Origin of the sequence: Mesorhizobium sp. WSM3864 (genome assembly GCF_002294955.1) — a bacterium.
Lineage (GTDB): Bacteria > Pseudomonadota > Alphaproteobacteria > Rhizobiales > Rhizobiaceae > Mesorhizobium.
The window spans coordinates 111,221-165,436 of sequence record NZ_NSGD01000010.1 but is presented as its reverse complement, the minus strand read 5'-3'; the positions used below and the strand labels follow the sequence as shown (position 1 = coordinate 165,436).

The window sequence follows — 54,216 nt, the reverse complement described above, 5'->3', positions numbered from 1 at the left end:
ACAGTTGCGCTCTACGGCGCCCCCCTCTGTCCTGCCGGACATCTCCCCCACGAGGGGGGAGATTGGCAGTTCCGCTGACGGCTTTCCCTTTGCACCGTCGATGATTGGCGAAAGCCGGCGCCACATCTGATCTCCCCCCAAGTGGGGAAGATGTCCGGCAGGACAGAGGGGGGCGCGAAGGAACGCAAGCTTTCGTGTCCAGAGCACAGCCATGATGTCGGGGGACGGCCGGACCTTCTAAGGCGGGCGCAGGCCCAGAGGTGAGGGACGCACCCGGCGCGGCACCAGTCGATTGGGAGGATGATCAGGGCCGCGCAAGACTTGGCCAAGCCGGTGCCTGCCTGTACAATCTTAGGGTGAATGCAGGGGAAGGGAGCGCGCGATGCGGCTTGGTCGGGATCTCTGTCTGACGGTTTTGGCCTTCATCGCCGGACTGGCGCTTTGGCCTCACGCGGCATCGGCCGATCCCGTCACGCCCGCGCGCATCGCCGCCGCCTTGCCGAAGCTCGAAGCGCTGGCGCAAGCCGCCGTTGCCGATGGTGCCGTCCCCGGGCTCGCCATCGGCGTCGTGCATGACGACAAGGTGATATTCCTCAGGGGTTTCGGGCACCGCGAAGCCGGCAGGCCGGAGCTGGTCGACGCTGACACGGTGTTCCAGATCGCCTCCCTTTCGAAGCCGATCTCGGCTACCGTCGTGGCCGCGCTGGTCAGCGACGGGGTGGTATCCTGGGATTCGAAGATCGCCGATCTCGATCCGGCCTTCCGCCTTGCCGATCCCTATCCCACCGGCGAACTCACCATCCGCGATCTTTTCACGCATCGCAGCGGCCTTCCCGGCACTGCCGGAGACGACCTTGAGGGCATCGGCTACGACCGCGCCGAAATCCTTCGCCGCCTCCGCTTTGTGTCGCCATCATCGAGCTTTCGCGCCGGCTATTCCTACAGCAATTTCGGGCTGACCGAGGGTGCCGTGGCGGCCGCGAAGCCGACAGGCAAGCCCTGGGAGACGGTCGCGGAGGAAAAGCTCTACCGCCCGCTTGGAATGGCTGCGACCAGCTCCCGTCACGCGGACTTCATCAGCCGCGCCAATCGCGCCGCGCTGCATGTCAGAATCGACGGCGTCTGGGCCGCAAAGGTCAAGCGCAATGTCGATCCTCAGGCGCCGGCGGGCGGCGTGAATTCCAGCGCGCGCGATCTCATGCAATGGATGCGCCTGGTGCTCGGCGACGGGGTTTATGCCGGCCGGACGCTGATTGCTTCCGATGCGCTGCGACAGACGCATCTGCCTCAGATGGCGCTGGGCCGCAATCCGGTAACCGGAGGCGAGTCTTTCTATGGCCTCGGCTGGAATATTGATTTCGGCCGGCACGGCCTGAACTGGGGCCATGCAGGCGCCTTCAGCGTCGGCGCGCGTACGGTGGCGACGCTGTTTCCGCAGGAGAAGCTTGGCATCGTTATCCTTACCAACGCTTTCCCGACCGGTGTCCCGGAAGGGTTGTCCGACAGCTTTGCCGATCTGGTCTTCGACGGAAAAGTCGAAAAGGACTGGGTCGAGGCCTGGGACGGAATCTATGCCGGGCTGCTGGGTCCGGCGATCGCCGCGGCCAAGGCCGAATATGCCGCGCCACCGTCTCCGCCAAGGCCGGCCCGGCCGGCCAGCGCCTATTCCGGCCGCTACGCCAACGACTTCATCGGCGACGCGACCGTGTCGAGCGCGGGCGACGGCCTTGTGCTCGAGGTCGGGCCGGCCGGAGCGCGGTCCTATTCGCTGACGCATTTCGACGGCGATCTGTTCCTGACCCATCCCGACGCCGAGACGCCAGACCGGCCGGCGGGCGTGAGCTTCGTCGTCGGCCCCGATGGTAAGGCCTCGGCGATCACGATCGAGTTCCTCGACGACAATCGTCTTGGCAGGCTGCTGCGGGTGGGTGACTGATCGCTTCACCCAGAGCCGTGCGGCTATTCTGGGTGAACGACATGTATCAAAACAAAGACCCGCGGGCTCAGGATGCCTGCCCGTAGCGGAGCAGCTTGAAGCAGTCGCCGCTGCCCGACTTCGTCTGCGTCAGCACCGGTTTCGCGCGGTCGATCCATTCCTGCTGCGAGTTGGTGTCGGTCTCGATCGCATCGGCCGGTGCAAGAGCGACGAAACTCTTGCCCTTGCTGAACAGCCAGCAGGCGCGGGCGAGAAACCGCCTGCTGCGCTGACGCAGCAGGTCGGCGTCATAGAGGATGTCGAGCACCTCATGCTTGATCTTCGGTTCCTTGTCGGGCTTGGCGACCGCGGCCTCGACCGCCTCGTCGCCGATCGCCTCATGCAGGTCCTTGTAGTCGAGGGCTAGCTGCGTCGTCGCGTATTTGATCTCGTTCTCGTCGCGCACGATGTTGAACCACAGCGTCGGATCGATCTCGTTGACGACAAAGGTGGCTTCGAGGTCGCGCGACAGGTTCAGGATTTCGAAGTCTCGAACATCGACATCGCGTTCCACCAGCAGGATCTTTTCGACTTGCTTGGCGAGCTCCGTTCCCCTGGCGGTGATCGCGGCGTTGCTTCCCCCGTGTTCGGGGCCGACATAGGCGCCGCCCTCATCCAGTACCTCGTCGAACTCGCCCAGCGTTTCGATGACCGGGGCGCCGCGGGCAACGCGCGCCGCCAGTTTGGCGAGAACCTGCTGCAGCTCGGTCTCGCGCTTGCGCTGGTCCTGATAGTTCTGCTGGAAGAAGAAGATGAACAGCGAAACGCCGATGCCGATCAGGATCACGCCCAGCTGCGAAAAGATGTTGCGATAATATTCCAGCAGCTTTTCGCGATGGCGCAGTTCGTCGCGCACGCTGTGCGCCACGCGCAGATTGACGATCAGCGAAATGATCAGCAGCCCGGCGCCGACCAGGATGAGCCCACCGATGAGAAGGTAGCCATGGCCTGCGCTGAAATCCATTCGTGTCCCCCGAGCCTGCGCCAAATTAGCGCCAATTTCGTCGCGCTCAAAGCCGCGAGACAAGCCGGGCATCAGGCCCAGCCGGTCTCGCGCGCCGCTCCACCGCTCTGCGGCAACCAAAACGATTGACCCGGCCATCCATCCGGCCGATATCCCGCGCAAGTTCGTACCGAGACCCCAATGACCTCAGATACCGATCTCAAGGAAGCCGCGCGCCGCCCCGACGCCGCCTGGCAGGACGACGTGCGTGCCGGCGTGCGCCATGTGCGCGACCTCGCAGCCCTGCCGCTCTCGCCGGCCGAGCGCGCCGCCGCGCAGCAAGCCGCGGCCGCCCACAAGGTGCGCGTGCCGAAAGTCTATCTCGACCTGATCGACTGGAACGATCCGAACGATCCGATCCGCGCGCAGGTGATCCCGTCGCCGGACGAGTTGATCACTGCCGAGGGCGAGCTCGGCGATCCGATCGGCGACCACGCCTTCAGCCCGGTGCCCAGGCTGACGCATCGCCATGCCGACCGCGTGCTCTTGTTCCCGACCTATCAATGCGCGGTCTATTGCCGCTTCTGTTTTCGCAAGGAGTCGCTGACTTCGATCGGCCGCGGCTATACGCGCGAGGCGCTGGAGCCGGCCCTCGCTTACATCGCCCAACATAGCGAGATCCGCGAGGTGATCCTGACCGGCGGCGATCCGCTGTCGCTGCCCGACAGGGCGCTCGCCGAAATCCGCGCCCGCATCGAGGCGATCCCGCATGTGCGGCTCCTGCGCATCCACACCCGCGTGCCGGTGGCGCTGCCGACGCGCATCACGCCCGGCCTGACGGCATCCCTACAGGGAAGACTGATGGTGACGGTGGTCACTCACTTCAACCACCCGCGCGAGATCACGCTGGACACCGAAACGGCCTGCCGGACGATGCGGCAGGCGGGTTTTGTTCTGCTCAACCAGAGCGTTCTCTTGAAGGGCGTCAACGACAAGGTCGAGGTGCTGGAAGAGCTCTGCCGCGAGCTGATCTATCGGCTGGGCGTAAAACCTTACTATCTTCACCATGGTGATCTGGCGCCGGGCATGGCGCACCGCCGCACCACGATTGCCGAGGGCCAGGCGCTGGCCGCGGAACTGCGCCAGCGCCTCTCCGGCATCTGCAACCCGACCTATGTCATCGATCTGCCCGATGGCGGCGGCAAGGTGCCGCTCGGCCCCAGCCACATCGAGGGCCGGGACAGCGAGACATGGCGGATTCGCGGGCAGGACGGGAAGGTGAGGAAGTATCGCGAGGTGGTCGCCTAGTTCCTCATTTCGTCAGGCGGCAGAGGAACTCCCATCCCGCCCCCGCATTCTATAAGCGGGGGCTCGAAGGAGAGCAGCGTGAAGGCATTGTTGGGAATCGTCGGCGGCTTCGTGCTGACCCTGGCCGTGTTTGCCTCAGGGCTCGCCTTTGCCACCTGGCTGCTGGCCGCCAAGCCGGTGCGCCAGGCAACGCCGGCGATCGGCGTTTCCGAGCTCTGGACCAAGGACGCCAGGCCCGTCGATCCGGCGAAGCAGGATCTCGAGCGCATCCCGGCCCAGCAGGCCGCCGGCGCGTCCGCTAAGGCGGACGAGGGGGCCAGGGCGGCGGATACGGCCACGCAGACCGCAGCTCTCCCAACGCCGCAAGCCGCCGCGCCGCGGCAGTTGCAGCCCTTGCCCGAGGTCTCTCCGCCCAATGCTTCACAGACGGGCCAGGCCAATGCGGCTGAACAGCCTTCGGAGCAGGCGCCGGCCCAGCAGGCACAATTGCCCGCCGCGCATCTCGAATGGTGCGCCAACCGCTATCGCAGCTACCGCCCGCAAGAAAACAGCTACCGCTCCTACAGCGGGGAGATCCGCCCCTGCATCTCGCCCTATTTCGATCCGGGCGGCGATCGCACAGCCTCGACCGACGGGCACCAATCCGATCAGCCCTGGATGAACAATCAAGGCGAGGTGACTGACGACCAGGCCGAGATGGAAGGCTACGCCACGACACGGGACGGCTACGCGACGACCTATGGCGGCCCGCCGGAAGAGATTTTGCCGGAGGACCAGCCTTCCAGGGATCGGCTGCTGGGCCCGCAAATGTCGGGCGATCATATCGACTCCTGCTTCAGCCGCTATCGCTCCTACGATCCGCAGGACAACACCTACCAGCCCTATGACGGCGGCCCGCGCCGGCAGTGCGAGTAGGGCAGGCCCACGTTCCTGCGAAGTGACGCTGGGCCGCTGAATCTGGCGCGAGGCACTCTTTTGTAACTCAACATTGGCCGAATCCGTTATTGTTGCGGACGCAGTGGCGGACTGTAGGCGGCCTTCACACCTCAGGTCCGCTAGGCCTGGCAAGCCGCCTACGGCCTGCTCGCCGGCGTCATGATCGCCGCAGCCGGTGAGGGTGCAACTGGCGGCTTGAGCTCTCGTCAGGCTGGAGCGGGAAGCCGAGCGCGGCAGGCCATCTCTCCCGGGCCTCGTTCATGGCGCCGAGGTGAAAGTGAGGCACCCGTCGCCGCCCTGCCTGCAAGCCCGGCGCCGACCCGGGCGACAGGGCTCGAGCCTTCGACTGCGCAAAACCGCACCGGCGCCACGCGAGCCGTATCGCGGCCGCATCAGGCTCCCCCAGGCAAAGCCATATCGGCTTCTTTTCAGGAACATTCTGCCTTCTGCGAAGTTTGGCGGCTGGCCCGCTCATTGAGGCCAAACCGGTTGACAGGCGGGCTTCGGGAGGAAGCTATGACCGCTGTCACGCCTTCACTTCATGTTTGTCGCCGCCGGGCACTGCAAATCGGTCTTGGAGCGACCCTTGCTTCAGCGGCCGGCATTGCTGCGACTTCGTCTGCTGCCGCGCAGGACGACATAAAAGACGAAGACATTTTCCGCTTCGCGCTCAACCTGGAATATATGGAGGCTGAATATTACCTCCGCGGCACCACGGGAAAAGGCATCGAGGACTCGGACATCGGTTCCAAACCCGGCGATGTCGTCGGCGGCAAAAAGGTTGCCTTCGATACGCCCGCGCTCGGTGAATTCATGCGCGAGGTCGCGGAAAACGAGCTTGCCCATGTCAGGTTCTATCGCAAGACGCTTGCTTCGAATGCGGTGGACCGGCCGGCGATCGATTTCGATGCCGGCTTTGCCGCGGTCGCCAAGGCGGCCGGCCTCGGCGACGATTTCGATGCGTTTGGCAACCAGATGAATTTCGTGCTCGGCGGCATGCTGTTCGAGGATGTCGGTGTGACCGCCTACGCCGGTGCGGCAACTGTCCTGAAGAACAAGGAATTCCTCGCTGCCGCGGCTGGAATTCTCGCGGTCGAGGCCTATCACATGGGAATGGCGCGATCATCGCTCTATCGCATGGGCGAGAAGGCCTGGAAGGCGGCGAATGCGGTTTCCGACGCACGCGACAAGATCGATGGGAACGAGGACAAAGACCAGGGCATTCAGGTCGATGGCAAGGCCAACGTCGTTCCTTCGACGCCGGATGCGATTGCCTTCACAAGGACGCCGCAGGAGGTGCTGCGCATCGTCTATCTGACCGATCAGTCGGGTGTGAGCAAAGGCGGCTTTTACCCGAACGGGATGAACGGAACGCTCAAGAGCACCTAGCCGTTAGGGTGGAGCCGGTCACGATGATCTGCAACCCGGGCCGAGCAGCATTCGGCGCGGGCATCCGATTTCGTTTCGACGAGGCAGGCAATGAACGTCAGCAGCGAAGCGACCAGATCTTTTTGGACACTCGACACCAGCTTGCCCAACGCGCCTCGCCTCGAGCAGGATGAGCATTGTGACGTAGCCGTCATCGGCGCCGGCATCGCCGGCGTTTCCATCGCCTACGAACTGGCATTGGCGGGACGCAAGGTAGTGCTCGTGGATCGCGGTCCCTTGCTCGGCGGCATGACATCGCGCACGACCGCCCATCTGGCACCCATCTGCGACGACGGCTTGAGCGCGCTGATCGACATGCGCGGCGAGGCTCTGGCGCGGGGATTCCAGGAAAGCCAGCAGGCCGCCGTCGACCGCATCGAACGCCATGTCGCCACGCTGGAGATCGACTGCGATTTCCGCCGGCTGGACGGCTTCCTGTTCCCGGCCGCATGGATGGACGAGAAGGAGGCCGCCAGAGAATGCAACAAGGAGTATGCGGCTGCGGCAAAGATCGGCGCCGAGGCTGAGCATGGCAAGGGTGTGCCGCTCAAGGGCCATGAATCGGCGCCCATCCTGCGCTATCCAGACCAGGCGACCTTCCACCCGCTGAAATATTTGCGCGCGCTGCTGGCCGATTTCGAGAAACGAGGCGGCAAGGCATTCGCCGACAGCGCCGTCATCGAAATCGAGGAGGGGGACAAGGTTCGCCTGAAATGCGACGGCGGCTCCACCGTCACGGCTTCGAACGCGGTGTTTGCCACCAATTCCCCGATCAACACCTGGGTCAAGATCCACAGCAAGATGGCGCCTTACCGCACCTATGCGATGGCTTTCGACATCGCCAGGGGAACCCTCCCGGATGCGCTCTACTGGGACATGGATGATCCCTATTACTATGTCCGCCTCAATCCCGGTCCCGGCAAGACGGACTGTCTCATCGCCGGCGGCCGCGATCACAAATCGGGCGAAGCGGATGACGGCGCGGCGCGCTTTGTCGCGCTCGAAGCCTGGATCAGGGCATTGGTGCCCGATCTTGGCGGAGAACGAGCGCGATGGTCCGGCCAGGTCCTCGAAACGATCGACTTTTGCGGCTTCATTGGCCGAAGCCCCGGCAACGGCAACGTCTTCATCGCCACCGGCGACTCCGGCCAGGGCATGACGCATGGCGCCTTGGCCGGACTGCTGATCCGCGATCTGATCGTGGACGGATCGAACTCCTGGGAAGCCGTCTACGCCCCCGACCGGACGCCGCCCGCCGCGCTCGCGCACTACGTCAATGAGAACCTTACGACGGTGAAGAACCTTGCCGGCTATTTGCTGCCCGGTGAGGTTAAGTCGGCCGACGCCCTCGAGCCCGGCGAAGGCGGCATACTTCAGGACGGCTTGAGCAAGTTCGCCGTGTGCCGCGATCGCGACGGCAAGCTGCACCGGCATTCGGCCAGTTGCACGCATCTCGGCTGCATCGTGCACTGGAATTCGACCGAGCAATGCTGGGATTGCCCCTGCCACGGCTCGCAGTTCGCGCCGGACGGAACTGTCCTCAACGGCCCGGCCATCCGGCGTTTGGGATAGTTCAGCTGGAGGGCATTGGATCGGCGATCCCCAGCCGCGGGAACTCGAGCCGAATCGCGTCGGGAGAAGTGGGACTTCCCCAGAGACCTCTGTCGCTATTTTCGCCTTGCCGGCTTCTTCTTTGGCTCCGCTTCAACCGGCCCGCGGGCGAGCCTGGCCGCGCGGAGCCGTTCCGTCTTTGCCTGCCGCGCTGCCGCTTCGCCCTCGATTATCGTGCGCGCCGTCTTCGTGGTGGCTTCGCTCTTGGCGTCGCCCTTCGGCTTGAACACACTGGTTTCGGCCATGGTCTACCTCGCAATTTGAAACGAAGAAGGCCGGGCAAGCCCGACCTTCCAAAGCATATCTCCCGAAATCGGAAACCGGTTAGGGGAAGACATGCGTAAAACCCCAAAACATGTTGCCCGAAATCGGGAGCCGGTTTCGGGACGAAGACATCCGCAAGATCAAAGTGCTCCAAGGCCAATGCCGGTACATCCGCGGTCAAAGGCCATGGATGCACGGCATCAGCCCGCCTGGATATTCTCCGCCGAGCTTTTGCCGTTCCGCTGGTTCTTCACGATGTCGAAGCTCACCTTCTGGCCCTCCGCTAGCGAGCGCATTCCGGCGCGCTCGACGGCGGAGATATGGACGAACACGTCCGGCTGCCCATTGCCCTGCTCGATGAAGCCGAAGCCTTTCGTGGCGTTGAAAAACTTCACGGTTCCAGTAGTCATACGATTTTCCTTTCAAATCGACGCAAATCATCGCCGCCTGGCTGCGTGCCAAACGTCGCAGTCTTCGAAATTGAGAGGGAAGATCGTCAGGGCGCCGAGGCGCAGAAACAACATTCGTTCAACAAGTTCGATTTGAAAAAACATAGCGCTTAACCGCAGCGGCGACAAGGCGAGGCGAAATAATATTATCGAAGGCCGTTGTCCTGAAAAGCTTCCGGGCGACTAATTGCGCTTGCCGCCCGACTCCTATAGCGGGCTTCCGCCCGGCGCCGATGAAAGCGCCGAGATACAGATCTTTATCCCTCGCCGACAAGAACCGAAATGCCCAGCCGATTATTGGCCCGCTAGCCCCGCTGAGCGTTCCCTGCCGGCTCACGCCATGTGTCGAATTGTGTGCTGGATAGACGCTGCGGCGGGTACTGTGACCACCCCGCCACAAAACTTAGCCGCGCCAGTTCCTCAGCGGCCGCCACCCGCAAAATTAACCTTTTGTTAACCATTCGCCCGGCACGCTTTAACCATTGAGTAAGGATTCGTCTGGCCGTGACCTTCGCCGCCCCTTTGCACAACAAATCCATCCGCTTCCGCGCCCGCTCCTTCGTCGCTTTCACGCTGACGCCGGAGGCGCCGATCGACGAGTGGCTGGAGGGGCTCGATCACTGGATCGGCAACTCGCCGGGCTATTTCAATGGCCGCCCGGTAGTGCTGGATCTCAACACTTTGAAGCCGGGGCCGGAGGAGATCGCAGCGCTTGTCGGCACGCTGGCCCGGCGCGGCATCCGCGTCTACGCGATCGAGCTCGAGGGCGCCGAGCTCGGCCCCGATTTGCCGCCGCTGCTCGCCGGCGCCAAGGAGGCGACCGCCGAGGGGTTGCTGGGCAGGGCCGCGCGCAAGGCGAAGGCGGAAGAGATCACGGTCGAGACGGCTACGGTCGAGGACGTGCAGCCGGGGCAAATGAGGGCACCGCAGGATGAGCTGGCGAAGCTCGATGCGCAGAACGCGCGAGCCGCCGAAGCAGCCAAGTCGGAACCGGCCGGGTCGGGGCAGGGTGCTGCACCGGCGCGGCACGAGCCTTCCGCCGGCACCCTGATGATCAAGGCGCCGATCCGCTCCGGGCAGTCGGTCTTTCATCCGCATGGCGACGTCATCGTGCTGGGCTCCGTCGCGTCCGGCTCGGAAATCGTCGCCGGCGGTTCGATCCATGTCTACGGCACGCTGCGCGGTCGGGCGATCGCCGGCTCGGAAGGCAACACATCGGCGCGCATCTTCTGCCGCAAGAACGAGGCCGAGCTGCTCGCCGTCGACGGCTGGTACACCACGGCCGAGGAGATGGAAGGTGTTTCGCGCGGCAAGGCGGTGCAGGCCTTCCTCGAAAACGATGCGCTGTGCGTGGTGCCGCTCGGCTGAGTCTTTGGCCGCGCAAGCTTCGGACCGGTTTCGCGTGCCATTGTCCTTCATGAGTCCGCCGTGCCCGGCACGGCCAGAGAATAAAAATCGCCAACGGAGGCTGGATATATGGGCAAGGTAGTCGTGGTCACCTCGGGCAAGGGGGGCGTCGGCAAGACAACCTCGACGGCCGCGCTCGGCGCTGCCGTGGCCAAGACCGGCAAGAAGGTTGCGCTGGTCGATTTCGACGTCGGCCTGCGCAATCTCGACCTCATCATGGGTGCCGAGCGCCGCGTGGTGTTCGACCTCGTCAACGTTATCCAGGGCACCGCAAAACTGTCGCAGGCGCTGATCCGCGACAAGCGGCTGGAGACGCTCTATCTGCTGCCGGCCTCGCAGACGCGCGACAAGGACGCGCTGACCGAGGAGGGCGTTGCCGAAGTCATCGCCCGGCTGCGCTCGGTGTTCGACTATGTCTTCTGCGACAGCCCGGCCGGCATCGAGCGCGGCGCCCAGCTTGCCATGCGCTTCGCCGACGAGGCGGTCATCGTCACCAACCCGGAAGTGAGCTCGGTGCGCGACTCCGACCGCATCATCGGCCTGCTCGACGCCCGCACCATGAAGGCCGAGCAGGGCGAGCTGATCCAGAAGCACGTGCTGGTCACGCGCTATGACGCGACGCGCGCCTCGCGCGGCGAGATGCTGTCGATCGACGACGTGCTGGAGATCCTTTCGACGCCGCTGCTCGGCATCATCCCGGAAAGCCAGGATGTGCTCAGGGCCTCCAACCTCGGCGCGCCGGTGACGCTCAGCGAGCCGATCAACACCGCCGCCAAGGCCTACCTCGAGGCGGCGCGGCGCCTGGAAGGCGAGGACCTGCCGGTGGTCGTCCCCTTCGAGCGCAAGGGTTTCCTCGAACGGCTTCTCGGAAGGAGGGCGGCATGAGCATTCTCGACCTCTTCAAGCGGCGCACCAGTGCGCCTGTGGCGCGCGAGCGGCTGCAGCTGCTGCTCGCCTATGAACGCCAGAGCCGTGGCCAGCCAGACCTCGTCTCCATCCTGCGCGAGGAGATCATGGCCGTCATTGCCAAGCATGTGCAGATCGACCAGGACTATCTCCAGGTCTCGATGGATCGCGGCGCGACGATGTCGACGCTGGAGATCGACATCCAGATCCCCAACAAGAGCGCCGCGCCGCTCGCGATGGCCGGGTGACTCCTTACCCTCCCCCTCGTGGGGAGGGTCGATCCGAGAAGCGGATCGGGGCGGGGTCGGTGCCGACCCCATGCGGACCTTCGGTCCGACCTCCCCAAGCATGGAGGTAGAACCCCGGCGCTTTTGCACCGGCCTATCAGTCTTGGCCTCTCCGGCGCCGCTAACTCTTCGTCATCCTCGGGCTTGACCCGAGGATCCATGCCGCGAGGTCGGCCGAAGAACGCGGCCGATCAGAATTCTGCGCCGCGGCGTCGCTCTAACGTTCCGGCATGGGTCCTAGGGTCTGCGCGCGTCGCTGCGCTCCTTGCTCCGCCCTAGGATGACGAAGGCGATAGACCGCGATGTTCAGCGCCTCTGCCCCCTCACTCCGGCTGGTACAGCTCATCCATGCTGCGCGCCGCCAGTTCCGCGAACGGCGCCTGCTTCTTCACCCGCCCATGCTCCAGGATCACCAGGTCGTCGCAGAACGCGATGGTCGAGTGGTGATGGCTGATGACGATCGTGGTGCGGCGGCCGGCGCGCGATTTCAGCGTTTCCACGATTGCCGCTTCCGAGAGCCCGTCCACCGCATTTGTGGCTTCGTCGAGGATCAAAATGTCGGGGTCGCGCAGCAGCGCTCGCGCCAGTGCGATGCGCTGCCTTTGCCCGGCCGACAGGTTGACGCCGCGATAGCCGACCACCGTCTGGTAGGCCTGCGGCAGCGTCTCGATGAAGCCATGCGCCTCGGCGAGCATCGCCGCCCGGCGCGCCTCTTCCGCGCTGGCCGTGTCCTTGCCGTAGGTGATGTTGTCGAGGATGGTGCCGTCGACCAGCTCCAGGTCCTGGCTGGCCAGAGCGATATGCGCCCGCCATTGGGCCGGGTCGATCTCGCCGAGCGGCGCGCCGTCGACGAGGATGCGGCCGCCATCGGGCTCGACGAAGCGGCAGAGCAGGTTGACGATGGTCGTCTTGCCGGCGCCGGAGCGGCCGATCAGCGCCGTCGAACGGCCGCTCACGATGTCGAAGCTCGCCGCATGCAGCACCGCCGCGCGCTGCTCCTCATTGGCATAGCTGAAGCTGACGCCCTCGAAGGCGATCTTTCCGCCGAGTCCCGCGAACGGACGGCTGCCCGTGGGCGGCGCGGGCTTGCCCTCGGGGTCGAGCAGCCAGGTCACCTCCTCCAGCGAGCCGGAAAGCCCCTGCAGCTGGCTCCAGGTCATCTGCAGCGCGCGCACATGCGGCTGCAGGCGGTAAAGCAGGATGAGGAAGGCGGCGACCAACGGGAAGCTCAAGCCGGCAAGCCAGGCGCCGATCACCACCGCCAGGAAAAGCACAGCGTGCAGCACTTCGGTGAGCGGCGCCAGCGCGCCCTGGCGGTTGGAAAGCGTGAAGGCCGCCCGCCGCACGCTGTCCGATGCCTTCTCGAACGCCGCCTTCTCGCGCGCCTCCTGGCCGAAGATGCGGATGAGACGGCCGGCATGCACCAGGTGCAGCATCTGCGAGGCTAAAGCGCTGTTGCGCGCCGCGACGCTGCGGCTCGGCGCCTTGAGATGCGCCGACAGCGCCATATGTGCCGCTTGCACCAGCGCCAGCCCGAGCATCACCAGCAGCGTCATCTGCCAGGATAAGAGCAGCAGGAAGGCAAGCAGGATAACCGCCGCCGAGGCGCTGACGATCGCGCCGAGCACCCCCTGCATGGCATCCGACGCACGCCAGGATTCGTTGGAGATGATGTTGAGCAGCCGCCCTGGGCTCTCCTTCAGGAAGAACGGATAGCCGACGCTGAGCAGGCGTTCGGCGAGCGCGCCGCGGATCGACTGGCCGGCCTTGCCGTAGATATGCGCGGTCAGCACCGCATTGGCGAAGGCAAGCAGGTTCTTGAGCAGGATCGAGCCGAGGATCGCGGCCGAAATCGCGATCAGCCGCTCGCGCTCGCCGAGCCCGGCGCCGACCTTCTGCAGCAGGGCGGAAAGGCCGGCCATGCCGGTCGCCTCGCCATGTCCCATGATGATGCCGAGCAGTGGGATGATCAGCCCGATGCCGAAGCCTTCGAGCGCAGCACTCGCAAGCCCGAGCGCGACGACAGCGGGCAGCAGGCCGAGCTGACGGCGGCCGAGCGCCCGCCGCAGCATCGCCAGTGTCGGGTGCCCGCTCATGGCGCGCCGGCCTCCGTCCTGACCTCGGCGGCTTCCTCAGCGCGCGGCGGCTGCCGATCGGGCCGCCCCGCCAGCACGAGCGTCATCAATTTCGCCGCGCCCGCGAGGTTCATCAAAACGATCGGCCAGTGCGAGAGCCTGAGATCCTGGTCGAAGCGCGGGCCGCCGATCAGCTCGCGCGTGGCGGCACGCGCCGCCCAATAGAAATGGCGAAGCAGCCATGGCGCGCGGCGGAAATGCTTGAGACACAGCGCGCCATTGCCGAAATGATAGTCGCGGTGCAGCCGATCGATCGCCTTGCGGCCACGCCGGCCGTGGTGATGGAAGATCGTCATGTCGGGCACATATTCCACCGCCATGCCGGCGAGCATGGCGCGCACCAGGTAGTCGGTGTCTTCCGCCGAGCGCAGCGGCCCGCCGGCGCCGAAGCGTTCGTCGAAGGGGCCGATGCGAGCGGCGACGTCGCGATGCATGGTCATGTTGCAGCCGAGCACGAAGCCGCCCGGATGCACGGCGGGCGTCAGCCGCTGGCGCTCGTCGCAGCGCTTGATGGTGAAGGGCAGGTCGCGCGCATCGCCGAGTTCGACGCGGCCGCCGCGGATCAGCCATTTCTCACCGCTTGCATAATGCCGTTGGAGGTCGGCGAGGTAGTTGCGGTCGAGCCTGCAGTCGTCGTCGTTGAAGACCAGCACGTGCCCGCGCGCCCGCGCCAGCCCCGCATTGCGCGCCGCCGCCAGCCCGGGCCGCGGCTCTGAGATCGCCGTAAGTGGAATGTCGGAGCTCGCGGCGATCCGGGAAAGATATTCCGCCGTGCCGTCGCGCGAGCCGTTGTCGACCACCACCAGTTCGGCGGCGAAGGCGGGATGCGCAAGACAGGCGGCACGGATCGAATCGATGCAGGCTTCAAGCACCGCCGCGCGGTCACGCGTGCAGACGATGAAGGAGACCTGCGGCCGCTGCCTGGGCCAGGGAGGCGCGGGCAGGGCCGGGTGCCTCGGCAGGGGATGGCGCGCGTCGTTCATGGAGAGGGCTCCGCGCTGAAGCTGCTGACCTCCCCGCTTGTCAGGGGAGATTGGCTTTCGCGCCGGCTTTCGCCGATCTCCAGCGCCGGCGAGTGGACGCGGCCAAAGCTGCTCATGCCGCCTCCATCCTGTAAGGCGCCAGCACCGATGCCGCCGGCGTGGATTTGAAGCGGTAGGCGAGCCTGTCGGCCTGCTTGCCGGCCCACATCGAAGCCTGGCTGAGCCACGGTGCCCAGGCCCCGGGGCGCAACGCATATTGCTCGCGGCGGCGGATCGCGTTCCATTTCGCCGCAAGCGTCAAAAGCTCATGCGTGAGCGCGGGTTGCTCCTCGTCGTTGACGAGCTGGTAGAGGAAATAGAAGAGGTTGAGCGCACCGGCCTCGAAGCTCGGGCGCACCGCCGCGGGTAGCGCGGCAATCCGCTCTTCCAGCGCGCGGATGAGGGCTGCTGCCCCGGCCACCGTCGCGAAGGAAACTTGATCGCCGATGGCGCGCAGGTCCTTAGTATCGTCCATCAGACCCTCGCGCTCGAGGTTTTCGCCGACGATCCTGAGATGCGTGCGCCGCATCTCCTCCACATGCCGGCTGGTCACGCTGCCGGAATGCACGCGGTAGACCAGCAGCCTCTCCTCCATCAGGGCCGCCGGATAACGGTCGGCGAGCCGGCGGAAGAGGTCGAAATCCTCGGCATGCCGGTAGGCGGCGTCGTAATGAAGGTCGGCCTCGCCGATCACCCGGCGGTTGTAGACCACGGTCGGGTGCATGAAGATCGTGAAGAACTTCGCGAGCACGGCGAGGTCGAGGCGGAACACCGGGTCGAACCTGCCGGACGCGATACGGCCACGCACCAGCATGTCGACGATCGAGCCGCAGAAGCCGAGCTCGGGGCGCGTTGCAAACAGCGCCGCCTGGCGCGACAGCCGCCAGGGATAGGCGAAGTCGTCGGCGTCCATACGCGCGACCAATTCGCCTTGCGCGCTCGCCAACCCCTCATTGAGGGTGGCGACGAGACCGCGGTTCTCGCGCGAAACAATGGATACGCGGCTGTCCGCCTTGCGGAAGCGGTCGAGGATCTCCAGCGACCGGTCGGTCGAACCGTCGTCGATGGCGATGATCTCGAGCCGGCTGTAATCCTGCCGCAGGATCGATTGGATTGCAGCGCCGACATAGGGCTCGGCATTGTAGACCGGCAGCAGCACGGAGATGAGAGGAGTGGCGCTCGCCATCATCGCCTCGCCTCGGTTCGCTGCAGGTCGAGCGCGGACACGCTGGCCGGCGGGCCTATCCAGCTTGTCTCGCCCGCCATGCCCGCGCGCGACCGCGCGACATAGGGGAAATAGCGCTTGAGACTGTTGAGCGGCTTTTCGAACAGCGCCCAGGAGAGTGAGGCGACAAGCAGCGTGGCGGCGCCTGCGACAAGGAAGCGGCCAGGCCCTTGCTCCGAGACGTTGAGCGGGATCCAGGGCTGCGCCTTGACGGCGTAGGCGAGAAGGATCGGGTGGTAGAGATAGACGCCGTAGCTGATGCGGCCGAGGAAAAGCAGCGGTGGCAGTTCGGCCAGCTTGCCGAGCCTGCCGCCGAGGCCGTTGGAGCAGGCGGCGACGATCGCCACCAGCGGCACCAGCGGCAGCACCTGCACCAGCGCCCAGTGCCCCCACTCCCATGCCGAGTTCGCCGGTCCCGGATCGGACCAGACGACGAGCAGGAAAACGACCGCGAAAGCCGGCCAGCCGAGCCGCATCCAGCGCGGCACATCGGCGCCCCTGGCGCGGCGAACGGCAAGCAGGGCGCCGCAGCCGAGCGCGTCCATAGAGGCCGGCGGCAACAGGTCCCGGGCGAGCGCCGGGTTGGCGGTGAGCGGCCAGTAGAAGCGGTACGCGAACGAGAAGAGGATGACGCCGATCGTGATCGCCTCGATACGCCGGCGCGGCGCCAGCAGCACGATCAGCGGCCAGGCGAGATAGAACTGCTCCTCGATGCTGAGGCTCCAGAAATGGCAGAGGAGCCAGGGGTTCCAGTCGTTGCGCAGCGCATACCAGAAGTTCGAGAGATAAAGCGCATGCCAGGCAAGCGACGAGCTGGACTCTTCCAGATTGGTGACCCAGACCAGGGCCAGCACCGCGAAATAAGGCGGAAAAATCCGGATTATGCGCCTGGCGTAGAAGGCGCGCAGCGCTGGCCCGGAAGCGAATGCGTTGCTGTCACGCGCGTCCAGCAAAAGCCGGGTGATCAGGAAGCCGGAGAGCACGAAGAACAGCCGCACGCCGAGATGGCCGAGGAAGGAGGTGCCGTTCGGCGCAAGGAAATGCGCGTAAAGCACCAGCGTGACGGCTACAGCTCGCACTGCATCAAGCTGGATGTCGCGCTGACCTGTCATTGGCGGGGTCCCCCGGCTCCGCCGTAAGATCCTGCGCTGGACCTGCAAAGCACGCCGGCTCGGCCTGTCGACGAATCTCCGTCCGGGGCGAGAGTGCCGTCCTTGGCTATCAGCGGAATGCCCATTCGGCTCAACGTAGCGGCATCCTCCACTGCCCATGTTGGTTAACATCTGTCTCGGCTTATGTTGCGGCGCAACACACAATGCTTACGGGTTTGAAATAAAGCTGTGATCGGGAAGGTTGCAGAACAAAGTTGTCCGCGGGCGATTTGGCCTATGGTCCTATATACGCAGGGGCGTTTGGTCCGACTTCGGTAGTATTTATCGCCAAGGATGTTGGGGCTTTTCGCTGCAACTGGAGCGCGTGTTTCGGCCTGTATTTACAGTAACGCCTCACTTAGCTGAAGATTGCTAAGCGGCGTTGTGAAAACTGTTTTGACTTTCAAAGTCTTGTGCGGTGCAGCAAACCAGTCGCGAGACCTTAGAGGTCTTGTCCAACCATCCGGCCCCGTTGCCTCAAGACAAGGGAACCGCCAGTCTCTATCTCCACCTCGGACTGGGCGCGGGGGATGGAGAAGTGACGTCGACGCCGATCGCAAAACCGCAGGCGCCGCTGGGGGCCTTGCCCGTGCTTGGCCTGCTCAGCGCCATCCTTTCGGTGCAGGTTGGCGCCGCCTTCGCCAAGGGCCTGTTTCCGGTCCTTGGGGCCGAGGGCACAACGATGCTGAGGCTCGTCATCGGCGCGTTGATGCTGGCGGCAGTGCTCAGGCCATGGAAAGTGCTGCCGACGCGAAAGGGATTGCCTTGGCTCGCCGCTTATGGCGTCACCGTTTCGGTGATGAACCTGCTCTTCTATGCCGCGCTCGAGCGCATTCCGCTGGGCATCTGCGTGGCGCTCGAGTTCACCGGCCCGCTTTTTGTCGCCACACTCGGCTCGAGGCGCCTTCTCGACCTCGTCTGGGTGGTGCTTGCCGTCGCCGGCATCGTGCTGCTCTCGCCGTTCGCCGATATCAGCCGCGGGCTCGATCCGATCGGCGTGCTGCTTGCGCTTGCCGCCGGCGCCTGCTGGGGTCTCTATATCATCTTCGCGCAGAAGGCCGGCGCCGAGCTTGGCGCCCGCACCTCGGCCTATGGCATGGCGATCGCCGCGCTGGTCGCGCTGCCTTTTGGCTTCACCGCAGCCGAACCTTATCTCACCGACCCCCATGTCATGGCGGCCGCGGGCGTCGTCGGGCTGTTCTCCAGCGCGCTGCCCTTCTGGCTGGAGATGATGGTGCTCGCCAGAATGCCGGCGAAAGTCTATGGCATGATCGTCTGCCTAGAACCCGCAGGCGCCGCGCTGACCGGGTTTCTCTTCCTGCATGAAAGCTTGAGCGTTTGCAATGCGCCGGTATTGGCGCCGTGATTGCCGCCGCGTTCGGCGCGGCCGTAGCGGCGAGAGCGCCGGTTCCGTCACCCTGTTGAGGATCAATGCATGTCGCCTGAGGGCGCGCCGGTTTTGGGAGAGCATGAGAACAAAAGACTCGAAGCGCGTCGCTCGAATTCGTTTCAGCGAAACGCGCTCATTCACGCCTGAAAAAAGCCGTGCGCAGCCGCGTCCAACTACATCTGTTGGTTGAGATAGGACTTAGGTCCGATTTCATTGCGAAAAAGGTCTGAAAAAGCAAGACAAGGGTCGTGGGCCACTTCCCCACGACGGGTTGATTGGGGATGCTGATGTTGCGACATTGCCGGTGGGGTAGTTCGGCCGAAGGGTCGGATGGCTGGCAAGGGGAGATTGGGATGCGCGTATCGCGCATGGGCTGCAGGCATGTCTTGCGGGCGCTTGTTGCGCTGGCGCTTGTTGTCGCGCCTTTTCATCTCTCCTTCGACGGTCCCGTCGTGGCCAAGGCCTATGCCGGCAAAGGCGGCAATGGCGGTGGGAACAGCGGCGGCGGAAACGGTAACGGCAACGGCGGCGGCAACAACGGTAACGGCAACGGCAACTCGGGCGGCAACAACGGAAACAGCAACTCGGGCGGCAACAACGGCAACGGAAATAGCGGCAAAGGCAAGGGCGCAACGAGCACTGCCGCCGCCGCCGATGTCGATGATCATGTGAATGCTGCGACCGGCGACAAGGTCGAGGTCGGTGCCAATAGCATCCAGGTCACGCACCGGAACGGAATGAAGGAGAGGATCGAGAACGGCCGTTTCAGGATGGAGGACAAGTTTGGTCGCACCATCGTCGAGCGCAAGGCCACAGTGGCCGATCTCGATCGCCTGAAGAGTTTGTGAGAGCGAGGTTCTATCTGGATTAGATCTTAAGGGGCCAAAAGCCAGCGCTGCAAAATCAGGTTGCCACCTTTTGCTTCGTCTCTTCGGTCCTGATCGTCTTACGACAGAACTCCCGCTGCTCACCTTGCCCCCGCCTTTTGGCGGGGGTACTTTTTGGGGGCCCTTGAGACGGCTGCCGGATCAGGCGGGCTCTTGGCGCATGCCCCCCGCAGTCCGGGAACAATTCATGCGCAAACCAAAGGTTACGGCGCTTTTCCGCCCAGGAGGGCGCATGCGCCGTAGCATGCCGCGGTTCGTTGAGTGTCCGCGCCGTTCTCGCGTGCGACAGTCATAATGAATTGCTAACCGCTTTCCAAGCGATTTTGGTTAACGCGACGGCAGTCGCAGCCTCCAGTTGTGTTCCCGGCTGGTGCGACAATGGTCCCCAAGTGACTGCAAAAAGGTCCGACCGGACATGGCATGGGTCGTGGGCCGCTTCCGTAACCTTACCAAAGCGTGAATCTTGTCTGGTCAAGACACCGGTTCCGCCTTGGCGGGCTGAGAGCGGAACTTCGGCAGGGCCGAGGCGGAACCGGCATGAACCAAGGACGGCATGCGCGAACCCGCCTCAAAAAGGTTTGTCCGCCTTACGCTGCGCGCCGCGGCCGCGCTGGCGCTTTTTGCCGCGCCTGGTCATTTCACGTCCAATAGCCTCGCCAAGCTCCTGGTGGCCACCGCTTATGCCGACAACGGCAATGGCGGCGGCAACGGCAATGGCGGCGGCAACGGCGGCGGGGGCAACAGCGGCGGCGGAAACGCTGGCGGCAATTCCGGCAACAGCAATGCCGGTGGCGGCAATGCCAATGCCGGTCCTGGCAACAACAGCGGCAAAGGCAACACCAGCCCCGGCGGCAAGGCCGCCAGCCGTGTCAATGCGGCGACGGGCGACATAGTCGAGATCGACGGCAACAGGATCACCATCATCCACCGCAACGGCATGAAGGAAGAGATCGAGAACGGACGCTTCGAGATGAGCGATGCGCAAGGCCGCACCATCGTCGAGCGCCGGGCGACCGAGAAGGATCTGGCCCGTCTGCTAGGCTTGTGAGGGCCGAGAGAAGCTACCCCCTTTTCCCGCGCCTTCGCATGTCACCCCCGCCTTCAGAGGCGGGGGTGATTTGCTTTTGAAGTGACGGTGAATGGTGGATAGGGAATAGGGAATAGTAATCAACGAAACGCACTTCACCGAATGGGAACGCGCCGACGCTTCACCATTCACTGTACTTTCCACTATTCACTAATTCCTCTCTCGCGCTTCATGCATCAGCAGCGCCGCCTCCGTCCGATTGCGCACGTTGAGCTTGGCGAGCACTCGGGTCATGTGGTGCTTGACCGTCTTTTCCTGCAGCGACAGCCGCATCGCGACCTCCTTGTTGCTCAGGCCCTCCGCCACCAGCCGCAGGATCTCGGCCTCGCGGCCGGTGAGCTGGCTGAGCGGGTCGGGCTTGCGGCTGGTGGGCTGCAAGAGGTCCGACAGCAGCCGGGCCGAAAGCGTCGGTGAAACGTAGCTCTGGCCGTTGGCGACGTCGCGCAAGATCTCGGCCAGCGACTTGGAGCCGACGCCTTTCAGCACATAGCCGCGCGCGCCCGCCTTCAGCGCCTGGGCGACGTCGGCATTGGTCTCGGACACGGTGAGCATGACGATCTTCTGCTCGGGCGTCGCCGAAAGGATGCTGGCCAGCGCGTTGAGGCCGCCGCCCGGCATGCTGATGTCGAGCAGCAGCACGTCGGGCGCGCTGGCGCGGACCAGCTTTTCGGCGTCCTCGGCGCTGGCGCCTTCGCCCACAAGCTCGAAGCCGCCGATCTCGCCGAGGCTGCGCGCCACGCCCTCACGAAACAGCGGATGGTCGTCGACAATAGCGATGCGGATGGGTGCGGTCACGGCTGCTCCTCGACAGACAATGTGATTACCAGTCTCGTTCCCCCCGGCCCCGAAAGCGTCTCGAACTGCCCGCCAATGCTTTCGATACGCTCCCTTAGGCCGGCAAGCCCGAGGCCTTCGCTTCGCGCAGGATTGAAGCCCGGACCGGTATCCTGCACCTCGACCAAAAGCTTGCCGCCCTTCATCGTGGCTCTCACCTGCTGGCCCTTGCCCTTGCCGTGCCGGAAGGCGTTGTTCAGTCCTTCCTGCACGAAACGATAGATGCTGATCTTCTCTGAGGTGCCGAGTTCCGGCAAGCGCTCCGGCAGCGTCAGCAGCACTTTGGTGTCGGTGCGGCGCTCATGCTCGGCGACCGCCAGCCGCAATATGTCGGCCACTGCCTGCGTCTCGATCTGCGGCAGCACCAGGCCGTTGCAGATGCCACGTATCTCGCGCATCGCTTCGCCGAGCGTCTTATGGATGCCGGCGATTTCCGCTTCGCGCTGCGGTTTCGGCGTGGCGGGGTCGACCAGCACCGGACTGTCCATTCTGAGCGCGGCAAGCGCCACCAGCTGCGCCGGGCCGTCATGCAGGTCGGCGCCGATGCGCCTCAGGTAGCGTTCGTTGATGGCAGTGGCTCGCCGCGAGGCGCGCTGCACGCGTTGGCGTAGCGACGAGTTCTGCGCCAGCGCCTCCTGCAACTCGGTGACCTTGGCTTCCAGCGCGGCACGCTGCGTCTGGATGGTGCGGCTGCCGCGAAACACGATGCCCGACAGCAGCGCCAGCGAGGCGGCGGTGGCGCCGGCCACCACCAGCCAGGTCCATCTGAGCGCTGAGTTCAGCGTCTCCTGGAAATCGTCGGCGACTTCGTAGAATTCCGACACCGCCACCACTTCGCCCGACCAGGGTTCGCGCACGGGGTTGTAGATCTCGAACAACGGCGCGGTCACCGCTTTCTCTTCGCTGGTCTCAGGATCGTCGGCGAGGTTGTTGAATTCCGCCACGACATTGCCGGCAAAGGCCGAGATCAGATTGGGGTTGGGCGGAAACGTCTTGCCGATCAGCTTCGAGTTATCGGCGTAAAGCACCGTGCCGTCGCGCCGCCACAGCTTGAATGACACTAGCCTCTTGCCGAGCGCGCCCTGGCCGAGCGTCTCGTCCAGCGCCCGTTTGACCGTGTCGTCGAGCTCGCGGCTCTTGCGCAGGTCCGGCAGCAGCGGCGCGATCACGCTGTCGACATAGAGCGCCGTCGTGGTGGCGGAGTTGTGCATCACGCCTTCGCGGATTTGCGACGTCACCCAAAGGCCAACCACGAGCATCACCGCCAAAAGCCCGATGCCGCCGGCAATCACAAACTGCCAGGCCAGCGACAGCCCGCTCCAGATTTGCACAGATCGCTTCAAGGTCTCCCTGACCATACGCGCGATTCACCCCACCACGGACAAAGAGTATAGGCCAGCCGCGGCAATTGCGACACCGACCTTGGTCCCGCCTTCAGGCGAGCGGTTAACAGCGCGGCCGTCGAGGCTGCAGAAACCGCTTGCAGGTGCCAAGAACGCCTAGTCCGGCCCTCGGCACAGATGCGGGCGGAACATTAGCAGTTTCTAAGTGTTGAGGTCTTTGCGAGGGCTTCCGAAAGAAACTTCGGCCTATGCCCCCTTGGCAGGCGCGTTTCCTGACCGCCGACATGTGGAGAGGACCATGAACAACATCATCTGGATCGTAGGTGCTATCGTCATCGTGATCGCCATTTTGAGTTTTCTGGGTCTGCGCTGATTCGAGCCGGGCCGCTCGTAGCGATGGCGGCGCGAATGAAACGTGCGGCGGCTTGGGGTGGCCTTGGCCATCCGGCTTTTGGTCGTGCTCGCGGGTATGATCACGGCACTTGTTTTCAGGCGGATGGGCTGGAACGCAAAATAGGGCGACCGCGTTTTGTCTCGCTATGTCGAGGAGTTCTCACCTTCACAAGGCCGAGATGCCAGGCTTGGCCTCGATTGCCGAGGCGGAGCGCCAGGCGCGCGCCGAAAAGAACGCTAGACTGAGGGATCTTCGTACGCATACATCGTGGCTGGTGTTCGATCCCGACGCGCTTTTCCGGGACGAGATCGACTGCTCGGCGCTGCTCGGTGAAGTGCCTGGCCTAAAAATCGTCGGCTAGGAGAGGTCTCTCGGCTGTCAGGCCGGCTGAAGCCGTCCGACAGGTGCGCCGCGCGAGATCGCTATCAGCCGCGCAACGGCCAATGGCGCCAAGAACATGAAAACCGTCGTGATGCCGAGGAAGATCGACCAAGCCAGATCGATCACGCTGTGGTCATAGCAGACTGCGAATTCCATGGCGCCTTACCCTTTTATCCACCCGGCTGCGCATCAGGTTGCCACGCATTGGGCCAAGCATGATCCTCATTTTCAAGAAATACAAGAGATCGCTAATTTGGGTAGTGGGTCAGTTTGAAAGTCCATCCCGATCAGAATAGGCGCTTTCGCCTAGGCCCCGTCCGGAAATAGGCGGAGACGGGCATCACCGACAAGCTTTGGGAGAAGCGCGAACATCGTTGAGCTTGTCGAAGCCGAGAAGCCAACAGTGCGCGGCCCTTACAAAAAGCGCACAACCTAAAAAGAGAAGGGCTCGCAGCGATTGGGTGCGAGCCCTTTTCCTTGCCAAGAGCGACATTGTTGGGCGTGCTCCAGCGGCCGGATAATCATCACAATCAAGGGTTTGAAGGAAGCTGGCGATCATTCACATTTGTTCAATAGAGGGTGATGGACGGGGGAGTTTGGGCTAACCCGTGATTCAAACCGACCCACTATCCTAGTTGAGGTGGAATTTCACCGGCCGGCCGCGTCATAACGAAACACCAGCGGCTTGTCTCGGCAATCAGCCACCGCGTGGAGCAGATCGCCGATACTCAGGTCAGACGGATCCAATGGAGGAGCAGCGACGATTTTTTGGTTGTCAGGAGTGAGCATGACGGCTATGCCTCGTTTCAATATTTCAAGGATTGTTGAAACGTGGATGAGCGTCAAGCCCTGATGGCCTTTGGTGCGCTGTCGCAGGAAACGCGGCTGAAACTGCTTCGGTTGCTGGTGGTTGCCGGGCCGGACGGCATCGCCGCCGGTTCGCTTGCCGAACAGGTCGAGGTCTCTCCGTCCAATGTCAGCTTCCATCTCAAGGAACTGGAGCGCGCCGGCCTGGTCGGCACGCGCCGCGACGCACGCTCGATCGTCTACAACGCGCAATACGATGCGCTTTCCGCTCTGATCCGCTTCCTGATGGAGGATTGCTGCTCGGGCCGGCCGGAAATCTGCGCGCCGGCGCTCGCCGCCCCGTGCTGCCGGCCGGGCGAGGGACCCCGGCAATGATCTCTTACGATCTGCCGCGACGTGCCGTTGCTGAAGCCCTGGGCGCCGGCCTGCTGGTGGCAACGGTGGTCGGTTCCGGCATCATGGCGGAGACGCTGACGCATGACACCGCGCTGGCGCTGCTCGCCAACACGCTCGCGACCGGCGCCATGCTGGTGGTGTTGATCACCATCCTCGGACCGATCTCGGGGGCGCATTTCAATCCGGCCGTCTCGCTCGTCTTCTGTTTGAACCGGTCGCTGCCGGCGCGCGATCTGCCTGCCTATCTCGCCGCGCAGTTCGCCGGCGGCATCGCCGGCACGATCGCCGCGCACCTCATGTTCGCCCTGCCGCCCTTGGAAATCGCGACCAAGCTGCGCGCCGGACCGGCGCAATGGTTTTCGGAGATTGTCGCGACATTCGGCCTGGTCGCTGTAATTCTCGCCGGCCTGCGCTTCGAGCGACGGGCTGTGCCATGGCTGGTAGGCCTCTTCATCACCGCCGCCTACTGGTTCACCGCCTCTACGTCCTTCGCCAATCCGGCCGTCGCCGTGGCGCGTGCGCTCACCGACAGCTTTTCCGGCATCAGGCCGGCCGATCTCCCCGGTTTCATCGTCGCCGAACTGCTCGGCGCCTTTATCGCGCTGGCGCTGATGGGATGGCTGCTGCGGCCCGAATCCATCGAGCAATCCGAGCCACTGAAAGCCGAGCCATGACGGTCACCATCTACCACAACCCCGCTTGCGGCACCTCGCGCAACACGCTTTCCATGATCCGCGCCAGCGGTGAGGAGCCGATGGTGATCGAATACCTGAAGGCGCCGCCGAGCCGCGAACGGCTACTCGAATTGATCGCGGCGATGGGCATCACCCCGCGCGACCTGTTGCGGGAGAAAGGCACGCCCTACGCGGAGCTTGGCCTCGCCGATCCGAAATGGAGCGACGACGAGCTGATCGGTTTCATGCTCGCCCATCCCATCCTCATCAACCGGCCGATCGTGGAGACGCCCAAAGGCACGAGGCTCTGCCGGCCGTCGGAGGCGGTGCTGCCGCTGCTCGACAACCCCGTGCGCGAATTCATCAAGGAGGATGGCGAGAAGGTCGCCTGGTTGCCGCAAACCTAGAGCGCCAGATGCTTCATGAAGTAGATCGAGGCTCGTGGTTTGCGAACGGGTCGACAAAGTGATGCGGCACGACACCGACTTCTTGCCAGTTTCTGCATAAGGTCCGCCGCTATCGGAGCTTGGCGATAGATTTGTCGCGCGGCGAACCCATGGCGGCGATCGCTACGCCGGCAGCCGATCAGGCGCAGTCCTTCAACTCGACCACCTCGACGCCAAGGCGGAAGGCCTGACCATCGGCATAGGAGCGCGCATATTGCTCGGCTTCGAAAGGGAAGGTCATCGTTGTGCCGTAGGCGGTGACGCGCACCGTCCACCTCTGGCCCTTGACGAGTTCAACGCCGTGAAGCTTGGCCGTCGCCATCTCACCCTCCTCCAGTCCGGCATGCTCGCGGACGCAAAGACTAACGCCGCGGAAGTCGTTTGAGTACAAATAATCCGACCCAATCGTGTCGCTACCGCGTCGATTCCGACATTCGGCGCGGCGCTTCCGTGAAATGGATCACGTTCGCTGCTGGAACCCTGGACAGGTCGAGTGGATTAGACTTACGAGCAGAGGAGGTGTCCCATGATCCGCAAGCTGAAGTCCGGCGACTACCGGCTCTATTCGCGCAAGGTGGATCCGAGGACCGGCAAACGCCGGAATCTCGGCACCTTCAAGTCGCGCGAGGCTGCCGAAAAGCACGAGCGCGAGGTGCAGTATTTCAAGCGGCATTAGCGTCTTGCGGCAACCTCGTTCGGTCCGGCGCCGCCTGTGCGGAAACGGGATCGGCGAGTGGGCAGTGATTAGAAAACGCTAACGGAACGGAAACACGTCTGCGCTAGGGTGGTGCGTCGGGCGAGGGAGTTTGAGCCCGCCGGGCAAGTTTCGGGACCAGTGCATCATGGCCACCTTTCCCCACTTAGAGCGCCGTCTTCATTCACGAGAATTCGTGCTGAAGGAGGCCACGATCGTCACCGGCGACGCCAGCATCAAGTGCTCCGTCCGTAACCAGCACGAGCATGGCGCCGAACTGCGCGTCGGGCCGCAGGTGGAATTGCCCGACCGTTTCACGCTCATTGTTCCCGATGACGACGCCGTCTATCGGGCCGTGGTGCGCTGGCGCCGCAACGAGCGCGTCGGCGTGCAGGTCTACAGCAATTCAATGAAGGGCTGATGGCCTCCTTCGTTAGCCCCGGCAACAAGCTCGAAATATCCAACCAGACAGTGCGGCTCACGGCAATCTACCAGTTTTTGAGGGGGAGCCGCGGCGGAGCGGCGTCGCCGGCTTCTCCACCGCCGTCGTCTCGTTGAGCGCGGGGGCCACGTGCAGGCCGCCGAGCGCGACCTGCTGAATGGAGGCCCGGCTCTCGTCGGACCCTCCCGTGCTCAGTCGTGATGCTCGGGCATCGACTTCAGCTGGTCCTTCGTCCATCTGGTCACGGCGTGGACGTCGCCGTCCTCGTCGCGCATGAAATCCAATTGGTTGGCGCTGACGGCGACCGGCTTTGCACCGATGCCGAGGAAGCCGCCGACATCGATGACGACCTGGCTGCCATGCATGTGGTCGACCGAACCGATCTTTTCGTCGTCCGGGCCGTAGATGGTTGCGCCTTCGAGAATGCTGGGAGTCAGTTCGGCGTTTGTCAGCCTTACGTGGTTGGTGTGATCCATGACAGGTCTCCTGTGGTTAGACAGGAGGAACTGTCGATGGCAACGAGGGTTCCGCCGACGTCGAATGCCGGCAACCGTCGCACGCGTCGTGGTTCCTGACCTACAGCCCTTTCCGTGCCCGGATGCTCCGCGCCGCCTGCTCGATCGCGGCGCGGTCGCTGCCCAGCCTGTCGAGCAACTCCTGCGCTTCTTGGGCCGATATGCCGGTGCGTATCGCAAGCGCCTCGACCGTCAGCACATCCGCGCTGTCGATCTCGCGCGTTCCAGGCAGCGCATCGCCTGCCGTGAGCGGCAGCGCCGCCTCGCGATCGATCTCCATCTCGGCCTGGCGCCAGTGCCGCTCATGGTCGCCATGCAAACTGCCCTCGCGCTGCCAGAGCTCATAGGCACGCTGCCTGATCTTCTCGGTCCGATCATCATCCATTGCCGTTCCTCCCTTTGCGTGCCACTCAACGCGGGATGAGGCGGAACGATCCGCGAGACCCAAGAAGTGATCGGCCGGGCCAAAGCCTGGCCGGTTGTCAGGCTCCGTAAGTCGCCAGCGGACTGCCGAATATCCCGGCCTCGGGTTTCACGCCCAGGCCCGGCCGCTGCGGCACGGCTATGTGGCCCTTTTCGATCACGACCGGGTTCTTCCGGTCGAAATGCCCGTCGATATATTCTTGGGCGATCCAGGCCCCCTCCATCCGGCGCGGTTCGACCGTGGCAGCAAGATGGACACACGCCGCCGCGATGATGTCGCCGCCCCAGGCGTCGTCGCAGCTGTGCGGCAGCGAGCGAATTGCGCAAAGGTCGCGCACGGTTGTCATCTTCGTGAGGCCGCCGAGGCGCGTCACCTTGAAGCCGAAGCCGTCGGCGATGCCCATGGAGATCGCTCGAAGCACCGCGTTCTGGTCCTCGGTACTCTCGTCGAGGTAGACCGGATGCGTCACCCGGCCCTTCAGCGTAGCGACTTCATCCATAGTGTTGCAGGGCTGTTCGAAGACGAAGGGGATCGCCTGGCAAAGCCGGTCGAGATGCATTGCCGACGCGATTGTCAGGCCCCGGTTGCCGTCGACCGCGATGCGCGCCTTGTAGCCGACAGCTTCCCAGACCTTGTGCACGACGGCCACGTCTTCTTCGAGGTTGCGCCCACCGATCTTCACTTGGAGGCGGGGATAGCCGGCCTTCACCTTGTCGGCGGCGATCCTCGCCGTTTCGTCCGGCGGACCTACGATCAGCGAATAATAGGCCGGCACGCGATCGGTCAGCGCGCCGCCCAGCAGCGTCGAGACCGGCACGCCGAGCTTTTGGCCGAGCAGGTCGAGAAAGGCCATGTCGAACGCGGCCTTGGCATAGCCATGTCCGTTCAGGCGCTCGTCCATCTGTTTCGCAAGCAGTCTGATAGAAGCGATCTCCGCACCGATCAGACCCGGGGCGATTTCGGCGATCGCCGCGCGGGCGCCCAGCGCATGGTGCGGCTGATAGACCGGTCCGATCGGGCAGGTCTCGCCCCAGCCGGTCAAGCCGTCATCGGTCACGATCTCGACAAGGGTGGAGTCCAGCGACTCCACGTCGTCGCTGGCCATGCGGTAGACGCCGCCTTTGACGGGCAGCTGCGCCGAATAGACGTTGATCCGATCGACGCGCATCACATACGCGCCCTGGCCGAGGTCGGATCGTAAGGCGAGTCCGCGATCACCTCGGCGATCTTCCAGTCCCCCAAAATGGCGACCTCGAGCTTGGTGCCGGGTTTGCTAAGACGTTCCGGCAGAAGGGCCAGCGCCACGTCATGGCCGAGCGCATAGCCGTAGCCGCCCGACGTAATGCGCCCGACAAGTTCGCCGTCGATATAAAGGCCCTCGGAGGCAAGCGTGCTCGCGCCGCCGGTTTCGATCTTGAGCGTCACCGACCGGCGCTGGTCGTTCCTCGCCTTGTATTTCAGCACCGCCTCGCGGCCGACGAAATCGCCCTTGTCGCGGCGGATGAAGCGCTCGAGCCCGCTCTCCAGCGCGTTGAGCTCAGGGTTCATGTCGCGATACATGGCGCGGTAGGATTTTTCGAGCCTGAGCGACTCCAGCGCATGCAGCCCGACAAGCCGCATGCCGTGCTTCTCGCCCTCCTTTAGGATGGCATCCAGCAGCTGCCGCTGATAGGGCAGCGGATGATAGAGTTCCCAGCCGAGCTCGCCCTCATAGTTGACGCGCAGCAGCCGAACGTCGCTGGCCAGGGCGACGCTGCCGGTCGTCACGCTGAACCATGGGAACTTTTCGTTCGAAAGATCGATCTCGGTCAGCGGCTGCAGCACTTCGCGTGCCTTGGGCCCGACGACGGTGAAGCAGCCGCGATCGTTGGTGACGTTCTTCAGTGATATGCTGCCGTCGGCGGGCAGCAGCCTTGAGAGATCGTCGAAATTCCAGCGCTCGGCGCGCGGCGTCGAGATCAGGTAGAACAGGTCTTCTCCGAGCCGCGCCACCATGTACTCCGCCTGCACGCCGCCGCCCGCAGTGAGGTGATGCGCCAGCGTCACCTTTCCGACCGCCGGCAAGCGATTGGCAATGATCCTGTCCAGCCAGGCGGCCGCGTTCGGTCCGGACACCTCGAACTTGGTCATGGGCGTCATCTCGACCAGGCCGACGGCAGTGCGCACCGCCTGTACTTCCTGGGCGACGAGGTTCCCCTTCGGCGTCCATCGCCAGCTATACTGGTCCTTGGCTTCGACGCCGTCGCGCGCGAACCAGTTGGGCATCTCCCAGCCATTGAGCACGCCCCAGACCGCGCCGAGCTCGGTCAGCCTGTCATAGGAAGGCGCGGTCTTCTGCGGCCGGGCGGCGGGCATGTCCTGTCCCGGATATTTCTGCTCCGCATGTGTACCCCAGGCCTCGCGGACCTTTTGGCGCGTCCAGGCCTTGTTGCAGTAGTCGCCGAAGCGGCGCGGATCGAGATCCGAGGTGTCGAGGCTGTTGCCGCCTTCGACGATCCGTTCCGACAGGTAATAGCCGATCGTGCCGCCCCACAGGATGCCGCCTGGCACGCCTTCAGCCAGCCAGACATTGGGCAGGCCCCAGGCCGGTCCCATCAGGGGAAGCTCGTCCGCGGTCATCTGGAACGGACCGCGCACATTGGCCTTGATGCCGACGCGCCCCAGCGCCGGCACCAGTTGCAGAGCCTGCTCCCAGTTCCACGACACCGCCTCGAAATCTTCTTCGACGAGGTCGGCGCCGAACCAGGAAGGGACGCCGTCCTCGGCGAACAGTTTCAGGTTCGCCGTGCGCTCGTAAGGCCCGAACATCAGCCCGTCGCCTTCTTCGCGCAGATAGCCCTCGAAGCCTTCGTCGCGCAGGATCGGCATTTCGGGGCGGCCCTGCCTTTTCCGCTCGACGATTTCCGGCACCGCTTCGGTGATCCAGTACTGGTGCAGGATCGGGATCGCCGGGATATCGAGGCCGAGCAGCGCGCCGGTCTGGCGCGCATAATTGCCGGTCGCGGAGATCACGTGCTCGCAGGTGATGTCGCCCTTGTTCGTCTGGACGAGCCATTCGCCGCCGGGCGTGCGCCTGAAGCCGGTCACTTCGGTGTTGAGATAGACCTTGCTGCCGAGGTCGCGCGCGCCCTTGGCCATGGCGATGGTCACATCGGCCGGTGCGATGTGGCCGTCATCGGGATGATAAAGCGCGCCCAGCATGTGGTCGTTGTCGAGCAGCGGCGCCAGCTGCCTCGCCTCGGCCGGCGTCAGCAACTCAGCGCGCATACCCTGGACGTCTGCCACGCTCATATAGCTCTTGAATTCATCGAGCCGATCTCGCGAGTTGGCGATGCGCAGCTGGCCGCATTTGTGCCAGCCGACCGGCTGGCCGGTTTCGGCCTCCAGCCCTTCATAGATCTCGATGGTCTTCTTGATCATGCGGCCGACATTGATGTTGCGGGTATAGGACGGGATCAGGCCCGCCGCATGCCAGGTGGAGCCGGCCGTAAGCTGGGTCCGCTCGAGCAGCGCAACGTCGGTCCAGCCGCGCTTGGCCAGGCCGTAAAGGATGCTGGCGCCGACGCATCCTCCGCCGACGATCACCACTCTCGCATGTGCTTGCATCGAACCACCAATTCCAGATCGTTTTCAAAAGCGCGCCGCCGAAGCTACAGGCGACGGAAGGCCGTGTAACGTTCTGAAAAACTAGGGGTAACGATAAATTGGGCTTATGCAGCGATCCCGCCTTGGCGGCTCGCTCCTCACGGCGTTTTTACTGCGCCTGCCCGTCCTGCGCCGTCTCGTCCTTGAACTCGACTTTCGTGCCCGGCTTGACCATGGCGGCGAGGTCTTCGACATCCCAGTTGGTCAGCCGGATGCAGCCATGCGAGTAGGTCGTGCCGATCTTGCCGGGATCCGGCGTGCCGTGGATGCCATAGCTTTCGATCGAGAGGTCGATCCAGACCGATCCCACCGGATTGTTCGGTCCCTTGGCGATGGTGAAGGGCCGCTTGCTCTTGACCCCCTTGAAGGCGAATTTCGGATTGTAGTGATAGGTCGGATTGCGCACCACGCGTTTGACCTCCGCGGCGCCGCTCGGCGCCGGCTTTTCCTCGCTGCCGATCGAGGCCGGATAGACCGCAACCGGCTTGCCTGATGGATCGAGCGCGCGGACCTGGCGGGATGCCTTGTCGACCTCGATGGTCTCGATCTCCGCCGGGGCGTCGCCCCGTCCGAGATCGGGCACCACGAGGCTCACATCTGCCTTCCGGAACCCGACGCGCGGGTTTAGCGTCTTCAGCAATTGTTCGCTGATATGGAAACGCTCGGCCAGCCTCTCCCGCGCATTGCGATAGCCGAGGCGCTTCAGACGAGCCATCCGCTCCAGGCGGGTGGGGATGCGCCTGGTAAAGGGGCCGCGCACGTCCTTGACCGTGACCTCATATGTCACCAGAACCGGCTCGGCGGAGCTCGCCGTCAGCTTGTCCCAGGTCTCGCGTGTGAGCTTGCCGTCGGAAGCCAGTCCGTTGGCCGCCTGGAACGCCGCCACGGCTTTGGCAAAATTGTCGGAGAGGCGACCGTCGATCAGGCCCGGCGAGAAGCGGGCGCGATCGAGAAGGATCTGCGCCTTGAGAAGCATCGGACTGACGTCCTTCGGCTCGTCCTCGCTGAATTGCGCCTGATTGACCGCGTCGAGATCAAGCCTGGCCGCCTGAGCTCCGCTGCATGCGAGCGCGAACGCCACGGCAGCGACAACGAAGAGCCGGACCATCGACTTCACTCCCGGGTTACGACAAAAACCTGTCTTTATGACGCGGGCGTGCCGATCTGGTTCCTGTCGCAGCGCCGGCGTGCAAATCATTAGAACGTGCACCTTTGGGCGTACGATCTTGAATTTTATGCCGAAACCAGTTCCCAAGAGCGAAAAATGCTGGCATGATCATATAAGGGCCTATGCATTTTCTGATTCGATGGGCCCTTGCCTGGTGACCGGCGGCTCCCCAACGCCCCCCGCCCATGCCGCCGGTTACTTTCATTTGAGGCCTCAGCCCCAGGCAATGCCGTGGCCGACCCGATTCCGGCAAAACGCTAGCGCTTCACGCACATATTAGCGGTTTGGAACATTCCTGCCTTCCCGGTGTTCGTTTTGCCAGGAGGAGCAACCATGGCAGACGTCAAAACGAAGCGCGATTTCCGGGACCGCGACCGTGTGTCGGCGGACGACGATTATGAGGTTCGCTACTTTGCCAAGCAGCATCGCATCACGCCTGAACAGGTTCGGGAGCTGATCAGCGAGCACGGCAACGACCGTAAGATTTTGCAACGTGAGGCAAGGAAGCTGGGTGACAAAGCTTTCTGATTTGGGGCCGCCGATCTTTGCCCGGTTGCGGGTCAGAGCAGCCGCCAACGAAGAGGACCAGTTCCGGATATGTCCCGCCTGCGGGCAGGCAGTGGACTGGGGCGACCTCCGGCAGGTGATCTGGCATGAGCAGCCGGGACACACGAAGCTGGAAATTGACAGCTGAAAAGCCCTAGGGGAGACCCCTTGATGGATTTGACGCCAGAGGAGTCGCGAGCCGCACGAGAACTCCTGCATTGGTCGCAGGTGCGCCTCGGCGCCAAGGCCAGCCTAGGCGAAGGGACCATTCGCGACTTCGAGAACGGGATCAGAATTCTGCGGGTCGAGAAACGAACCCGCATCCGTCGCGCTTTTGAGGCGGCTGGCGTCGTGTTCACGGCGAAGGGGCCCTCGCTTTCGGCCAGGCCCGAAATGAATGGCTATCGCCATAAACAGCGCCGGTAAGCTAGTCCCGCTGCCGAGCGCTGCTGGCAGCGAGCTAACTGTCCACGCAAAACCGGAGGTCGCGTCCTCCGTGAGGCCTGTGAGCGCTCGTGGACGTTTGCTGGAGAGCTTCGACTTCAAGCTGGTTCAACCTCGACCAGGCAAATGAACGAGGTGCATGGCTGACTTATTTGGGGCAGGACCGCGACCGCGCGTTGCCGGCGTTCCCGAAGGGGAAGTCAGAGACTCCTCGATCTTCGAGGCGGCATCAACTTTCCGGAAACCCGTATCGCAGCTTTTGGCCGGTGCCCGGCTGCTTGACAGCGTCAAGTCCCAGTCGGGTGTGTTCGTGCTTGGCAAAAGCTTTCGCGTCCGCTTCGGAACCGAAACCCTTGATGGTGACAACGCCATCCTCGATAACGCGCACGTAATACCTGTCTTCCAGCGTGTCGATCTCGACCGAATCCATTACGATTGACTTGTTCATTGACGGCCCACCTGAAGAAGATCCACCCCGCAGCCAAACGTCGCCGGCTAAGGATTGTTCCGCACTCAACTGATAAAACATCTACTCAGATAATCGGAGCACTCTGCGGGTCGGAGGGCAACGCGTTGCCTTTGCGAGGCCACGCTTGGCCAAGTCGGACAAACATACGATTTTACTAAAATGGAAGGAACTGATGGGACTGCTCCGGCTTGAGTCGCGGTTCCTGGAGTCGCGCGTGCATGACCAGCGGCAAAGACCGGCTTTCCTTCATCGAGTTCCAATCGCCCACCTTGGTCGAGAAAGCTCCCGAAGGCGGCGAATGGCTGCACGAGATCAAGTACGACGGTTACCGAACCCAGCTCATCGTGGAAGGCGCAACAGCGCGAGCCTTCACGCGCCGCGGCTATGACTGGTCGCATCGCTACAGGAGGATTGTCCAGGCGGCGGCAGGCTTGCCGGTGAAATCTGCGATCGTTGATGGCGAGGCTGTCGTTCTCGGCGACACCGGCTTGCCTGACTACCAGGCGCTGGAGCGCGAGTTGGGCAACGCAAACTCTTCGAGATTGATCTTCTATGCCTTCGACCTGCTGCACCTCGACGGTCGCGATCTGCGACAGCAGCCGCTGGTCGAGCGCAAGGCAGCGCTCGAAACGCTGCTGAAGGACAGCGCGCCGACGCTGACCTATGCCGAGCATCTGGAGGTGAGCGGCAGGGAGATGTTCGATCATGCCTGCCGGATGGGCCTGGAGGGGATCGTGTCGAAGCGCGCGGACGCGCCCTACCGTTCCGGCGTGCAGACGAGCTGGGTCAAGGTCAAATGCATCAAGAGCGACACCTTTCCGATCGTCGCGTTCGTCGAGAAGCTTGGCGCTGAGCCGCGCCGGATCGCATCGCTCTACATCGGCAGGCGCGAGGGCGATCGGCTGCTTTATGCAGGCAAGGCTCAGAGCGGTTATACGCTTGAAGTGGCGCGACGCGTTCGCGAACGGCTCGATCCGCTGATCATCGGCAGATCGCCTTTGTCGGAGCCCATTGTGAAGCCAAAGGCGACCTGGGTGAGACCCGAAGTCCTGGCCGAGGTGCAGTTCAGCGGCGTTACCGATCGCGGGATTTTGCGCGAGGCCGTGTTCAAGGGGCTCCGCGAGGACCTGGTGGCGGTCCCGCCAAAGCCGCCGGCGCCGTCGAAACGAAGAGCGGACCGAGATCACGGCGTGCCGCGTGAGAATATCTTGCAGCTGCTGCCCGATGCGGTCTCGCCTTCCAAGGATCAACTCGTTCGCTATTGGAGTCTGGTCGCCGATCAGGCGCTGGTGCACCTCGGCCGTCGCCCACTGAAGCTCGTCCGTCATGCCTTCGGGGCAACTTTCTACCACAAGGGGACGCTGCCCGAGATCCCGGCAGCGGTGCACCAGCTGCGCGTCGAGAAGCGAGAAGGTGGGGAGGGCACTCGGGTCTGGGTCGACGACCTCGACGGCTTGCTCGGGCTGGTCGAAATGGATGCGGTCGAGCTCCACCCGTGGAATGCCACGGTGGATGACATAGAGCATGCCGACCGGATCGTGCTGGATCTCGACCCTGGTGAGGGCGTGGAATGGGCGCAAGTGACTGAGACCGCGCTGGCGCTGCGCGACATCATGGCAGCGTCAGGTCTGGAAAGCTGGCCGAAGGTCACGGGCGGCAAGGGCATTCACTTGATGGCGCCGCTGGCGGCGAAGATGACCCACGACCGCGCGCGGCAGCTCGCCAGGTCGATTGCCCAGGTCCTCGCCGACGCAGAACCCGACCGCTACTTGCTGTCGGCCGCGCCGGTGGCCCGCAAGGGCCGCATCTTCATCGACTATCTGCGCAACGGACGCGGCAACACGGCCGCCGGCGCTTTTTCGCCGCGGGCCCGCCCCGGCTTCCCCATCGCGCATCCCGTTACTTGGGTGCAGGTAGAGCGGCGTATCCGGCCGGATGCGTTTACCATGGACCATCCGTTCAGGGCGGCTCAGCGAAATGCGGCGTAGCGGGCGAGCCCGTGAAGATCATCCCGAATCTGCGTTCTTAGTCATAGGCGATTGAATTTTCGGGCGGAACCAGTTTCCAAGAACGCAAATTGCTGGCATGATCATATAAGGGCCTATGCATATTTTGATTCGATGGCCCCTGTTCCTGGTAACCGACGGCTCCCCATCGCCCCCCGCCCATGCCGTCGGTTGCCTCATTTCGAATCTCAAATTAAGGACGCAGCCCTGACCGGTCGAGCAGGGCTGTGGTACGCCGCAAGGTCCTTGGCCTTGTGGCCGACGGCAATCACGAGCCGAACCAAAATAGCGCCAGAAGGGCCACAAAGATTGCGGCCGCGGCGACGCTGCCCCACATGAAGACCCTGCTGGTGCCACGCTGCTCCTCCTCGCGGGATAGGTTGTTAGCCATGTCAAGTCTCCTTCGCAGTATCTCCGCAGAAGTGCGAACGCCCGTCAGCGGCTCGCCACCGCCCTTGCTTCGCGCTCCAGCGTCGCACGATCGTTTCCGTGCTTTTTGATGAGGTCGCGAGCCTCGGGGATCGTCAGCTGGAATTTCCTCGCGAAGTGGGCGACCTCATATTCCTTATCGCCTGACACGCGGCCGCGGTCGCGGAAATCGCGCTTGGTCGTGTCGTCTGCCATGGTTGTTCCTCCTGGATAGGAATAAAACCGCCTCCCTTTGGGAATGTTCCAGCCTCTGGGAGGTTGGTATGCGGACGCGGCTTCCGTCCTCTCAGCGACGCTTTTCGAGGAGCCGCGGGCCTGCTGCTCGTCATGCCCACTCCCGTCACTCTCGCCACGGAACAATCCGCAGTCCTTGTGGTTCGGGCGCACCCAACCAGGAGGAACAAACTATGTCTGAATCCCGCGAATGGCTGATCCAGTGGCTGAGGGATGCTCACGCAATGGAAGAGCAAGCCGAGACGATGCTGTCCGGCCAGCTGGGCCGGCTCGAGAGCTATCCGGACCTCAGCGAACGCATCCGGGCTCACCTCGCCGAGACCAAGGAGCAGGCGAGACGATTGAAGTCTTGCCTCGATGGCCTGGAAGAAGGTTCGTCAACACTGAAGGACGCAGGCGGAAAACTGACCGCAATGGCGCAGTCGATCAGCGGCGTGTTCGCCGGCGACGAGGTGATGAAAGGCTCTCTGGCCAGCTACACCTTCGAGCATATGGAGATCGCTTCCTATACGATCCTCATGGCTGCCGCTGAAGCCGTGGGTGAAGCCGAGATTGCTCGGGTATGTGAGCAGAACCTGCGCGAAGAAGAAGCGATGGCCGAGTGGCTGAAGGACAATCTTCCGCAGGTCACCGAGACATTCCTCGCCCGGGCCGATGCCGACAGCGACAGCGCCAAGCGCTAGTTCGCGTCCTACAGGTGAAACGAGGCGGCGTTGGCCGCCGCCTCGGTCCTCAAGCGTGCTTCGGCTGGGCTGCTTTTCCATTCGAGAGCGGAACTGCTCCCTCCTCGATGAGGATGTCCTTCCGGCGGGCAAAGGCAACGAAGACGCCTCTCGCCGTTTCTGGGTCGATTTCGCCGACCAAGGCGGCTTTGCAGGCACGCATCGCCGCCTTCTGCTCAGGGCTGTTGCCATACCAGTCGGCGACGAACTGATAGGCATCTACGACAGTGTTCAGCTGACGCGGAAATCCCAGTCCGACCCAGACGCGGATCGGCTTTTCGAACGGTTTTGCAAGCATCGCGACTGCCTCCTTTTTGCTGCTACGCAGTCACGCCGCTGCCTGGGCCCTTGCCGGTCATCCAAGGCAAAGTGACACTCACGTCCTCGTGGATTTTGACCGACTTTGCGAAGCCGCAGAACGCGTCCCTGGCGGCCGTTAGCGGATAGTCGCTGTCGAATGCTCGCTGACAGGCACGCAGGGCGGTCTCGTAGATGGTGCCGCGTTTGTTCTTGGGCCATTCGTAAAGAAATTCCAGGGCGTCATCGAGGCAGGCGATTTCCTGGATGAGGCTGTTCCCGTTCTTCACGAAAACGGGGCTGTCAAACATCCGATCGTTCATAAGATCCTCCAAGTCGAACGAACAATTTGAGTTCTGAGACAGGCCGGAACCGGCAGCGATCCTGGCCTGGCTGCGATATGGGTTTGCGGTTTTTGGCCGTCAAGATGAGGGCGCGTGCGGGAGCGTTCGGCTCGATGGGAACCTTCCGCGGGTCTTGCTGTTCGGTACGCAGCGGCGGGGCGAACCTTTGCTCCGATATGAGGGCCGCCATCCGTGAGCGAGTCATGTGGCCGCTCTTGCGAAAACCCGCCCGCGCTCCTCCCCGGGCGGGTTTTTGCCGGAGCAATTCTAGAAAAGCGTGACTCGGGTTTCCGTCCGGAACTGCCGGCAGGCACAGTCTTCCTTACGCCGGCCGCTGAACCACCGGTGGCTTTCGCGCGGGAGGCTTGCTGGTGGTCACCAGCCTGACCTTGTCGATGTCCACTGTAACCGGTACGCCGAGCTTCACGGTCACCCGGTCCCCATTGACGCGCGTTACATCTCCGACGAGCTCGATCGGCTGGCCTCTCTTCACGGTCGACGTGCGGTCGATGATCGAATGCGGCTGCTCATAGGAGGGAATCGACACGCTGACGCGGTCCTCCGTCACCCGCCGGCGAACCGTTGCGGTGATGGCGACCTCGTCTCCGACCTTGATGCCTCTTGCCATAGACGCAAGACTGGTGCGGCCAGCGGATTCGTCAAGCGATCGCTAATGTATCTTTGCGCACTTTCCAGCGCGTGCCTTGGCACGCGTGCAAGAAAACCGGATCTGGCTCGTCAACAGGCTACTTCCTGAGCGACAGTGCCTTCGCCTCGCGAACGAGCGAACCCCAATTCAAGCCTAGGAAAGAAACAAGTTCCAAAGCCTGCGCTTCGGTAATGCCGATCTCCCGGACAAGCCGTTGAACAACAGATTCCTGTGACTGACTGTCAGATGTGAGCGCCATCGGGAGTCCCCTATGGCGGCGCAACGTTCAAGTCAGAAATTAGTTCCCGCCAATTCCGGGCTTGGCTGCCACCGGCGGTCCGTCATTGGCTGGAAGCGAGCTTCTGGATACGCCCTTTGTCCAGACGGAACACCCCCTCAGTGCCGCCCTGGCGCTCAAAGTCGGTCTGGAGTTCGTCCCACGTACCCAGATATTTGCCGCATTCGGCACAATGGATTTGGGTAGTGGGTTGAGCATCGATGGGGATCTGCAACCGGATCACACCGCAATACGGGCATTCCAATTTGTGATCCAGATACCTACCGGCGATCATCGCCCACCATCTCGCAATCGGCAGGTCTGCGCAAGCCGCCGATTCTTGTGCATGCCGCCAGGAGGCACAGCGATTCTGGGGCAGCGAGACGCACCAACCAACGACTAAAAGCGCTTCGCCACGCCCTCCGACATCGCGCGCCCGCCCGTCTGTATCCTATGCAGAACGCGTTCATGACCGGCGAGACCATCCACAACGATGGCTGGTGTGAGCGGGCGAGGCAGACGGCTGCCGTGCCGGACCTTGGCCAAGCCGATGGCATTTTCGGCGCAACGCTAATATACATGACGCCCGAATGAGCAGCGCCTCCGCACACGAGGAATGCCATGCGAAGGGTCATCTTCACAGCCATGTGCATTGCCGCCGCAACAGGCGCCAATGCGCATGATTGGTACGAAGACAAGATTGACCCGGTAACGAAATTCAAGTGCTGCGGCAGTCAAGATTGCCGCGCCATCCCTCAGTCTTCGGTGCGGTCCAGAGCCGACGGCGGCTATACCTATTTGCCCGACGGTTTCAACATCCCGCGAGATCGGGTTCAGGAATCGCCGGACGGCCAATATCATATCTGCGAAAACAACTACGTGATAACCAATCAGCCCTATTTGCGCTGCTTCTTCGCGCCGCGGCTCAAGGTTTCTCGGCTGGTCGCACGCTGAGGGGATGGCCGTTTTTCGGAAAGGTCCATCGACCGGCTCAAGCGGCGGCGTGAACTAGACGCCCGAGTGCCTCGCCCTGATGATTCTGGCTTCCCGCAACAGCGCAGGACGATCGCGTCCAACCGCTTTTATCAGCCTCCTGGCTTGCGCGTCCGAAATGCCTGTTTTCTGTTTCAGCAAAATGACGAGCTGCTTGTCGTCGATCCGGTTATGGGAACTGCTTTCGCCGGGTTCGGTCATTGTTGGATCCTCCTCCGACCGAACGGAAAGAAGCCCTGAAAGGTTTCATCGCGTTGTTGCTTTTCGTAGGCGATTGGTACCGCCGATCGCATGGCGGCAAATCAGCCTTCGCCAGGCCGTCTGAAACGGCAAAACGGCCTTTGGTCTTCAACTGCATCACATTTGCAGCGGTCGGCCGTTCCGGTCGGATGTCGGATTTGAGCGCATTGCAGACCGACGCCGGCCGCCTCCGTGCGTGCGCTGCTCTAAGCGGCCTCTGCATGCTTCATCAGGTAGCGCTCTGGCGTTCCATCTCCAATTCGGCCTTCAGGCTTTCGATGTCGCGAAAAATCGAGGCGACCGCCAGTGTGCGTCCCTTGCGCTTGAAACGCAGGAGGCAATCTTTGGCGGCGATGTCGCCTTCCACCGCGATCTCGTCCCATCGCTCCGCATGTCCAACGTAGTTGATCGGGACGTCATAATGCTGGCTCCAGAAGAACGGCACGGCAGTGTATTTCTCGCGCTGTCCGAGCATGTTCAGAGCAGCCGTCTGCCCCTGCCTTTCTGCGACCACCCAGTGCTCGACCCTGATGTTTTCGCCGGAGTGGGGATCGGGCCATCGCGCAATGTCGCCAGCCGCGAAAACGCCCGGCGCGCTCGTCTCCAGAAAGGCATCCACCATGATGCCGCGGTCGAGCCTGAGCCCAGCCTTTTCGGCAAGCCCGAGCCGCGGCCGCACGCCGATGCCAGCGACGATGAGATCCGCGGTCAGCGTAAGGCCGCTGCTCAGTTGCACGTTCGTGCCGTCGATGGCGGTCGCGGTGTCCTCGAGATGAAAGACGACGCCATTTTGCTCGTGGAGGCTGCGGATGAAGTCGCCCATCTGCGGCCCGAGGACCCGCTCCATCGGCCGTTCGTCGGGCGCGACGACATGAACTTCGATGTTCCGCGCACGCAGGGACGCGGCAACCTCGAGACCGATGAAACTGGCGCCCAGCACGATGGCGCTGCGGGCCGTCTCGGCTTGCTCGATAATCGTGCTGCAGTCGGAGAGCGAGCGCAGCGTATGGACCTGTGGCTGATCGGCGCCCGGGATCGTGAGGCGGACCGGTTCGGCTCCCGTAGCAAGCAGCAAACGGTCGTAGGCAGTTCGGTTCCCGTCTGCGTGCACGACCTCGCCGGACCGGACATCGATGTCGGCGACGCTGGTCTTGAGGCGCAGATCAATGCCGTTCTTGGCATAGAAGCTTTCCCCGCGCAGCGGAACCCAATCCGACGGCGCCTTGCCGGCGAGGTAATCCTTGGAAAGGTTGGGGCGATCGACGGGCGGCGCCTCGTCGTCGCTGAGCATGACGATGCTGCCCTGATGGCCTTCACGACGCAGTCTTTCGGCGGCTGCGAAACCAGCCGCGCCGCCTCCGACGATCACGATTCTGCCGGCAAACTGGCCAGCTCCTCCGCTGCTGGGCTTTTGAGCCGCTCGCTTGCGCTTCTCGCCCACGAATATGCGATCGCCGCGCTGTTCCACCGACCAGCAGGCGAGTGGACTGAACGCAGGCGCACGCACGGCTTCGCCGGTGCGCAAATCGAAGCAGGCGTGGTGCCACGGACATCGAACGGTATCCTCCACGACAAGACCGTCGACCAGCGGCCCGCCATAATGCGTGCACGCCGCCCCGATTGCGAAGACCTCTGTCCGGCGGCGCACCAACAGCACCTGTTCATCGCCATAGTGACCGACCAGCTTTGCGCCATCGGCAAGGTCGGATAGCGCAATGCCTTGGGCCAGATCCGGTCCGTTCGATTTAGAGTGGTCTTGAGCCATCTTCTTTCTCCCTGCGCTTTTCGATTGGAGTCCGACCGAGCCAGACTGACTCCCGACGCTGGTTTGGGCAAATCAACGATCGCCTGGCCTGCTTTGCGCCAGTCGATGAGCAAAGTTCGAGGCCTGTCACGACATCGACACCCATCCTTTGGTGACCGTAGCGGCCGACGAATGATTTGATGGAGTTTCGTCAGATCGGTTTCCAAACGGACCGACAGATTTTCGCAAGCTCCGGCCACACCGGGGGAGGCGGGCCGGACCGTCGCGCCCGCCTATCGATGACTGATGCGCCGTAAGTCGCTGAAATCCTTAACGCGATTTTCATTCCGCTCGTTTAGCCACTAGGCATGAGAGATTCCGACCAGCCTGGCCCAGATTCAGCCCTTCAGGGGCAAAGCGAAGCCGTGGAAGCGGGAATTCTGCGGGATCAGTTCGCTGACCTGAAGAAGGGCCTTTTCATCTCGATGCCCATCGGCACCGTTCTCTCGGCCCTGATCCTGGCCGTGCAGATGCTCTCGGGCGGTGGCCCGGCGGCGGTTCTGTGGTTTGCGGCGGTCACCATCATCAACGGCGCCCGCATAGGACTGGCGCTCGCCCAGCCGGAAATTGCCTTTGATGGGCCCGATGGCCGGTCGAGGCCGGTCGATGCGCGACTTTCCGTTTACGGGCTGTTGGCGCTGGCATCGGGCATCGCCTGGTCTTTTCTGGCCGTGCTGTCGGATGGATACACCACTCCCCAGGCGCCGCTCTATCTGGTCGTCCTCGCCGGCCTGTCGGCCGGTTCGGTCACCTATGGTGCGTCATACGCGCCGGCTTCGATCAACTTCTTGACATTGCCGCTTCTGATCGCCGCAGGATGCGTGTTGGCGAAAGGCAATATCGAGAACTACGTCCTCGGCTTCACGGTCCTGCTTTTTCTTGGAGGCATGATCAGAAGCTCGCTGCTCGGGCAGGCTCGCTTCAAGGAGACGAGCCGCCTCAAATACGAAGCGCGGGCGTTCGCGGCCCGGATGGAACGAAACTCCAGGTGCGATCCGCTGACGAACTTGCTCAACAGGCACGGGCTCGAGCACGCAATCGGCGAGATGGGTTTTTCCGACGGTCCGTTCGTGACCATGCTGATCGATCTCGACGGCTTCAAATCCGTCAATGACACCTATGGTCACAATATCGGCGACGACCTGCTGGTCCGGGTCGCGCGCAGGATAGAGAACCACGCGCCGCCGGGGGCAACGATCGCGCGCATCGGCGGCGACGAGTTCGTGCTGCTCTTTCCCGCCGCAAGCTCGCAGCACTCGATAGACGAGCTTGCGTCCTTGATCATCGCGGCCATCGCCAATCCGGATCCGGCATTGAAATCGGTGCGTGTCGGCGCCTCGATCGGTATCTACGTATCGGAGACACCGCGACTGACGGAGATGCTGCTGCGCGCCGACTTCGCGCTTTACGCGGCCAAGCGCAGCGGCAGGAACGAATACTGCCTCTTCGATGCCGAGCTCGATCAAGGGCTCGAACGCAAGCACTGCATCGAGCGCGACCTGCGCGCAGCTATCGAGAGAGGCACGCTTTGCTCATGGTTCCAGCCCATCGTGCGGCTGGACACGCAAGCGGTCGCCGGCTTCGAAGCGCTGCTGCGGTGGCAGCACCCGGTTCACGGCGCCATTCCCCCGCCGGAGATCGTGACAGCGGCGCGTGAAACCGGTCTGCTTTCCCTGCTGACCGAGACGGTCTTTCTCAATTGCTGCTCCATGATCGAGGAACTGGCGAGGAAAGGGCGCCAGGATGTGCGCGTTGCGATGAATCTGTCGCCGCGTGAGCTCGAGGCAGGCAATGTCGACGATATGATGCTGGACATCCTGAAGACGAGGAATGTCCCCGCGGCCATGCTCGAGATAGAGATCACGGAAGAGGCGCCCGTGGATCGCGCCCGGGTCGACGAAAAGCTGGAACGCCTGGCGGACGCGGGCATATCGATCGTGCTGGACGATTTCGGCACCGGCTTTTCGACCCTGGTTTCGCTGAAGGACAGTCGGATCCGCAAGATCAAGATCGACAAGGACTTCGTTCGCGATCTGGCCAAGTCCGTGGAAGATCAGGCGCTGGTCAAGGCGGTCATTGATCTCGGACGAACGCTTGGCATAGAGGTCATGGCGGAGGGGGTCGAAACGGACGCCGATCGGCTGATCCTGCGCTCGCTCGATTGCATGATCGGGCAGGGCTTCCTCTTCTCGGCAGCGCTTCCCATGCACGATGCGCTGGCCTTCGAGCCGAGGCATTTCGACACCTCTGCCGCCGCAAGGGCCGCCTGTGATCCCGGGCAACTCCCGTCGCGCCGAACCGGCAGCGCCGCCTAAGGGGGTGGGCGGCTGCGGCTGCCCAACTCCTGTGTCAGAGAGCCTCGAAGGACCCTGTCGGCGACTTGGATATCAGGCCGGCAGGCCGTTTTGCTTTCGCAGGCTCTTGTCGAAGGCGGATTCGGGAACGAAACGGCGCAGCAAGCTGATCTGGCGAGCCATTTTTCCGGCAGCATAGCGCCTCCGTGGAATGGAGGCGGTCGCCGCTTGCAAGACCGTCTTGGCCACGATCTCGGGCGCATCGCCTGTCTCGATGGCTTTCCGCAGAACCACATCCATGCCGGCGCGCGCGGTGCCATAGATGTCCAGCAACTGATCGGGCCTGGCGAGATTTTCTTCAAACGACGTGCGGGTGTAGGCGGGCTCGACCAGCACCACGCGAATTCCGAACGACCGCAGTTCATGGTCTAGCGATTCTGAGTAGCCTTCGATCGCATGCTTGGTCGACGCATAGAGAGCGGAATAGGGAGCCGGAATCAGGCCCAGCACGGAACTCAAATTCACGATTCTGCCGCTCCGTTGGCGTCGCATTGTCGGCAGCACCGCGTTGGTCATCCGGATGACACCAAAGACATTGACATCAAACAGCGCCTGAGCCTGCGCAGTCGAGGATTCCTCCGCGCCGCCGAGCAGGCCGATGCCGGCATTGTTGACGAGCAGGTCTATGCGCCCTGTTTCGGCCAGCACCTCTTCGACCAGCTTCGATACGGACGCGTCGTCGGTCACGTCGCCGGTCAGCATGGTAACGCCATCGGACTGCTCGGAGATCGCGCGACGGCTGGTTCCGAACACGCGAAAGCCCGCGTTCCGGAGGGCTGCGGCTGTTGCGCGCCCGATGCCCGAGGATGCCCCTGTGACGAGGGCGACGCCAGGATTGGTCTTTTTCATGAGATCACTTTCTTGCGGCTGGAGTGGGGAAATCGGAAGGCCGAAACAAAAGCCTCAGCCAGGGAGCGGCTCGACCGTTCATGCCTGTCCGTCCCAGCGCCGGAACAGCGCGCTGGCGTTCACACCTCCGAAGCCAAAACCATTGGAGATCGCGTAGTCCATTCCCATTGGCCGGGCTTGGTTAGCGACGAAGTCTATCCCGTCGCCGGCCGGATCGGGCGCGCCCAGATTGAGGGTTGGCGGCGCCACCTGGTCCCTGAGCGCCAATATCGTGAAGATCGCGCCGAGCCCGCCGGCAGCGCCGAGCAGGTGTCCGGTCGCCGACTTGGTCCCGCTGACGGCGATCGAGAAATCCGCGCCGAAGACCCTTTTGATCGCTTCGATTTCTCCCAGGTCGCCCACCGGCGTGGAGGTCGCATGCGCATTGAGGTGGCGGATCTCGCGTGGCGAGATGCCGGCCTGGGCAATCGCGATCTCCATCGCACGTCGCGCGCCATCGCCGTCCTCGGGGCCGGAAGTGACATGATAGGCATCCGCCGTGGTGCCGTAGCCGACGACCTCGGCGAGCGGTTTCGCGCCGCGAGCCAGCGCATGGCTCAATTCCTCGATGACGAGGATACCGGCGCCTTCGCCCATGACGAACCCGTCCCGCGACATGTCGAACGGACGAGAAGCCTGATCGGGGCGGTGATTGCAGGAGGTCGAAAGCGAGCGTGCCGCTGCAAAGCCGCCCAAGCTGACGGTGTTCATGCATGCCTCGGTGCCGCCGCACAAAGCGATATCGGCCTCATTGGCGCGGATGATGCGAGCCGCATCGCCGATTGCCTGGATGCCGGCGGCGCATGCGGTTACCGGTGCGCCGATGTGGCCTTTGAAGCCGTAGCGGATCGAGACGTGGCCAGCCGCGAGGTTCACCAGGAAAGACGGCACCGTAAACGGTGAAAGGCGCCGAACGCCGCGCTGGTCGACGGTCCGTACCGCCTCGGTGATGGCGGGAAAACCTCCGACACCTGAAGCGATGATCGTCGCCGTGCGAACCCGATCCTTTTCCGAGGCCGGTTTCCATCTCGCCTGGGCAAGCGCCTCTTCTGCAGCGGCCAGCGCGAACAGGATGAAGCGGTCGACCTTGCGCTGATCCTTCGGCGCCAGGAAACCGTTCGGATCGAGGCCGGCTTGGGGATCATCCTCCAGGGAAGGAACCACGCCGCCGATCTTCGCCGGCAAATCTTCCACCACCTCGTCCGCAAGCCTGCGGATACCAGAGCGGCCGGCCAGGAGACGCGACCAGGACGTCTCGACATCCGCCGCAAGCGGCGTGACCGCGCCCATGCCCGTTACAACGATCCGTCGCATCTATTCTCCCATCAATCCCGGTCGTCAGTCCCGCGCCGTCCAAGCCGTGACTGCGTCGCGAACCTGTTCGGTGGCCGCATCCAGAAAGGCCTGAGCGAGGTCGGGGTCGTTGACGACGCGCGACAACGTCAGCGCGCCGACCATCGTCGAAAGAATGGCCATGGCCTTGCTGTTGGGCTCTTCGCCATCGGTCGCGGCGATCAACCGGCCGATGATTTCGAGATACTGCTTGATGCCGGCTTCGAATGACCCTTTCACGTCGGCCCCCTGTCTCGCGGCATCCGAGCCGAGCGCCGCGACCGGGCAGCCGTCCATCCTTTGCTCGCGATGGCCCATGCTGAGGTAGAATGCCATCACCGCCCCAAGCGGATCGCGGGGATTGGCTGCGGTCGCCGTCGCCCATCGGGCAGCCGTACTCTCCACCGCCCGTCTGGAAGCCTGTGCGACCAAGTCCTCCTTCGACGCGAACTGCTTGTAGAAGGCGCCTTGGGTCAGCCCGGCACCCTTCATCAGATCCTTGAGGCCGATGCCGTCGAACCCATGTTCCCGAAAAAGGCGGCTGGCCACGTCGATCACGGTCTGCCGGTTCTTCTCAGCCTGAATGCGGCTCACGCGCATGATCGGCCTCCATATTTAGATTGCGTACGAAATCTATATGCCATTTAGAGACTGAGCGCAATCTAATTAAGGATCCGGGATAGGCGGCTCGTCGGGGGCTCAGGTTTGCGGCAGGCCAGATGCGCCCGCCGACCGGGATTCCGTGAGCCGGGCTACCCGGAACAGCTCTACGCGTTCTGGAGATCCGGCGGGGAGGTGACGGTCTCGACCGAGGGCGACAAGCAAATGAGCGCCAACACGCCGCCAGACGCGCAGCGTGCGACTGCCGGACAGGGAATGGGATCTCAGAGCGTTGGCCAGAGCCTAAGAAAAGGACGCGTGAACCAGAGGACCTATTCGAAGGCTATTCTCGAACTGAATTCCCATGCGGCAGCGCCCGGCGAACACCGCCGTCGCCGGCCCAACTCGCCGGCGTTAGGCGTCACCGCCGTGCGAAACTGAAGGCGAAATGGCTGCCGCGATGATAGACAGCGGCATAGACGACCGGTGTCCCGGTCGCATCGAAACAGGTTTCCGCAATGAGCAGCGCCGGCCCAAAATCGCGCAGGTCGTTGCGTTGCACGATTTCGTCCGGCAGCGTCACGGCTGAAACCGAGGCGGCCGACATACGCGGCTGATGGCGGTTTTTCTCCAACAGCGCGAGTAGCGAACCACTCCATTCGATGTCGAAAAGGCGGCCGGGCAAAAGGCCGCGCGGCACGTAATCCAGCGAGTAGATCAGGGGCACGTCGTTGTGCAGCCGCAGCCGTTCCAGCCTTATGACGCGCTCTCCGTCGGCCAGCCGCAATTGCTGCTGGATCACCGGATCGGGCGTTTCCTCGGCGATCGACAGAACCTTGTTGATGGTGTCGTAGCCATAATGGCGCGACATGTCGGTCACGCTTTCGAAAATCGTGATCGGCCGGTCGACCTGCACGGCAGAGCTCGCCGTGACAAAGCGGCCGAGGCCGTGGGTGACGGAAATGACGCCGTCTTGTTCGAGAAGTTTCAGCGCTTCGCGCAGGGCAGGGCGCGAGATGCGGAAGCGCTGCGTCAACTGCGACTCGGTCGGCAGCCGGTCGCCGGGCTTGAGCCCCTCGCTTCTGATCAGGTCGGCAAGGCGGTCTCGGAGCTGGACCGCCAATGTGCGCGCATCGCGAAGCGGCTCGTCCAAGTCCGTTATCCCCATTGTGCCAACTCTCCTTTTGTTGTCGGACAATCGCGGCTAGGTCAAGCGGGGCATGTCGTGCCGCTTCACATGCTGCACACCCAAATGGACCGGAGCCGGTCCGCAAGATTTCTCTTGAAATGCCCTCATGAAGATGTCAGTTGTCTTACAACAGAAGCGATCGAGGGAACGATGCTCAATTTCGACGAAGCCCGGTTTGTGCGCATTCAATCGGGGGCGGTGGCTTTGCGGGAGCGCATCGAAACCGCCGTTGCGCAATGTCTCGCCGGCGGGGCTCAAAACATCTTCTTCCTCGGCACCGGCGGCGCGGCGATTCTGATGCATCCGGCCGCGCAATTGCTGCAGCGCCGGTCCGGCTTTCCCGCCTTCGTCGAAATCACTGCCGAGCTGCAGCTTGCCCAATCCGTGCACCTGACCGAGAAGTCGATCGTCGTGCTGCCTTCGCTCTCGGGCACTACCAAGGAAAGCGTGGCGCTGCTGGCTAGGATCAAGGAGATCGGAGCGACGGTGATCGCGCTGGTTGGGCATGAGGAGACGCCGCTCGGCAGGGGCGGGGACCACGTCTTCGTCAACTTCGCTGAAGACGACACCTCCTGCGAGTCCTTCTACCTCCAGTCGCTGTTCTTTGCGCTTTCGGTGCTGAAGCATCGCGGCGAGCTGGCCGAATCCGAGCGGATTTTCGCCGAGTTGGCGCAGTTGCCGCGATTGCTGCTGGAGGTGAAGCGGAGCTATGAAAAGCAAGCCGCCGACTTCGCCCAAAACCTGGCCGCCTCCGACTATCACATCATAACCGGCGCCGGGAACGTCTGGCCGCAGGCTTGGTATTACGGCATGTGCATCCTGGAAGAGATGCAATGGATCCGGACCCGTCCGGTGCATGCCTCCGATTTTTTCCACGGCACGCTGGAACTGGTGGAAAAAGACGTGAGCGTTGTTCTCTTCAAGGGCGAGGACAGCGCCCGGCCGCTGGCCGAGCGGGTCGAGAATTTCGCAGCTAACTACACGGACAAGACGACGGTGCTCGACACGGCCGCCTTCGAACTGCCCGGCATTTCTGCGGACGTGCGCGCGCTGGTTTCGCCGGTCGTGCTGGCCACCGCCCTCGAACGCGTCAGCGCTCATCTCGAGGTGATCCGCAACCACCCGCTGACGACGCGCCGCTACTATAAACGCGTAGCCTATTGAGCGCGTGCCTTTAGCGGCAGCGCTTCATGGCGTAGCAGAGGGGGATATGACGGCTCAATTTCGATTTGCCGCCGTCGGCGACAATTGCACTGACCGCCTCGGCTTGCCGATCGGGCGCTCGCTGGTCGGCGGCAACGCGCTCAACGTCGCCGTCCAGCTCGCCCGGCTTGGCAATAGGAGCTTCTATTTCGGTGCCGTCGGCCGCGACGCCGAAGGCGAGCGCACCCGCGCCGAGCTCGAAGCCAATCGGGTCGTGGTCGACCACCTGCGCGTCGGCGACCGCAACACCGCCTGGACCGACATCAAAGTGTTGCCGTCAGGTGAGCGGCTGATCGCCGCCGAGGATTTCGGCGCCTGCGCCGGATACGCGCCGCACGAGGCCGAACTTGCGATCCTGGAGGCGATGGATCACGTCCATATCGGCTGGCTGGATGACGGCGGCGCCTTGCGCAGGCGCCTGTCGCGGGCAGGCGTCAGCGTCTCGCAGGACATTTCGGTCAACGCCGATCCGGCCAATCTCGGCGTCGAGGGCCTGAGCATAGCCTTCTGCTCGACCGGCGAACCCTATGGTGCCGCGGCGGCGATGGCGGCGGATCTTCTGTCGCGCGGCGCAGGCTGCGCCGTCGTCATGCGCGGTGCCGAGGGGTCGATGGCGTTCACTGCCCGCGAGCGCGCCGAGACCGGCATCCGTCCGGTCGAGGTCGTCGACACGACCGGCGCCGGCGACAGTTTCATTGCCGGCTTTCTCCACGCCTGGCTGGCCAAAAAGCCGCTGTTGCAATGTCTCGAAAGCGGCCGCGATCGCGCCGCGCTGACCTGCTGCCATCTCGGCGGCTTCCCCCAGGAGGGAATGCCGCACTGAAGTTCAGCGCTTCAGCGAGCGCCCGAACCGTTCCTCGATGCGGGACTGCAGGAATTCGAGCCCGATCGACAGCAGCCAGTAGATCATCGAGGCGGTGATCAGCATCTCGATGTGCCGGAACTCGGTCTGGCCCTGCGTGCGCGCCAGATACATGATCTCCCATACGCCGACCACCGAAATCAGCGAGGAATCCTTCAGCATCGCGATGAACTGGTTGCCGGTCGGGGGAACGATGACGCGCATCGCTTGCGGCAGGATCACCAGGAACATCGTCTGGTTGGGGCTGAGGCCAAGCGCGGTGGCGCCCTCCGTCTGGCCGCGCGGAATGCTTTCGATGCCGGCCCGGAAAATTTCGGTCATGTAGGCGCCGTAGCAAAGCGACAGCGCCATGATGCCGGCGGGCACGGCCCCGATCACGTAGCCGACCTGCGGCAGGCCGAGATAGATGATGTAGATCTGCATCAGCAACGGCAGCCCGCGGAACAGCGAGGTGTAGAACGTTGCCAGGCCATAGACGACGCCGTTCTTGGAGAGCTTGGCTATGGCGCCGATGAAGGCGATGACCGTGGCGATGGCGATCGAAATGGCGGAGATGTAGAGCGTCGTCACCACGCCCTGCGAGACGAGGAAGCCGATCTTCCTGGCAATGAAAGAGAACGACAGGTCGAAGGAATAGAAGAACAGCATCAGCAGCACGAACAGCTCGATCCACACCGCCACGATCTGCTGTTTGCGCCCGAGTTGCTGCAGGGCTTTCCAGTTGGCCGCCGCGATCAGCGCGATCAGCACCGCCGAAACGCCTCGCGCTGCCGCGGGATTGGCGGCAAGCCATTCGAGGGAGCTCGGAACCAGTTTGCCGATCCAGTCGGCTTTGATGCCAAGCCCGTAGAGGCCTGCAGCGAACGCGGCGAGCGCCAGGCACATGCCGATGCGACGCGCGGCGTCCGGATAATTGAGCAGCAGTCTGCCGATCACCTGTCGATCTCCCTGTGGTCAGCGGGGGCGTTCGCGCCACCAATCTTGCGCCTGTAGCTTCCAATAGGTGAGTTGCGCCGCGGCAAGCCCGACCGGCCCCCCCGCCCAGGTCAGTCCGAACCGTTCGAACAGCCGGTAACGGTCCGACTGGCCGAGTATCGCCTCGGCCACCACCTTGCCGGCCATGGCGGTGGTGTTGATGCCATGGCCGCCAAACGCCGTGAGATACCAGACGCCTGGCTGCAGCTGTCCGATCTGGGGCATCAGGTGCCGGGCGTAGGCCATCAGCCCCGACCAGGCGAGTTCGGTCTTGAGCGCAGCGAGCTGAGGATAGGTTCCGACCATCTCCCGGCGCAATTCCCTGGCCAGCGCCGCCGGCGAAGCGGCCCGCGTGGTGATGCGCCCACCCCAGAGCAGCCGCCGCCCGTCTTCCACGACGCGGTAGTAGTCGCCGGCGCGGCGGCTATCGCCTATGCCGTCGGTCGTCGCGATGGCGCTGGCGATGAGCTCCGGGGCCTCCTCGCTCAGCATCACATAGGTCGCAATCGGCAACATGGCCCGCCTCAACTGGCCGAGCAGCCGTCCTGTGTAGCCGCCGGTGGCGAACACCGCCTGCCGCGCGCGTACTTCGCCGTTTGCTGTGCGCATGGTCTTTTGCGGGCCGTCGAGTCTCGCCTCGACGGCGCTCGACGCCTCGTGGATCCTGCCGCCCAGCCGCTCGATCTCCTCGGCGACGGAGCGCAGATAGTTGAGCGGATGCATATGGAAGGCGTTGGGGTCGCGCAGGCCCTGATAGTAGCGCTCGGACTGCAGCACCGCGCGCACCTGGTCACGCTCGAGATATTCGAGCGGATAGTCGAAATCCCGCGCCAGCCGTTCGGCGTGGGCCTTCAGTTCGGCGCCGCCGTCATGGCGAAGCACGCCGATAATTCCGGGGCGAGGCTTTGCCGCCTTGATGTCGAGATCCTTGATCGTCTGCCGCACGAATTCGACGCCTTCGATCGACAATCGGTGCAGCTTCTGTGCCGCCGCGGTGCCGGCCATCGCGGCGATATTGTCGCTGCCGGTGGCGAAGCCGGGGCTGACGAAGCCGCCGTTGCGGCCCGAGGCGCCGAAGCCGACGCGCTCGGCTTCGAGCAGGACGACTTCGCGCCCGGCGCGGGCCAGCTGCAGCGCCGTCGTCAGACCGGCCAGTCCGCCGCCGACAATGACCGTGTCGCATTCGGCCAGACCGGCCAATGGTGGTCTGACCTTCTCGTCGGCAAGCGTGCGGCGATAGTAAGTATCGGGATAGGTCATGATGAATCGCATGATGGCGGGCGGCCTTGAAAGCCGCCCGCGAAGAACGTCAGTCGGCGCTGTAGTTCTTGCCGTACCATTTGGTGGTCAGCGTGGCGAGCGTGCCGTCCTTTTTCATCTCGTCGATGATGCCGCCGACCTTGGTGGTCCACTCGGCGTCACCCTTGTCCGCGATCACCACCAGCGGCTCGCGGAAGGCGTAGTCGCCCTCAAGGATGCGCAGCGGATACCCGTTCTTGATGGCGTTCTGGGCGGTCTGCTCGGGCGCGATGACTGCGTCGAGCCGCACGCCGTCCCCAAGTCTCAAATCGTCGAATGGCAGCATGGAATCGGCAAAGGTCCGTATCTCGCCGGGTTGCAGCTTGTATTCGACTGGCGGAAGGCCGGGAGCGTCGATCTCCAGCTGACGGCGGATGAAATCTTCCGAAGTCGTGGCGGTTTCGACACCGATCACCTTGCCGTTCAGGTCGTTCACGGACTTCGCCTTGCTGTCTTTGTGGACCACATAAACATAAGGGCTGTAATAATAGATGCCGGCGAAATCGATCACCTTGGCCCGGGCCTTGGTCGGCGTCACCGAGCCGACGCCGAGGTCGTAGCGGCCCTGCCAGTGGCCGCCGGTCATTGTGGCCCAGTCGGGCGTCTCGAAGCTGACCTCCACGCCCAGACGCTTGGCGATCTCTTTCGAGACGTCGATATCAAACCCCACCAGCTGGTTGCTTTCGTCGAGAAAGCTCTGCGGCGGCCAGCCGCTGTTGGTCGCGACCACCATGGCCTTCTTGGATGTGACGCGATCCAGGGTTTCTCCCGCTCGCGCTGCCGACACAAATGCGAGCGCGCCGGCAGCCAGCGCGAAACAAGCGATCAATCTCCTCACGAAACCTCCCTCTCGTATGTAAGATGTCTGACAACGCAATTGTCCGGAAGGGGCAGGGCGAGTCAAGCATCTTTTGTCGGGCATTGCCGAGTTGAGCCTGCAATGGGCGTCCAGGCGCTGGGCGCTCGTGCCGCCCCCGGCCCCAGGCTCAACTCCGATGCCGAAGCGCCTCGACGACGACTGCCATCGCCGGAGAAAGCTGCCGCCGGCTCGGATAATAGAGGTGATAGCCCGGAAAGGGCAGGCTCCAATCATCGAGCACGAGCGTCAGCCGCCCGTCCGCGATGTGGCGGCTGACGAGGTTTTCCGGGACATAAGCGATGCCGTAGCCGCTTAGCGCCGCATCGATCATCGGCAGGGTCGAGTTGAAGGTCAGCTGGCCATCGACCCGGACCCGAAGCTCGCGGCCCTTCTTCTCGAACTCCCAGGCATAGAGCCCGCCAAACGTCGCCTGCCGCAGGCCGATGCAGTCATGCCCGACCAGATCCTGCGGTGTCCTCGGGACTGGGCGGCGGGAAAAATAATCCGGCGAGGCGATGGCCACCAGCCGCCAGTCGGGGCCGATCCGCACCGCGATCATGTCCCGGTCGACGCTCTCGCCAAGCCGCACGCCGGCGTCGAAGCGCTCCTCCACGATGTTGCGCATGC

The 54,216-nt window shown here is 63.5% G+C and carries 61 protein-coding genes (1 of these 61 running past the window's edge); 27 read left to right on the top strand and 34 right to left on the bottom strand.

Annotation, left to right across the window (positions count from 1 at the left end):
- The first annotated feature begins 382 nt into the window (after positions 1-382).
- A complete protein-coding gene (locus CK215_RS20960) occupies positions 383-1,936 on the top strand; it encodes a serine hydrolase (RefSeq protein WP_095832020.1) in 1,554 nt (517 codons plus the stop codon).
- 67 nt (positions 1,937-2,003) lie between these two features.
- Here the strand turns inward: CK215_RS20960 and CK215_RS20955 are convergent, their stop codons facing one another.
- Positions 2,004-2,939, bottom strand: a complete 936-nt coding sequence (locus CK215_RS20955) for a hypothetical protein (protein ID WP_095832019.1) — start codon at positions 2,937-2,939, stop codon at positions 2,004-2,006.
- Between the two features lie 180 nt (positions 2,940-3,119).
- Here CK215_RS20955 and CK215_RS20950 point away from each other — a divergent pair, with 180 nt between their 5' ends.
- The 4 genes from CK215_RS20950 (at position 3,120) to CK215_RS20935 (ending at position 8,162) form a co-directional block, all read left to right on the top strand.
- A complete protein-coding gene (locus tag CK215_RS20950) occupies positions 3,120-4,226 on the top strand; it encodes a KamA family radical SAM protein (RefSeq protein WP_095832018.1) in 1,107 nt (368 codons plus the stop codon).
- A gap of 78 nt (positions 4,227-4,304) precedes the next feature.
- Positions 4,305-5,141 (top strand): BA14K family protein, encoded by an 837-nt coding sequence (locus tag CK215_RS20945; RefSeq protein WP_095778971.1) that lies wholly within the window; start codon positions 4,305-4,307, stop codon positions 5,139-5,141.
- A gap of 537 nt (positions 5,142-5,678) precedes the next feature.
- Positions 5,679-6,551, top strand: a complete 873-nt coding sequence (locus CK215_RS20940) for a ferritin-like domain-containing protein (protein ID WP_095778970.1) — start codon at positions 5,679-5,681, stop codon at positions 6,549-6,551.
- A 90-nt stretch (positions 6,552-6,641) separates the two neighbouring features.
- Positions 6,642-8,162 carry an FAD-dependent oxidoreductase gene (locus CK215_RS20935; RefSeq protein WP_095832017.1) on the top strand — a complete coding sequence of 507 codons (1,521 nt, stop codon included), beginning with the start codon at positions 6,642-6,644 and terminating at the stop codon, positions 8,160-8,162.
- A 95-nt stretch (positions 8,163-8,257) separates the two neighbouring features.
- Here CK215_RS20935 and CK215_RS20930 read toward each other — a convergent pair whose 3' ends face one another.
- Both CK215_RS20930 and CK215_RS20925 read right to left on the bottom strand, forming a co-directional pair.
- Positions 8,258-8,446 (bottom strand): hypothetical protein, encoded by a 189-nt coding sequence (locus CK215_RS20930; RefSeq protein WP_066992893.1) that lies wholly within the window; start codon positions 8,444-8,446, stop codon positions 8,258-8,260.
- A 219-nt stretch (positions 8,447-8,665) separates the two neighbouring features.
- Positions 8,666-8,875 (bottom strand): cold-shock protein, encoded by a 210-nt coding sequence (locus CK215_RS20925; RefSeq protein ID WP_066992896.1) that lies wholly within the window; start codon positions 8,873-8,875, stop codon positions 8,666-8,668.
- Positions 8,876-9,418: 543 nt separating this feature from the next.
- Between CK215_RS20925 and minC the strand changes: the two genes are divergently transcribed.
- From minC to minE, 3 genes are all read left to right on the top strand, one after another.
- Entirely contained in the window at positions 9,419-10,282 is an 864-nt protein-coding gene (gene minC, locus CK215_RS20920; protein WP_095778967.1) for a septum site-determining protein MinC, read from the top strand.
- A 108-nt stretch (positions 10,283-10,390) separates the two neighbouring features.
- The gene (gene minD / locus CK215_RS20915; RefSeq protein ID WP_067321964.1) at positions 10,391-11,206 is read left to right on the top strand and encodes a septum site-determining protein MinD; all 816 of its coding nucleotides are present in this window, start codon (positions 10,391-10,393) and stop codon (positions 11,204-11,206) included.
- Entirely contained in the window at positions 11,203-11,475 is a 273-nt protein-coding gene (minE, locus tag CK215_RS20910) for a cell division topological specificity factor MinE (protein WP_042638296.1), read from the top strand. Before minD ends, minE begins: the two co-directional genes overlap by 4 nt.
- A 362-nt stretch (positions 11,476-11,837) precedes the next feature.
- Here minE and CK215_RS20905 read toward each other — a convergent pair whose 3' ends face one another.
- From CK215_RS20905 to CK215_RS20890, 4 genes are all read right to left on the bottom strand, one after another.
- Complete coding sequence (locus tag CK215_RS20905) at positions 11,838-13,610, bottom strand: ABC transporter ATP-binding protein (protein WP_245418752.1); 1,773 nt, start codon at positions 13,608-13,610, stop codon at positions 11,838-11,840.
- Positions 13,607-14,632 carry a glycosyltransferase gene (locus CK215_RS20900; RefSeq protein ID WP_095832015.1) on the bottom strand — a complete coding sequence of 342 codons (1,026 nt, stop codon included), beginning with the start codon at positions 14,630-14,632 and terminating at the stop codon, positions 13,607-13,609. Before CK215_RS20900 ends, CK215_RS20905 begins: the two co-directional genes overlap by 4 nt.
- A gap of 112 nt (positions 14,633-14,744) precedes the next feature.
- Positions 14,745-15,860, bottom strand: coding sequence for a glycosyltransferase family A protein (locus tag CK215_RS20895; RefSeq protein ID WP_245418751.1), 1,116 nt, complete (start codon positions 15,858-15,860; stop codon positions 14,745-14,747).
- Entirely contained in the window at positions 15,857-17,008 is a 1,152-nt protein-coding gene (locus tag CK215_RS20890) for an acyltransferase (RefSeq protein WP_095828739.1), read from the bottom strand. Before CK215_RS20890 ends, CK215_RS20895 begins: the two co-directional genes overlap by 4 nt.
- Positions 17,009-17,585: 577 nt before the next feature.
- On the opposite strand from CK215_RS20890, the gene CK215_RS20885 reads away from it, so the two are divergent.
- The 3 genes from CK215_RS20885 to CK215_RS30845 all read left to right on the top strand — a co-directional run bounded on the left by CK215_RS20885 (position 17,586) and on the right by CK215_RS30845 (position 20,372).
- The gene (locus CK215_RS20885) at positions 17,586-18,413 is read left to right on the top strand and encodes a DMT family transporter (protein ID WP_245418750.1); all 828 of its coding nucleotides are present in this window, start codon (positions 17,586-17,588) and stop codon (positions 18,411-18,413) included.
- Between the two features lie 377 nt (positions 18,414-18,790).
- Positions 18,791-19,285: a hypothetical protein gene (locus CK215_RS31375; RefSeq protein ID WP_170950345.1), complete on the top strand. Its 495-nt coding sequence runs from the start codon at positions 18,791-18,793 to the stop codon at positions 19,283-19,285.
- A 592-nt stretch (positions 19,286-19,877) separates the two neighbouring features.
- Positions 19,878-20,372 (top strand): hypothetical protein, encoded by a 495-nt coding sequence (locus tag CK215_RS30845; RefSeq protein WP_141245506.1) that lies wholly within the window; start codon positions 19,878-19,880, stop codon positions 20,370-20,372.
- 189 nt (positions 20,373-20,561) lie between these two features.
- On the opposite strand, the gene CK215_RS20870 is transcribed toward CK215_RS30845, so the two are convergent.
- On the bottom strand, positions 20,562-21,206 hold the full coding sequence (locus tag CK215_RS20870) for a response regulator transcription factor (RefSeq protein ID WP_095832013.1): 645 nt from the start codon (positions 21,204-21,206) through the stop codon (positions 20,562-20,564).
- Positions 21,203-22,603 carry a sensor histidine kinase gene (locus CK215_RS20865; RefSeq protein WP_095832012.1) on the bottom strand — a complete coding sequence of 467 codons (1,401 nt, stop codon included), beginning with the start codon at positions 22,601-22,603 and terminating at the stop codon, positions 21,203-21,205. The genes CK215_RS20870 and CK215_RS20865 overlap by 4 nt, the downstream gene beginning before the upstream one ends.
- 557 nt (positions 22,604-23,160) lie before the next feature.
- Between CK215_RS20865 and CK215_RS20860 the strand changes: the two genes are divergently transcribed.
- Positions 23,161-23,343 (top strand): hypothetical protein, encoded by a 183-nt coding sequence (locus CK215_RS20860; RefSeq protein ID WP_095832011.1) that lies wholly within the window; start codon positions 23,161-23,163, stop codon positions 23,341-23,343.
- A 17-nt stretch (positions 23,344-23,360) separates the two neighbouring features.
- On the opposite strand, the gene CK215_RS31370 is transcribed toward CK215_RS20860, so the two are convergent.
- Together CK215_RS31370 and CK215_RS30840 are read right to left on the bottom strand one after the other, a co-directional pair.
- Positions 23,361-23,519: a hypothetical protein gene (locus CK215_RS31370; protein WP_164747355.1), complete on the bottom strand. Its 159-nt coding sequence runs from the start codon at positions 23,517-23,519 to the stop codon at positions 23,361-23,363.
- A gap of 492 nt (positions 23,520-24,011) precedes the next feature.
- Complete coding sequence (locus tag CK215_RS30840) at positions 24,012-24,209, bottom strand: hypothetical protein (protein WP_141245505.1); 198 nt, start codon at positions 24,207-24,209, stop codon at positions 24,012-24,014.
- Here CK215_RS30840 and CK215_RS20855 point away from each other — a divergent pair.
- From CK215_RS20855 to arsC, 3 genes are read left to right on the top strand one after another with little or no spacing between them, the layout of a single operon-like run.
- A complete protein-coding gene (locus CK215_RS20855; RefSeq protein WP_095832010.1) occupies positions 24,195-24,545 on the top strand; it encodes a metalloregulator ArsR/SmtB family transcription factor in 351 nt (116 codons plus the stop codon). The two genes, CK215_RS30840 and CK215_RS20855, sit on opposite strands and share 15 nt — an antisense overlap.
- Entirely contained in the window at positions 24,542-25,240 is a 699-nt protein-coding gene (locus CK215_RS20850) for an MIP/aquaporin family protein (protein ID WP_095832009.1), read from the top strand. Before CK215_RS20855 ends, CK215_RS20850 begins: the two co-directional genes overlap by 4 nt.
- Positions 25,237-25,647 carry an arsenate reductase (glutaredoxin) gene (gene arsC, locus CK215_RS20845; protein WP_067321933.1) on the top strand — a complete coding sequence of 137 codons (411 nt, stop codon included), beginning with the start codon at positions 25,237-25,239 and terminating at the stop codon, positions 25,645-25,647. Before CK215_RS20850 ends, arsC begins: the two co-directional genes overlap by 4 nt.
- A 178-nt stretch (positions 25,648-25,825) precedes the next feature.
- Here arsC and CK215_RS20840 read toward each other — a convergent pair whose 3' ends face one another.
- The gene (locus tag CK215_RS20840) at positions 25,826-26,008 is read right to left on the bottom strand and encodes a hypothetical protein (RefSeq protein ID WP_066992937.1); all 183 of its coding nucleotides are present in this window, start codon (positions 26,006-26,008) and stop codon (positions 25,826-25,828) included.
- Positions 26,009-26,212: 204 nt separating this feature from the next.
- On the opposite strand from CK215_RS20840, the gene CK215_RS20835 reads away from it, so the two are divergent.
- Positions 26,213-26,362 carry a hypothetical protein gene (locus CK215_RS20835; RefSeq protein WP_095778956.1) on the top strand — a complete coding sequence of 50 codons (150 nt, stop codon included), beginning with the start codon at positions 26,213-26,215 and terminating at the stop codon, positions 26,360-26,362.
- Between the two features lie 166 nt (positions 26,363-26,528).
- Positions 26,529-26,801, top strand: coding sequence for a PilZ domain-containing protein (locus CK215_RS20830; RefSeq protein WP_095783349.1), 273 nt, complete (start codon positions 26,529-26,531; stop codon positions 26,799-26,801).
- Between the two features lie 212 nt (positions 26,802-27,013).
- Here CK215_RS20830 and CK215_RS20825 read toward each other — a convergent pair whose 3' ends face one another.
- The 5 genes from CK215_RS20825 to CK215_RS20805 all read right to left on the bottom strand — a co-directional run bounded on the left by CK215_RS20825 (position 27,014) and on the right by CK215_RS20805 (position 32,514).
- Positions 27,014-27,298, bottom strand: a complete 285-nt coding sequence (locus CK215_RS20825) for a photosystem reaction center subunit H (protein WP_095778953.1) — start codon at positions 27,296-27,298, stop codon at positions 27,014-27,016.
- Between the two features lie 100 nt (positions 27,299-27,398).
- A complete protein-coding gene (locus tag CK215_RS20820; protein ID WP_066992944.1) occupies positions 27,399-27,722 on the bottom strand; it encodes a DUF2934 domain-containing protein in 324 nt (107 codons plus the stop codon).
- 97 nt (positions 27,723-27,819) lie between these two features.
- Positions 27,820-28,929: a mandelate racemase/muconate lactonizing enzyme family protein gene (locus CK215_RS20815; protein WP_095832008.1), complete on the bottom strand. Its 1,110-nt coding sequence runs from the start codon at positions 28,927-28,929 to the stop codon at positions 27,820-27,822.
- Positions 28,929-31,367 (bottom strand): FAD-dependent oxidoreductase, encoded by a 2,439-nt coding sequence (locus CK215_RS20810; protein ID WP_095832007.1) that lies wholly within the window; start codon positions 31,365-31,367, stop codon positions 28,929-28,931. The genes CK215_RS20815 and CK215_RS20810 overlap by 1 nt, the downstream gene beginning before the upstream one ends.
- A 148-nt stretch (positions 31,368-31,515) precedes the next feature.
- Positions 31,516-32,514 (bottom strand): L,D-transpeptidase, encoded by a 999-nt coding sequence (locus tag CK215_RS20805; protein ID WP_095832006.1) that lies wholly within the window; start codon positions 32,512-32,514, stop codon positions 31,516-31,518.
- 393 nt (positions 32,515-32,907) lie between these two features.
- Here CK215_RS20805 and CK215_RS20800 point away from each other — a divergent pair, with 393 nt between their 5' ends.
- Genes CK215_RS20800 through CK215_RS20790 form a run of 3 tightly spaced genes read left to right on the top strand, consistent with a single transcriptional unit; the run spans position 32,908 to position 33,546 of the window.
- Positions 32,908-33,102, top strand: coding sequence for a DUF3606 domain-containing protein (locus CK215_RS20800; protein WP_066992956.1), 195 nt, complete (start codon positions 32,908-32,910; stop codon positions 33,100-33,102).
- Complete coding sequence (locus CK215_RS20795) at positions 33,086-33,268, top strand: hypothetical protein (RefSeq protein ID WP_066992959.1); 183 nt, start codon at positions 33,086-33,088, stop codon at positions 33,266-33,268. Before CK215_RS20800 ends, CK215_RS20795 begins: the two co-directional genes overlap by 17 nt.
- Before the next feature lie 23 nt (positions 33,269-33,291).
- Positions 33,292-33,546 carry a helix-turn-helix domain-containing protein gene (locus CK215_RS20790; protein WP_095832005.1) on the top strand — a complete coding sequence of 85 codons (255 nt, stop codon included), beginning with the start codon at positions 33,292-33,294 and terminating at the stop codon, positions 33,544-33,546.
- A 247-nt stretch (positions 33,547-33,793) separates the two neighbouring features.
- On the opposite strand, the gene CK215_RS20785 is transcribed toward CK215_RS20790, so the two are convergent.
- Positions 33,794-34,012, bottom strand: a complete 219-nt coding sequence (locus CK215_RS20785) for a hypothetical protein (RefSeq protein ID WP_095824617.1) — start codon at positions 34,010-34,012, stop codon at positions 33,794-33,796.
- Between the two features lie 239 nt (positions 34,013-34,251).
- Between CK215_RS20785 and ligD the strand changes: the two genes are divergently transcribed.
- Positions 34,252-36,021 (top strand): DNA ligase D, encoded by a 1,770-nt coding sequence (ligD, locus tag CK215_RS20780; protein ID WP_095832004.1) that lies wholly within the window; start codon positions 34,252-34,254, stop codon positions 36,019-36,021.
- A gap of 286 nt (positions 36,022-36,307) precedes the next feature.
- Here ligD and CK215_RS32275 read toward each other — a convergent pair whose 3' ends face one another.
- Positions 36,308-36,430, bottom strand: coding sequence for a hypothetical protein (locus CK215_RS32275; protein ID WP_280940525.1), 123 nt, complete (start codon positions 36,428-36,430; stop codon positions 36,308-36,310).
- A 44-nt stretch (positions 36,431-36,474) separates the two neighbouring features.
- Complete coding sequence (locus CK215_RS20775; protein WP_066992973.1) at positions 36,475-36,663, bottom strand: DUF3606 domain-containing protein; 189 nt, start codon at positions 36,661-36,663, stop codon at positions 36,475-36,477.
- Between the two features lie 212 nt (positions 36,664-36,875).
- Here CK215_RS20775 and CK215_RS20770 point away from each other — a divergent pair, with 212 nt between their 5' ends.
- Positions 36,876-37,385 carry a DUF892 family protein gene (locus tag CK215_RS20770; RefSeq protein ID WP_066992977.1) on the top strand — a complete coding sequence of 170 codons (510 nt, stop codon included), beginning with the start codon at positions 36,876-36,878 and terminating at the stop codon, positions 37,383-37,385.
- A 49-nt stretch (positions 37,386-37,434) separates the two neighbouring features.
- On the opposite strand, the gene CK215_RS20765 is transcribed toward CK215_RS20770, so the two are convergent.
- The 4 genes from CK215_RS20765 to CK215_RS20745 all read right to left on the bottom strand — a co-directional run bounded on the left by CK215_RS20765 (position 37,435) and on the right by CK215_RS20745 (position 39,286).
- The gene (locus CK215_RS20765; protein ID WP_095832003.1) at positions 37,435-37,722 is read right to left on the bottom strand and encodes a DUF982 domain-containing protein; all 288 of its coding nucleotides are present in this window, start codon (positions 37,720-37,722) and stop codon (positions 37,435-37,437) included.
- A 22-nt stretch (positions 37,723-37,744) separates the two neighbouring features.
- Positions 37,745-38,044: a DUF982 domain-containing protein gene (locus CK215_RS20760; RefSeq protein ID WP_095832002.1), complete on the bottom strand. Its 300-nt coding sequence runs from the start codon at positions 38,042-38,044 to the stop codon at positions 37,745-37,747.
- 343 nt (positions 38,045-38,387) lie between these two features.
- Positions 38,388-38,693: a hypothetical protein gene (locus CK215_RS20755; protein ID WP_066992982.1), complete on the bottom strand. Its 306-nt coding sequence runs from the start codon at positions 38,691-38,693 to the stop codon at positions 38,388-38,390.
- A 362-nt stretch (positions 38,694-39,055) separates the two neighbouring features.
- Positions 39,056-39,286 carry a hypothetical protein gene (locus CK215_RS20745; RefSeq protein WP_066992985.1) on the bottom strand — a complete coding sequence of 77 codons (231 nt, stop codon included), beginning with the start codon at positions 39,284-39,286 and terminating at the stop codon, positions 39,056-39,058.
- A gap of 173 nt (positions 39,287-39,459) precedes the next feature.
- Here CK215_RS20745 and CK215_RS32270 point away from each other — a divergent pair, with 173 nt between their 5' ends.
- Positions 39,460-39,585 carry a hypothetical protein gene (locus CK215_RS32270; protein WP_280953084.1) on the top strand — a complete coding sequence of 42 codons (126 nt, stop codon included), beginning with the start codon at positions 39,460-39,462 and terminating at the stop codon, positions 39,583-39,585.
- Between the two features lie 27 nt (positions 39,586-39,612).
- Entirely contained in the window at positions 39,613-39,945 is a 333-nt protein-coding gene (locus CK215_RS20740) for a hypothetical protein (protein ID WP_141245504.1), read from the top strand.
- A 54-nt stretch (positions 39,946-39,999) separates the two neighbouring features.
- On the opposite strand, the gene CK215_RS20735 is transcribed toward CK215_RS20740, so the two are convergent.
- Both CK215_RS20735 and CK215_RS20730 read right to left on the bottom strand, forming a co-directional pair.
- Positions 40,000-40,185 carry a hypothetical protein gene (locus tag CK215_RS20735; RefSeq protein WP_066992988.1) on the bottom strand — a complete coding sequence of 62 codons (186 nt, stop codon included), beginning with the start codon at positions 40,183-40,185 and terminating at the stop codon, positions 40,000-40,002.
- 268 nt (positions 40,186-40,453) lie between these two features.
- Positions 40,454-41,989, bottom strand: coding sequence for an FAD-dependent oxidoreductase (locus CK215_RS20730; RefSeq protein WP_095831999.1), 1,536 nt, complete (start codon positions 41,987-41,989; stop codon positions 40,454-40,456).
- Positions 41,990-42,393: 404 nt separating this feature from the next.
- Here CK215_RS20730 and CK215_RS20725 point away from each other — a divergent pair, with 404 nt between their 5' ends.
- Entirely contained in the window at positions 42,394-44,343 is a 1,950-nt protein-coding gene (locus CK215_RS20725; protein WP_245418749.1) for a GGDEF domain-containing phosphodiesterase, read from the top strand.
- 72 nt (positions 44,344-44,415) lie between these two features.
- Here CK215_RS20725 and CK215_RS20720 read toward each other — a convergent pair whose 3' ends face one another.
- The 4 genes from CK215_RS20720 to CK215_RS20705 form a co-directional block, all read right to left on the bottom strand.
- Positions 44,416-45,231, bottom strand: coding sequence for an oxidoreductase (locus CK215_RS20720; RefSeq protein ID WP_095828719.1), 816 nt, complete (start codon positions 45,229-45,231; stop codon positions 44,416-44,418).
- 78 nt (positions 45,232-45,309) lie between these two features.
- A complete protein-coding gene (fabF, locus tag CK215_RS20715; RefSeq protein ID WP_095828718.1) occupies positions 45,310-46,584 on the bottom strand; it encodes a beta-ketoacyl-ACP synthase II in 1,275 nt (424 codons plus the stop codon).
- 24 nt (positions 46,585-46,608) lie between these two features.
- Positions 46,609-47,202, bottom strand: coding sequence for a TetR/AcrR family transcriptional regulator (locus CK215_RS20710; protein WP_095831997.1), 594 nt, complete (start codon positions 47,200-47,202; stop codon positions 46,609-46,611).
- A gap of 421 nt (positions 47,203-47,623) precedes the next feature.
- A complete protein-coding gene (locus CK215_RS20705) occupies positions 47,624-48,355 on the bottom strand; it encodes a GntR family transcriptional regulator (protein ID WP_095832043.1) in 732 nt (243 codons plus the stop codon).
- Between the two features lie 186 nt (positions 48,356-48,541).
- Here CK215_RS20705 and CK215_RS20700 point away from each other — a divergent pair, with 186 nt between their 5' ends.
- On the top strand, positions 48,542-49,555 hold the full coding sequence (locus tag CK215_RS20700) for an SIS domain-containing protein (protein WP_066993001.1): 1,014 nt from the start codon (positions 48,542-48,544) through the stop codon (positions 49,553-49,555).
- Between the two features lie 46 nt (positions 49,556-49,601).
- Positions 49,602-50,417 carry a PfkB family carbohydrate kinase gene (locus CK215_RS20695; RefSeq protein ID WP_095831996.1) on the top strand — a complete coding sequence of 272 codons (816 nt, stop codon included), beginning with the start codon at positions 49,602-49,604 and terminating at the stop codon, positions 50,415-50,417.
- Between the two features lie 3 nt (positions 50,418-50,420).
- Here CK215_RS20695 and CK215_RS20690 read toward each other — a convergent pair whose 3' ends face one another.
- From CK215_RS20690 to CK215_RS20675, 4 genes are all read right to left on the bottom strand, one after another.
- On the bottom strand, positions 50,421-51,392 hold the full coding sequence (locus tag CK215_RS20690; RefSeq protein ID WP_066993007.1) for an amino acid ABC transporter permease: 972 nt from the start codon (positions 51,390-51,392) through the stop codon (positions 50,421-50,423).
- An 18-nt stretch (positions 51,393-51,410) separates the two neighbouring features.
- A complete protein-coding gene (locus tag CK215_RS20685) occupies positions 51,411-52,691 on the bottom strand; it encodes an FAD-binding oxidoreductase (RefSeq protein ID WP_095832042.1) in 1,281 nt (426 codons plus the stop codon).
- Between the two features lie 49 nt (positions 52,692-52,740).
- The gene (locus CK215_RS20680) at positions 52,741-53,568 is read right to left on the bottom strand and encodes a transporter substrate-binding domain-containing protein (RefSeq protein WP_245418747.1); all 828 of its coding nucleotides are present in this window, start codon (positions 53,566-53,568) and stop codon (positions 52,741-52,743) included.
- Between the two features lie 148 nt (positions 53,569-53,716).
- Positions 53,717-54,216 carry the 3' portion of a LysR family transcriptional regulator gene (locus tag CK215_RS20675; RefSeq protein ID WP_066993015.1) on the bottom strand. 394 nt of this gene lie beyond the right edge of the window, so 500 of the gene's 894 nt are visible here — the last part of the coding sequence; its start codon lies off the right edge, out of view; the stop codon is at positions 53,717-53,719.

Excerpts from the sequence above, each read along its gene's own strand:
- CK215_RS20960 (WP_095832020.1), top strand. The coding sequence starts at position 383 with ATGCGGCTTGGTCGGGATCTCTGTCTGACGGTTTTGGCCTTCATCGCC.
- CK215_RS20955 (WP_095832019.1), bottom strand. The coding sequence starts at position 2,939 with ATGGATTTCAGCGCAGGCCATGGCTACCTTCTCATCGGTGGGCTCATC.
- CK215_RS20950 (WP_095832018.1), top strand. The coding sequence starts at position 3,120 with ATGACCTCAGATACCGATCTCAAGGAAGCCGCGCGCCGCCCCGACGCC.
- CK215_RS20940 (WP_095778970.1), top strand. The coding sequence starts at position 5,679 with ATGACCGCTGTCACGCCTTCACTTCATGTTTGTCGCCGCCGGGCACTG.
- CK215_RS20935 (WP_095832017.1), top strand. The coding sequence starts at position 6,642 with ATGAACGTCAGCAGCGAAGCGACCAGATCTTTTTGGACACTCGACACC.
- CK215_RS20930 (WP_066992893.1), bottom strand. The coding sequence starts at position 8,446 with ATGGCCGAAACCAGTGTGTTCAAGCCGAAGGGCGACGCCAAGAGCGAA.
- CK215_RS20925 (WP_066992896.1), bottom strand. The coding sequence starts at position 8,875 with ATGACTACTGGAACCGTGAAGTTTTTCAACGCCACGAAAGGCTTCGGC.
- minD (WP_067321964.1), top strand. The coding sequence starts at position 10,391 with ATGGGCAAGGTAGTCGTGGTCACCTCGGGCAAGGGGGGCGTCGGCAAG.
- minE (WP_042638296.1), top strand. The coding sequence starts at position 11,203 with ATGAGCATTCTCGACCTCTTCAAGCGGCGCACCAGTGCGCCTGTGGCG.
- CK215_RS20905 (WP_245418752.1), bottom strand. The coding sequence starts at position 13,610 with ATGAGCGGGCACCCGACACTGGCGATGCTGCGGCGGGCGCTCGGCCGC.
- CK215_RS20900 (WP_095832015.1), bottom strand. The coding sequence starts at position 14,632 with ATGAACGACGCGCGCCATCCCCTGCCGAGGCACCCGGCCCTGCCCGCG.
- CK215_RS20895 (WP_245418751.1), bottom strand. The coding sequence starts at position 15,860 with ATGATGGCGAGCGCCACTCCTCTCATCTCCGTGCTGCTGCCGGTCTAC.
- CK215_RS20890 (WP_095828739.1), bottom strand. The coding sequence starts at position 17,008 with ATGACAGGTCAGCGCGACATCCAGCTTGATGCAGTGCGAGCTGTAGCC.
- CK215_RS31375 (WP_170950345.1), top strand. The coding sequence starts at position 18,791 with ATGCGCGTATCGCGCATGGGCTGCAGGCATGTCTTGCGGGCGCTTGTT.
- CK215_RS30845 (WP_141245506.1), top strand. The coding sequence starts at position 19,878 with ATGCGCGAACCCGCCTCAAAAAGGTTTGTCCGCCTTACGCTGCGCGCC.
- CK215_RS20865 (WP_095832012.1), bottom strand. The coding sequence starts at position 22,603 with ATGGTCAGGGAGACCTTGAAGCGATCTGTGCAAATCTGGAGCGGGCTG.
- CK215_RS20860 (WP_095832011.1), top strand. The coding sequence starts at position 23,161 with ATGCCAGGCTTGGCCTCGATTGCCGAGGCGGAGCGCCAGGCGCGCGCC.
- CK215_RS31370 (WP_164747355.1), bottom strand. The coding sequence starts at position 23,519 with ATGGAATTCGCAGTCTGCTATGACCACAGCGTGATCGATCTGGCTTGG.
- CK215_RS20850 (WP_095832009.1), top strand. The coding sequence starts at position 24,542 with ATGATCTCTTACGATCTGCCGCGACGTGCCGTTGCTGAAGCCCTGGGC.
- arsC (WP_067321933.1), top strand. The coding sequence starts at position 25,237 with ATGACGGTCACCATCTACCACAACCCCGCTTGCGGCACCTCGCGCAAC.
- CK215_RS20840 (WP_066992937.1), bottom strand. The coding sequence starts at position 26,008 with ATGGCGACGGCCAAGCTTCACGGCGTTGAACTCGTCAAGGGCCAGAGG.
- CK215_RS20835 (WP_095778956.1), top strand. The coding sequence starts at position 26,213 with ATGATCCGCAAGCTGAAGTCCGGCGACTACCGGCTCTATTCGCGCAAG.
- CK215_RS20830 (WP_095783349.1), top strand. The coding sequence starts at position 26,529 with ATGGCCACCTTTCCCCACTTAGAGCGCCGTCTTCATTCACGAGAATTC.
- CK215_RS20825 (WP_095778953.1), bottom strand. The coding sequence starts at position 27,298 with ATGGATCACACCAACCACGTAAGGCTGACAAACGCCGAACTGACTCCC.
- CK215_RS20820 (WP_066992944.1), bottom strand. The coding sequence starts at position 27,722 with ATGGATGATGATCGGACCGAGAAGATCAGGCAGCGTGCCTATGAGCTC.
- CK215_RS20815 (WP_095832008.1), bottom strand. The coding sequence starts at position 28,929 with ATGCGCGTCGATCGGATCAACGTCTATTCGGCGCAGCTGCCCGTCAAA.
- CK215_RS20810 (WP_095832007.1), bottom strand. The coding sequence starts at position 31,367 with ATGCAAGCACATGCGAGAGTGGTGATCGTCGGCGGAGGATGCGTCGGC.
- CK215_RS20805 (WP_095832006.1), bottom strand. The coding sequence starts at position 32,514 with ATGGTCCGGCTCTTCGTTGTCGCTGCCGTGGCGTTCGCGCTCGCATGC.
- CK215_RS20800 (WP_066992956.1), top strand. The coding sequence starts at position 32,908 with ATGGCAGACGTCAAAACGAAGCGCGATTTCCGGGACCGCGACCGTGTG.
- CK215_RS20790 (WP_095832005.1), top strand. The coding sequence starts at position 33,292 with ATGGATTTGACGCCAGAGGAGTCGCGAGCCGCACGAGAACTCCTGCAT.
- CK215_RS20785 (WP_095824617.1), bottom strand. The coding sequence starts at position 34,012 with ATGAACAAGTCAATCGTAATGGATTCGGTCGAGATCGACACGCTGGAA.
- ligD (WP_095832004.1), top strand. The coding sequence starts at position 34,252 with ATGACCAGCGGCAAAGACCGGCTTTCCTTCATCGAGTTCCAATCGCCC.
- CK215_RS32275 (WP_280940525.1), bottom strand. The coding sequence starts at position 36,430 with ATGGCTAACAACCTATCCCGCGAGGAGGAGCAGCGTGGCACCAGCAGG.
- CK215_RS20775 (WP_066992973.1), bottom strand. The coding sequence starts at position 36,663 with ATGGCAGACGACACGACCAAGCGCGATTTCCGCGACCGCGGCCGCGTG.
- CK215_RS20770 (WP_066992977.1), top strand. The coding sequence starts at position 36,876 with ATGTCTGAATCCCGCGAATGGCTGATCCAGTGGCTGAGGGATGCTCAC.
- CK215_RS20765 (WP_095832003.1), bottom strand. The coding sequence starts at position 37,722 with ATGCTTGCAAAACCGTTCGAAAAGCCGATCCGCGTCTGGGTCGGACTG.
- CK215_RS20760 (WP_095832002.1), bottom strand. The coding sequence starts at position 38,044 with ATGAACGATCGGATGTTTGACAGCCCCGTTTTCGTGAAGAACGGGAAC.
- CK215_RS20755 (WP_066992982.1), bottom strand. The coding sequence starts at position 38,693 with ATGGCAAGAGGCATCAAGGTCGGAGACGAGGTCGCCATCACCGCAACG.
- CK215_RS20745 (WP_066992985.1), bottom strand. The coding sequence starts at position 39,286 with ATGATCGCCGGTAGGTATCTGGATCACAAATTGGAATGCCCGTATTGC.
- CK215_RS32270 (WP_280953084.1), top strand. The coding sequence starts at position 39,460 with ATGACCGGCGAGACCATCCACAACGATGGCTGGTGTGAGCGGGCGAGG.
- CK215_RS20740 (WP_141245504.1), top strand. The coding sequence starts at position 39,613 with ATGCGAAGGGTCATCTTCACAGCCATGTGCATTGCCGCCGCAACAGGC.
- CK215_RS20735 (WP_066992988.1), bottom strand. The coding sequence starts at position 40,185 with ATGACCGAACCCGGCGAAAGCAGTTCCCATAACCGGATCGACGACAAG.
- CK215_RS20730 (WP_095831999.1), bottom strand. The coding sequence starts at position 41,989 with ATGGCTCAAGACCACTCTAAATCGAACGGACCGGATCTGGCCCAAGGC.
- CK215_RS20720 (WP_095828719.1), bottom strand. The coding sequence starts at position 45,231 with ATGAAAAAGACCAATCCTGGCGTCGCCCTCGTCACAGGGGCATCCTCG.
- fabF (WP_095828718.1), bottom strand. The coding sequence starts at position 46,584 with ATGCGACGGATCGTTGTAACGGGCATGGGCGCGGTCACGCCGCTTGCG.
- CK215_RS20710 (WP_095831997.1), bottom strand. The coding sequence starts at position 47,202 with ATGCGCGTGAGCCGCATTCAGGCTGAGAAGAACCGGCAGACCGTGATC.
- CK215_RS20700 (WP_066993001.1), top strand. The coding sequence starts at position 48,542 with ATGCTCAATTTCGACGAAGCCCGGTTTGTGCGCATTCAATCGGGGGCG.
- CK215_RS20695 (WP_095831996.1), top strand. The coding sequence starts at position 49,602 with ATGACGGCTCAATTTCGATTTGCCGCCGTCGGCGACAATTGCACTGAC.
- CK215_RS20685 (WP_095832042.1), bottom strand. The coding sequence starts at position 52,691 with ATGACCTATCCCGATACTTACTATCGCCGCACGCTTGCCGACGAGAAG.